General features: G+C 69.5%; 56 protein-coding genes and 1 pseudogene (2 of these 57 only partly in view). 14 read left to right on the top strand and 43 right to left on the bottom strand.

Annotation, left to right across the window (positions count from 1 at the left end):
- From G6N51_RS27335 to rplS, 3 genes are all read right to left on the bottom strand, one after another.
- Positions 1–65: the 5' portion of a ribonuclease HII gene (locus tag G6N51_RS27335; protein WP_083172877.1), read on the bottom strand. 730 nt of this gene lie to the left of the window's left edge; the window shows 65 of its 795 coding nt (coding positions 1–65); the start codon lies at positions 63–65; its stop codon lies off the left edge, out of view.
- 2 nt (positions 66–67) lie between these two features.
- Entirely contained in the window at positions 68–946 is an 879-nt protein-coding gene (lepB, locus tag G6N51_RS27330; protein WP_083172876.1) for a signal peptidase I, read from the bottom strand.
- A gap of 69 nt (positions 947–1,015) precedes the next feature.
- On the bottom strand, positions 1,016–1,357 hold the full coding sequence (rplS, locus tag G6N51_RS27325; RefSeq protein WP_007775353.1) for a 50S ribosomal protein L19: 342 nt from the start codon (positions 1,355–1,357) through the stop codon (positions 1,016–1,018).
- 349 nt (positions 1,358–1,706) lie between these two features.
- Here rplS and G6N51_RS27320 point away from each other — a divergent pair, with 349 nt between their 5' ends.
- A complete protein-coding gene (locus tag G6N51_RS27320; RefSeq protein WP_083172875.1) occupies positions 1,707–2,675 on the top strand; it encodes a serine hydrolase in 969 nt (322 codons plus the stop codon).
- Here the strand turns inward: G6N51_RS27320 and trmD are convergent.
- The 5 genes from trmD to G6N51_RS27295 all read right to left on the bottom strand — a co-directional run bounded on the left by trmD (position 2,672) and on the right by G6N51_RS27295 (position 5,355).
- Positions 2,672–3,370, bottom strand: coding sequence for a tRNA (guanosine(37)-N1)-methyltransferase TrmD (trmD, locus tag G6N51_RS27315; RefSeq protein ID WP_083172874.1), 699 nt, complete (start codon positions 3,368–3,370; stop codon positions 2,672–2,674). The genes G6N51_RS27320 and trmD overlap by 4 nt on opposite strands.
- Entirely contained in the window at positions 3,367–3,888 is a 522-nt protein-coding gene (gene rimM / locus G6N51_RS27310) for a ribosome maturation factor RimM (RefSeq protein WP_083172873.1), read from the bottom strand. The genes trmD and rimM overlap by 4 nt, the downstream gene beginning before the upstream one ends.
- Before the next feature lie 17 nt (positions 3,889–3,905).
- Positions 3,906–4,148 (bottom strand): RNA-binding protein, encoded by a 243-nt coding sequence (locus G6N51_RS27305; RefSeq protein ID WP_003878715.1) that lies wholly within the window; start codon positions 4,146–4,148, stop codon positions 3,906–3,908.
- A gap of 5 nt (positions 4,149–4,153) precedes the next feature.
- Entirely contained in the window at positions 4,154–4,669 is a 516-nt protein-coding gene (gene rpsP, locus G6N51_RS27300; RefSeq protein ID WP_083172946.1) for a 30S ribosomal protein S16, read from the bottom strand.
- Positions 4,670–4,935: 266 nt separating this feature from the next.
- On the bottom strand, positions 4,936–5,355 hold the full coding sequence (locus G6N51_RS27295; protein WP_083172872.1) for a nuclear transport factor 2 family protein: 420 nt from the start codon (positions 5,353–5,355) through the stop codon (positions 4,936–4,938).
- Between the two features lie 71 nt (positions 5,356–5,426).
- On the opposite strand from G6N51_RS27295, the gene G6N51_RS27290 reads away from it, so the two are divergent.
- On the top strand, positions 5,427–6,299 hold the full coding sequence (locus tag G6N51_RS27290) for a D-alanyl-D-alanine carboxypeptidase family protein (RefSeq protein WP_372510311.1): 873 nt from the start codon (positions 5,427–5,429) through the stop codon (positions 6,297–6,299).
- Here the strand turns inward: G6N51_RS27290 and G6N51_RS27285 are convergent.
- The 4 genes from G6N51_RS27285 to ffh form a co-directional block, all read right to left on the bottom strand.
- On the bottom strand, positions 6,296–6,907 hold the full coding sequence (locus G6N51_RS27285) for a TetR/AcrR family transcriptional regulator (protein WP_083172870.1): 612 nt from the start codon (positions 6,905–6,907) through the stop codon (positions 6,296–6,298). The genes G6N51_RS27290 and G6N51_RS27285 overlap by 4 nt on opposite strands.
- Before the next feature lies 1 nt (position 6,908).
- A complete protein-coding gene (locus G6N51_RS27280; RefSeq protein ID WP_142275033.1) occupies positions 6,909–8,759 on the bottom strand; it encodes an N-acyl-D-amino-acid deacylase family protein in 1,851 nt (616 codons plus the stop codon).
- A 35-nt stretch (positions 8,760–8,794) separates the two neighbouring features.
- Complete coding sequence (locus G6N51_RS27275; RefSeq protein ID WP_142275037.1) at positions 8,795–9,868, bottom strand: metal-dependent hydrolase family protein; 1,074 nt, start codon at positions 9,866–9,868, stop codon at positions 8,795–8,797.
- A gap of 86 nt (positions 9,869–9,954) precedes the next feature.
- Positions 9,955–11,511, bottom strand: coding sequence for a signal recognition particle protein (ffh, locus tag G6N51_RS27270; RefSeq protein ID WP_083172867.1), 1,557 nt, complete (start codon positions 11,509–11,511; stop codon positions 9,955–9,957).
- Between the two features lie 156 nt (positions 11,512–11,667).
- Between ffh and G6N51_RS27265 the strand changes: the two genes are divergently transcribed.
- Both G6N51_RS27265 and G6N51_RS27260 read left to right on the top strand, forming a co-directional pair.
- Positions 11,668–12,462: an alpha/beta hydrolase gene (locus G6N51_RS27265; RefSeq protein WP_083172866.1), complete on the top strand. Its 795-nt coding sequence runs from the start codon at positions 11,668–11,670 to the stop codon at positions 12,460–12,462.
- Positions 12,463–12,566: 104 nt separating this feature from the next.
- Positions 12,567–14,300, top strand: coding sequence for a DEAD/DEAH box helicase (locus tag G6N51_RS27260; RefSeq protein WP_083172865.1), 1,734 nt, complete (start codon positions 12,567–12,569; stop codon positions 14,298–14,300).
- A 6-nt stretch (positions 14,301–14,306) separates the two neighbouring features.
- Here the strand turns inward: G6N51_RS27260 and G6N51_RS27255 are convergent, their stop codons facing one another.
- From G6N51_RS27255 to G6N51_RS27225, 7 genes are all read right to left on the bottom strand, one after another.
- Positions 14,307–16,772, bottom strand: coding sequence for a [protein-PII] uridylyltransferase (locus G6N51_RS27255; RefSeq protein WP_083172864.1), 2,466 nt, complete (start codon positions 16,770–16,772; stop codon positions 14,307–14,309).
- 45 nt (positions 16,773–16,817) lie between these two features.
- Entirely contained in the window at positions 16,818–17,156 is a 339-nt protein-coding gene (locus G6N51_RS27250; RefSeq protein WP_067748184.1) for a P-II family nitrogen regulator, read from the bottom strand.
- The gene (locus G6N51_RS27245) at positions 17,153–18,544 is read right to left on the bottom strand and encodes an ammonium transporter (protein WP_083172945.1); all 1,392 of its coding nucleotides are present in this window, start codon (positions 18,542–18,544) and stop codon (positions 17,153–17,155) included. The genes G6N51_RS27250 and G6N51_RS27245 overlap by 4 nt, the downstream gene beginning before the upstream one ends.
- A 189-nt stretch (positions 18,545–18,733) precedes the next feature.
- Complete coding sequence (gene ftsY, locus G6N51_RS27240; protein WP_163750848.1) at positions 18,734–20,038, bottom strand: signal recognition particle-docking protein FtsY; 1,305 nt, start codon at positions 20,036–20,038, stop codon at positions 18,734–18,736.
- A 54-nt stretch (positions 20,039–20,092) separates the two neighbouring features.
- Positions 20,093–23,701 (bottom strand): chromosome segregation protein SMC, encoded by a 3,609-nt coding sequence (smc, locus tag G6N51_RS27235; RefSeq protein WP_163750846.1) that lies wholly within the window; start codon positions 23,699–23,701, stop codon positions 20,093–20,095.
- Positions 23,702–23,913: 212 nt separating this feature from the next.
- Positions 23,914–24,207 carry an acylphosphatase gene (locus tag G6N51_RS27230; RefSeq protein WP_083174017.1) on the bottom strand — a complete coding sequence of 98 codons (294 nt, stop codon included), beginning with the start codon at positions 24,205–24,207 and terminating at the stop codon, positions 23,914–23,916.
- The gene (locus G6N51_RS27225) at positions 24,194–24,607 is read right to left on the bottom strand and encodes an OsmC family protein (RefSeq protein WP_083174018.1); all 414 of its coding nucleotides are present in this window, start codon (positions 24,605–24,607) and stop codon (positions 24,194–24,196) included. Before G6N51_RS27225 ends, G6N51_RS27230 begins: the two co-directional genes overlap by 14 nt.
- 54 nt (positions 24,608–24,661) lie before the next feature.
- Between G6N51_RS27225 and G6N51_RS27220 the strand changes: the two genes are divergently transcribed.
- A complete protein-coding gene (locus G6N51_RS27220) occupies positions 24,662–25,438 on the top strand; it encodes a PIG-L deacetylase family protein (protein ID WP_083174019.1) in 777 nt (258 codons plus the stop codon).
- Between the two features lie 8 nt (positions 25,439–25,446).
- Here the strand turns inward: G6N51_RS27220 and G6N51_RS27215 are convergent, their stop codons facing one another.
- From G6N51_RS27215 to sepIVA, 7 genes are all read right to left on the bottom strand, one after another.
- Positions 25,447–26,010, bottom strand: coding sequence for a NifU family protein (locus tag G6N51_RS27215; protein WP_083174020.1), 564 nt, complete (start codon positions 26,008–26,010; stop codon positions 25,447–25,449).
- Complete coding sequence (gene feoB / locus G6N51_RS27210) at positions 26,007–27,920, bottom strand: ferrous iron transporter B (RefSeq protein ID WP_083174021.1); 1,914 nt, start codon at positions 27,918–27,920, stop codon at positions 26,007–26,009. The genes G6N51_RS27215 and feoB overlap by 4 nt, the downstream gene beginning before the upstream one ends.
- Positions 27,917–28,189 (bottom strand): FeoA family protein, encoded by a 273-nt coding sequence (locus G6N51_RS27205; protein WP_232078492.1) that lies wholly within the window; start codon positions 28,187–28,189, stop codon positions 27,917–27,919. Before G6N51_RS27205 ends, feoB begins: the two co-directional genes overlap by 4 nt.
- A 172-nt stretch (positions 28,190–28,361) precedes the next feature.
- Complete coding sequence (mutM, locus tag G6N51_RS27200) at positions 28,362–29,231, bottom strand: DNA-formamidopyrimidine glycosylase (protein ID WP_083174024.1); 870 nt, start codon at positions 29,229–29,231, stop codon at positions 28,362–28,364.
- Between the two features lie 55 nt (positions 29,232–29,286).
- Entirely contained in the window at positions 29,287–30,000 is a 714-nt protein-coding gene (gene rnc, locus G6N51_RS27195) for a ribonuclease III (protein ID WP_083174025.1), read from the bottom strand.
- Positions 29,997–30,581 (bottom strand): YceD family protein, encoded by a 585-nt coding sequence (locus G6N51_RS27190; protein WP_180134413.1) that lies wholly within the window; start codon positions 30,579–30,581, stop codon positions 29,997–29,999. Before G6N51_RS27190 ends, rnc begins: the two co-directional genes overlap by 4 nt.
- A gap of 59 nt (positions 30,582–30,640) precedes the next feature.
- On the bottom strand, positions 30,641–31,378 hold the full coding sequence (gene sepIVA, locus G6N51_RS27185; protein WP_068079496.1) for a cell division protein SepIVA: 738 nt from the start codon (positions 31,376–31,378) through the stop codon (positions 30,641–30,643).
- A gap of 209 nt (positions 31,379–31,587) precedes the next feature.
- Between sepIVA and G6N51_RS27180 the strand changes: the two genes are divergently transcribed.
- Positions 31,588–32,790, top strand: a complete 1,203-nt coding sequence (locus tag G6N51_RS27180) for a permease (protein ID WP_142275141.1) — start codon at positions 31,588–31,590, stop codon at positions 32,788–32,790.
- Positions 32,791–32,909: 119 nt separating this feature from the next.
- Here the strand turns inward: G6N51_RS27180 and coaD are convergent, their stop codons facing one another.
- The 5 genes from coaD to G6N51_RS27155 all read right to left on the bottom strand — a co-directional run bounded on the left by coaD (position 32,910) and on the right by G6N51_RS27155 (position 36,570).
- On the bottom strand, positions 32,910–33,392 hold the full coding sequence (gene coaD / locus G6N51_RS27175) for a pantetheine-phosphate adenylyltransferase (RefSeq protein ID WP_083174026.1): 483 nt from the start codon (positions 33,390–33,392) through the stop codon (positions 32,910–32,912).
- A 24-nt stretch (positions 33,393–33,416) separates the two neighbouring features.
- Positions 33,417–33,971: a 16S rRNA (guanine(966)-N(2))-methyltransferase RsmD gene (gene rsmD, locus G6N51_RS27170; RefSeq protein WP_083174027.1), complete on the bottom strand. Its 555-nt coding sequence runs from the start codon at positions 33,969–33,971 to the stop codon at positions 33,417–33,419.
- A 10-nt stretch (positions 33,972–33,981) separates the two neighbouring features.
- On the bottom strand, positions 33,982–34,605 hold the full coding sequence (locus G6N51_RS27165; RefSeq protein WP_142275142.1) for a vitamin K epoxide reductase family protein: 624 nt from the start codon (positions 34,603–34,605) through the stop codon (positions 33,982–33,984).
- A gap of 8 nt (positions 34,606–34,613) precedes the next feature.
- Entirely contained in the window at positions 34,614–35,378 is a 765-nt protein-coding gene (locus G6N51_RS27160) for a DsbA family protein (RefSeq protein ID WP_083174029.1), read from the bottom strand.
- Between the two features lie 76 nt (positions 35,379–35,454).
- Complete coding sequence (locus G6N51_RS27155; RefSeq protein WP_083174030.1) at positions 35,455–36,570, bottom strand: alpha/beta hydrolase; 1,116 nt, start codon at positions 36,568–36,570, stop codon at positions 35,455–35,457.
- 399 nt (positions 36,571–36,969) lie between these two features.
- Here G6N51_RS27155 and G6N51_RS27150 point away from each other — a divergent pair, with 399 nt between their 5' ends.
- Positions 36,970–37,815, top strand: a complete 846-nt coding sequence (locus G6N51_RS27150) for an aldo/keto reductase (protein ID WP_163750966.1) — start codon at positions 36,970–36,972, stop codon at positions 37,813–37,815.
- Between the two features lies 1 nt (position 37,816).
- Here the strand turns inward: G6N51_RS27150 and G6N51_RS27145 are convergent, their stop codons facing one another.
- From G6N51_RS27145 to G6N51_RS27135, 3 genes are read right to left on the bottom strand one after another with little or no spacing between them, the layout of a single operon-like run.
- The gene (locus G6N51_RS27145) at positions 37,817–38,530 is read right to left on the bottom strand and encodes an HNH endonuclease family protein (RefSeq protein WP_083174032.1); all 714 of its coding nucleotides are present in this window, start codon (positions 38,528–38,530) and stop codon (positions 37,817–37,819) included.
- Positions 38,527–40,746 carry an ATP-dependent DNA helicase RecG gene (gene recG, locus G6N51_RS27140; protein WP_083174033.1) on the bottom strand — a complete coding sequence of 740 codons (2,220 nt, stop codon included), beginning with the start codon at positions 40,744–40,746 and terminating at the stop codon, positions 38,527–38,529. The genes G6N51_RS27145 and recG overlap by 4 nt, the downstream gene beginning before the upstream one ends.
- A gap of 2 nt (positions 40,747–40,748) precedes the next feature.
- On the bottom strand, positions 40,749–42,440 hold the full coding sequence (locus G6N51_RS27135) for a DAK2 domain-containing protein (RefSeq protein WP_083174034.1): 1,692 nt from the start codon (positions 42,438–42,440) through the stop codon (positions 40,749–40,751).
- A gap of 270 nt (positions 42,441–42,710) precedes the next feature.
- On the opposite strand from G6N51_RS27135, the gene rpmB reads away from it, so the two are divergent.
- On the top strand, positions 42,711–42,905 hold the full coding sequence (gene rpmB / locus G6N51_RS27130) for a 50S ribosomal protein L28 (RefSeq protein ID WP_083174035.1): 195 nt from the start codon (positions 42,711–42,713) through the stop codon (positions 42,903–42,905).
- An 18-nt stretch (positions 42,906–42,923) separates the two neighbouring features.
- On the opposite strand, the gene G6N51_RS27125 is transcribed toward rpmB, so the two are convergent.
- Positions 42,924–43,745, bottom strand: a complete 822-nt coding sequence (locus G6N51_RS27125) for a mycofactocin-coupled SDR family oxidoreductase (protein ID WP_083174036.1) — start codon at positions 43,743–43,745, stop codon at positions 42,924–42,926.
- 2 nt (positions 43,746–43,747) lie between these two features.
- The gene (locus G6N51_RS27120) at positions 43,748–44,638 is read right to left on the bottom strand and encodes an SDR family NAD(P)-dependent oxidoreductase (RefSeq protein ID WP_083174068.1); all 891 of its coding nucleotides are present in this window, start codon (positions 44,636–44,638) and stop codon (positions 43,748–43,750) included.
- 90 nt (positions 44,639–44,728) lie between these two features.
- On the opposite strand from G6N51_RS27120, the gene G6N51_RS27115 reads away from it, so the two are divergent.
- Genes G6N51_RS27115 through G6N51_RS27105 form a run of 3 tightly spaced genes read left to right on the top strand, consistent with a single transcriptional unit; the run spans position 44,729 to position 47,296 of the window.
- Positions 44,729–45,172, top strand: coding sequence for a nuclear transport factor 2 family protein (locus G6N51_RS27115; protein WP_083174037.1), 444 nt, complete (start codon positions 44,729–44,731; stop codon positions 45,170–45,172).
- 47 nt (positions 45,173–45,219) lie between these two features.
- Positions 45,220–46,464: a DUF1214 domain-containing protein gene (locus tag G6N51_RS27110; RefSeq protein WP_083174038.1), complete on the top strand. Its 1,245-nt coding sequence runs from the start codon at positions 45,220–45,222 to the stop codon at positions 46,462–46,464.
- 1 nt (position 46,465) lies between these two features.
- Positions 46,466–47,296, top strand: coding sequence for an oxidoreductase (locus tag G6N51_RS27105; RefSeq protein ID WP_083174039.1), 831 nt, complete (start codon positions 46,466–46,468; stop codon positions 47,294–47,296).
- Between the two features lie 180 nt (positions 47,297–47,476).
- Here G6N51_RS27105 and G6N51_RS29325 read toward each other — a convergent pair.
- The 5 genes and pseudogenes from G6N51_RS29325 to G6N51_RS27080 all read right to left on the bottom strand — a co-directional run.
- Positions 47,477–47,635: pseudogene (locus G6N51_RS29325) on the bottom strand (nitroreductase family protein); the annotation flags it as partial.
- A gap of 83 nt (positions 47,636–47,718) precedes the next feature.
- Positions 47,719–49,077: an HNH endonuclease signature motif containing protein gene (locus G6N51_RS27095; RefSeq protein ID WP_083174040.1), complete on the bottom strand. Its 1,359-nt coding sequence runs from the start codon at positions 49,075–49,077 to the stop codon at positions 47,719–47,721.
- A gap of 109 nt (positions 49,078–49,186) precedes the next feature.
- Positions 49,187–50,113 (bottom strand): NADP-dependent oxidoreductase, encoded by a 927-nt coding sequence (locus tag G6N51_RS27090; protein ID WP_083174069.1) that lies wholly within the window; start codon positions 50,111–50,113, stop codon positions 49,187–49,189.
- Positions 50,114–50,118: 5 nt separating this feature from the next.
- On the bottom strand, positions 50,119–50,802 hold the full coding sequence (locus tag G6N51_RS27085; protein WP_083174041.1) for a uracil-DNA glycosylase: 684 nt from the start codon (positions 50,800–50,802) through the stop codon (positions 50,119–50,121).
- Between the two features lie 27 nt (positions 50,803–50,829).
- Complete coding sequence (locus G6N51_RS27080; RefSeq protein ID WP_083174042.1) at positions 50,830–51,792, bottom strand: thiamine-phosphate kinase; 963 nt, start codon at positions 51,790–51,792, stop codon at positions 50,830–50,832.
- A gap of 193 nt (positions 51,793–51,985) precedes the next feature.
- Here G6N51_RS27080 and G6N51_RS27075 point away from each other — a divergent pair, with 193 nt between their 5' ends.
- The gene (locus G6N51_RS27075; protein WP_083174070.1) at positions 51,986–52,504 is read left to right on the top strand and encodes a DUF3515 domain-containing protein; all 519 of its coding nucleotides are present in this window, start codon (positions 51,986–51,988) and stop codon (positions 52,502–52,504) included.
- Here the strand turns inward: G6N51_RS27075 and G6N51_RS27070 are convergent.
- Positions 52,501–53,613, bottom strand: a complete 1,113-nt coding sequence (locus G6N51_RS27070; RefSeq protein WP_083174043.1) for a D-alanine--D-alanine ligase family protein — start codon at positions 53,611–53,613, stop codon at positions 52,501–52,503. The two genes, G6N51_RS27075 and G6N51_RS27070, sit on opposite strands and share 4 nt — an antisense overlap.
- A gap of 79 nt (positions 53,614–53,692) precedes the next feature.
- Positions 53,693–54,712, bottom strand: coding sequence for an NAD(P)H-dependent glycerol-3-phosphate dehydrogenase (locus tag G6N51_RS27065; protein WP_083174044.1), 1,020 nt, complete (start codon positions 54,710–54,712; stop codon positions 53,693–53,695).
- A 114-nt stretch (positions 54,713–54,826) separates the two neighbouring features.
- Here G6N51_RS27065 and cofC point away from each other — a divergent pair, with 114 nt between their 5' ends.
- Positions 54,827–55,480, top strand: a complete 654-nt coding sequence (gene cofC / locus G6N51_RS27060; protein WP_083174045.1) for a 2-phospho-L-lactate guanylyltransferase — start codon at positions 54,827–54,829, stop codon at positions 55,478–55,480.
- A gap of 89 nt (positions 55,481–55,569) precedes the next feature.
- On the top strand, positions 55,570–56,636 hold the 5' portion of the coding sequence (locus G6N51_RS27055) for an RNA degradosome polyphosphate kinase (protein WP_083174046.1). The gene runs 1,123 nt beyond the window's last position; the window shows 1,067 of its 2,190 coding nt (coding positions 1–1,067); it begins with the start codon at positions 55,570–55,572; its stop codon lies off the right edge, out of view.

Genomic DNA, 56,636 nt, shown 5'->3' with positions numbered 1-56,636 from the left:
GATTCCAGGGTGCGCAACCCTGACGATTTGCGGATCACCGTCCGCGGCGGCCACGTCGTGGCCATGGCTACGGATGCTGTTGTGGGTTCACCGAAGACACGCCGCCCCACCGCCCCGGCGGCCACACGATGAACCTCGCCTTGCCGATCACATTGGACACCGGGACCGTTCCCGACGCCGGATCACCCGTGCACAGCACCCCTTTGAGCGCCTCGGCCGGGACGCTGGTGCAGTGGGCACGCGAATCCGCGGAGTGGGTCCGATTGTCGCCCATCACCCACAGCCGCCCCTGCGGGACGGTGACCGGCCCGAACTCGCTGCCCAGGCACGGGTACACCGCCGGGTCGGCCATCATGGTGGCCGGGTCCAAATAGGGCTCCTTGAGCGGCTTGCCGTCGACCGTCAAACCGGTGTCGGCCCGGCACTGCACCGTCTGCCCACCGACGGCGATGACGCGCTTGACCAGGTCGTTCTCGTCGGGGGGCACGAAGCCGATGAAGGACAACGCGTCCTGCGCCCAGCGCAGCACGGTGTTGTTGGACCGGATCGACTTGTACCCGAGGTTCCAGGAGGGCGGTCCCTTGAACACGATGACGTCACCGGGCCGCGGTGCGCCGAAGCGATAGGTCACCTTGTCGACCATGATCCGGTCGCCGACGCAGCCGGCGCACCCGTGCAGCGTCGGCTCCATCGACTCCGACGGGATCAGGTAGGGCCGGGCCACGAACGTCAACATGACGTAGTAGAGCGCCACCGCGATCACGGCCAGCAGCGCGAATTCGCTCAGTGCGGATCGCTTGGTCCGCTCCGGCGCGCCCGCCTCGGGCTCGTCCCCCGGTTCGGACACCGTCGGCGATCCGCCGTCGGGCGTGTCCGGGATGCGAGTGGAGACCTTCGGCTCTGACTGGGCGGGCTGGGGCTCAGGTGAGTCCGTGGGATCGGTCACGAGATCAGAGTAGCCAGCGCAGATTGTGGCGCTGTAAACCGACCGGAACTGCCGCCCGGCCGCCCCGGCTCAGCGCTTTTCCTTGATCTTGGCCTTCTTGCCGCGGAGCTCACGCAGGTAGTAGAGCTTGGCGCGGCGGACATCGCCACGGGTCACCACCTCGATGTGGTCGATGTTCGGCGAATGCACCGGGAAGGTCCGCTCGACGCCGACGCCGTAGCTCTCCTTGCGCACCGTGAAGGTTTCGCGGATGCCGCCGCCCTGGCGGCGGATCACCACGCCCTTGAACACCTGGATACGCTCCTTGGCGCCCTCGATGACCTTGACGTGCACGTTGATGGTGTCGCCCGGGCCGAAAACCGGGATGTCGTCGCGCAGCGACGCTTGGTCGACGAAGTCCAGGCGGTTCATCGCAGAAGACACTTCCTTGCAGGTCGCGGCCTGCGGCAACAGCCCTCACCTAGGGTGTGAGGCGGTCGCCAAGCCGATGGTTTTGGGCAACTTGCGCGTATCTCGCAGCAGGCGAGAAGCGGCCCGGCCGGCCTGCTACCGCTGGAGACAACTGGTCAATTGTGCCAGACGGGACGCGTGCGGAGAAAATCACAGGATCGGAGGCGGTTCGCAGCGCGCCGAAAAGGCTGGTGAATGGTACATATGAGCTGGGCTGGAACGCGCTTTCCGCACCTCGGCATCACGGCCGGGACCGGGCGGCGCAATCGGGGGCCCGACTCGAGCAGGTTTGCCACACCGTAGGAGAGGAATGCGCGTCCGGCCGCTGTTTTTGCTCACCGCCACCGCGGCGGTGGCGTTGGTGGTGGCTGCCGGGTGCGAGGCGAACGTCCAGGCCAAGGCTTACAACCTGCCCGTCTACGTCACGCCGGACCGCGGTCTGCGGCAGCCGCCCCCGCAGTTGGCCGAGCTGATGCTCGACGCGGTCAAACCCACGCAGGCCGAGCAGCAACTGGCCAGCGGGGGCCCCGTGGGGCTGCAGGCGCGGGTGCAGCAGGCCACCGACGAGGCCGCCGCCGTCGGGGCCGCCCTGTCGGTGGCGATTCTCGATCGCAAGACCCACCAGCTGATCTCCACCGGCAACAGCCAGGTCATCGGCACCGCCTCGGTGGCCAAGCTGTTCATCGCCGACGACCTGCTGCTCCACGAATCCGAGGGCAAGGCGGCGCTGAGTGCGGACGACCGCCAGGCGTTGGACGTCATGTTGCAGTCATCCGACGACGGCGCGGCGGAGAGGTTCTGGGGCCAGGGTGGCGCGAACGCCATCGTCACCGCCGTCGCGGCGCGGTACGGGCTCACGTCGACCACGCCGCCCAGCGACGGACGATGGTGGAACACCATGAGTTCGACGACCGACCTGATCCGCTACTACGAGATGCTGCTCGACGGGTCGGGAGGGCTGCCGGCCGACAAGGCGAAGGTCATCGTCGACGACCTGGCCCAGTCCACCCCCAACGGGCTCGACGGCTACCCGCAGCGCTTCGGCATCCCCGACGGGCTCTATGCCGAACCGGTGGCGGTCAAGCAGGGCTGGATGTGCTGCATCGGCAGCGATTGGATGCACCTGTCGACCGGTGTGGTCGGCGCGGACCGCCGCTACATCATGGTGGTGCAGTCCCTGCAGCCCTCCGACGACGCCACCGCCCGCGACACGATCACCCGGGCGGTCAAGACGATATTTCCCGAGGGCCGCATCGACCCGCTGGGGCGCGGGCTCTAATCCGACCGCGGGTCCAGCAGTTCCGGGCGGCGTTCGCGGGTGCGCTGCAGCGAAACCTCCCGGCGCCATGCCGCGACGCGCGCGTGGTCGCCGGATAACAGCACCTCGGGAACGTCGAGCCCGCGCCAGCTCGGTGGCCGCGTGTAGCTGGGCCCCTCAAGCAGCCGGTCCAGGGCCGGCGAGTGCGAATCCTGCCGGTGCGACGCCGGATTGCCGAGCACTCCCTCGAGCAGGCGCACCACGGCTTCGATCATCACCACGGCGGCCGACTCCCCGCCCGGCAGGACGTAGTCGCCGATCGAGACCTCCTCGACCCGCATCCGGCGGGCGGCGTCGTCGATGACCCGCTGGTCGATGCCCTCGTAGCGACCGCAGGCGAACACCAGGCGCTCCTCGGCGCTCCACCGCTGGGCGTCGGCCTGGGTGAACAACCTACCGGCGGGCGTGGGGACAACCAAAAGCGTTCGCTCCGAACAGATCTCGTCCAGCGCTTCGCCCCAGACCGGCGCCTTCATCACCATCCCGGGGCCGCCCCCGTAGGGCGCGTCGTCGACCGAGCGATGCACGTCGTGCGTCCACCGGCGCAGGTCGTGCACCCGCAGGTCGACCACGCCCGATTGAATCGCCTTGCCCGGCAACGATTGCCGCAACGGATCCAGGAAGGCCGGGAAGATGGTGACGACGTCGATCCTCATGCCAGGTCCAGCAGGCCCTCGGGGGGATCGATCTCCACCGCGGCGTCGTCGAGCGACACCGACGTGACGATCGCGCCGACGAACGGCACCAGCACCTCGCCACCGTCGCCTCGGCGCACGGCCAGCAGTTCGCCGCCGGCGGTGTGCAGCACCTCGGCGACGACGCCGACGTCGTGGCCGGCCGTCGTCCGGACGTGCAGCCCTTCGAGCTGGTGGTCGTAGTAGGTGTCCGGCTCGTCGATCGGCGGCAGATCATCGGAATCGACGACGAGGATGGTGCCGCGGAGCGCGTCGGCGGCGTCGCGATCGGTCACCCCGGCCAATCGCACCAGTAGCCGCCCACCGTGCTCGCGCGCGCTCTCGACGACGAAGTCGCGTTCCCCGCCGCCGCGGGATGCCTTGCCGCGCAAGGTGTTACCCGGCGCGAACCGGGCGCCGGGGTCGTCGGTGCGGACCTCGACGACGACCTCGCCGCCGATCCCGTGCGCTTTCGCGACGCGCCCGACGGTCAACTCCAACGGAGTTCCATCAGCGGCTACTGGTCGGTGTCCACCACGTCGACGCGGATGCCGCGGCCACCGATGCCGGCGACCAGCGTGCGCAGGGCGGTCGCGGTGCGTCCGCCGCGCCCGATCACCTTGCCCAGGTCGTCGGGGTGGACGTGGACCTCGACAGTTCGGCCGCGGCGGCTGGTCACCATGTCCACCCGGACATCGTCGGGGTTGTCGACAATCCCCCGGACCAGATGCTCCACCGCGTCAACGACGACCGTGCTCACGTCGGTCAGCTCTCGGCGCTCGGGGTGGCCTGCTCGCCGCCCTCGGCAGCGGCCTCGGCGGGCGCGGCCTCACCGGCGGTCTCCGCAGGAGTCTCGGCGGCCTCCGGCGCGGCGGCCTTTGCAGCCTTCTTCGCAGGCGACTTCTTCTTCGGCTTCGCGGCCTCGGTGGTGGGACCGCCCTCGGCCTCGGCCAGCGCGGCGTTGAACAGCTCGAGCTTGCTGGGCTTGGGCGGCGCGACCTTCAGGCGCCCCTCGGCGCCGGGCAGGCCCTTGAACTTCTGCCAGTCACCGGTGATCTTCAGCAGCTTGAGGACGGGCTCGGTGGGCTGAGCACCCACGGACAGCCAGTACTGGGCGCGCTCGGAGTTGATCTCGATCAGGCTCGGGTCTTCCTTCGGGTGGTATCGCCCGATGACCTCGATGGAGCGGCCGTCGCGGCGCGTGCGGGCGTCGGCGACGGCGATGCGGTACTGGGGATTGCGGATCTTGCCGAGCCGGGTGAGCTTGATCTTCACAGCCATGGTTGAGCGAATTCTCCTGTGTGCGTCACGCTGCAATTCAGCGATGCGGGCGGGATGCCCGGATCCGGTTTTGCCTCGCGTGTCTGACCGCGAAGCGATGCGTGATCGCTCGGCGGACAGCCGCCCATTGTGCCAGAACAGGCCGCCCCGCCAGAAATCGCGGCGAGCCGACCGCGGGTCGTCGCCGAGATTGCGGTCGTGGTCGTGCTGGGGGCGCAACCCACAGCCATGACGGCAATCTCGGGAAAGGAGGCCGCGATCGCGGCCTACATCACTTTCTGGAAGACCTTGGACTCGACCCGGCGGGTCATCCGCCAACCCTGGGGGGTGCGGACGAACTCGTCGTCGTACCAGAGCCCGCAGAACAGCACCTGATCCTTGTCGCCGCCGAGCACCATCGGGTTGAAGCAGATCACCCGCGACCAGGCCTGGTCCCCGTCGATGCGCACCGAGAAGTTGCCGAGCATGTGCGCGTACACCGGGAAGTTGGGCAGTACCTCCGACAGCCACTTCTTGACCTCGGGATAGTGGCCCTCGATGCCGCCGAGCGCGGTGTAGTCGATGTACGCGTCGTCGGTGAAAACCTTGTCGAGGTCGTCGAATCGGCGCTGGTCAATGGCGGTGGAATAGTCCACCAGAAGCTGCTGGATCTCTAAGCGGTCGGAAATCTCGGCCAGGCTCAACATGCATCGGACAGTAGACGAAAATCGCCGGCGGACAGGCCCGGAAGTTAGACTTTCGGCCCATGCGCAAGGTCATGGCCCTCAGGGTCGGCGTCGCGGCCCTGCTCGCGGCCGGAGCGTGCGGTGTCGCCGTCCCCACGTCCCGGGCCGACAGCATGCAGCCGGTCGGCTCGGTGCCGATCCCGGACGGCCCGGCCCAGACCTGGATCGTGGCCGACCTCGACAGCGGTCAGGTGCTCGCCGAGCGCGACCAGAATGTGGCCCACCCGCCGGCGAGCACCATCAAGGTGCTGCTGGCGTTGGTGACCCTCGACCAGGTCAGCCTGGACTCCACCGTGGTCGCCGATACGGCGGACACGCAGGTCGAGTGCAACTGCGTCGGCGTCAAACCGGGCCGCACCTACACCGCGCGCCAGCTCCTCGACGGCCTGCTGCTGGTCTCGGGCAACGACGCCGCCAACACGCTGGCGCACATGCTGGGCGGTCCCGAGGCGACGGTCGCCAAGATGAACGCCAAGGCCGCCTCGCTCGGCGCGACGAGCACCCATGCCGCGACGCCGTCCGGCCTGGACGGGCCCGGCGGATCCGGGTCCTCGACGGCCCACGACCTGGCCGTGATCTTCCGCGCCGCGATGGCCAACCCGGTGTTCGCCCAGATCACCGCCGAGCCGTCGGCGATGTTCCCCGGCGATAACGGCGACCACCCGATCACCAACCAGGACGAGCTGTTGCAGCGCTATCCCGGCGCGATCGGCGGCAAGACCGGGTTCACCGACGCCGCTCGCAAGACCTTCGTCGGCGCGGCCGCCCGCGGTGGCCGGCGGCTGGTCATCGCCATGATGTACGGCCTGGTGAAGGCCGGCGGGCCAACCTACTGGGACCAGGCTGCCACGTTGTTCGACTGGGGATTCGCGCTGAACCCGCAGTCCAGCATCGGCTCGCTCTAGTTATCCGCCCGGCCGGCGTTCGGGGCCGCCGCGGACAGCAGCGTCATCAGCATCGGGATCCGCTGCTCGGCGATCTGGGGCTGCGGCAGCACCCCCTCGACCACCGCGGCCCCGTCGAAGACGTTGGTCAGCAACGCCACCAGCACCGGGAACGTCTCTTCGGGGAAGCCCTCGGCGCCGGGCAGCGCGCGGGCGGCGTCGTGAATCTTCGTCGAGTACTGCCGCAGCTCGTGTTGCAAAGTGGCCCTGAGCTTTTCGTCCGTGCGCGCGGCGACCAGCAGTTCGTACAGCACGGCGTTGCTCGGGGCGGCGGTGAGGTCGCGCAGGATCGCCAGGGCGGCCTCCAGTGCCGGCCGGTCGGGCGGTATTTCGGCGACCCGCTTGGTGAACGTCTCGAGCTGACGGCGCAACACCTCGGACGCCGTCGCCGCCATGAAGTCGCCCATCGTCTCGAAGTGCCGGAACAGGGCGCCCACGGAGACCCCCGCGCGCTTGGTGATCACGGCGGCCGAGGCGCGGGCGTACCCGACCTCGATGATGGTGGCGATGCAGGCGTCGAGCAGACGGCCGACGGTCTCTTCGCGGCGCTGCTGCTGGGTTCTCGCCACGTCAGGCCCCGATTTTCAGGGCGCTCTTGCCGCGGTGGCGCTGGCCCGCGCGCAGGTAGCGCCCGGACTTCACGGTCCGGCCGTAGCCGTCGCGGAACTGGCCCGCGCGGAACACGACCGCGCCGCCCACGCCCGTCGCGACGACCGCGTCGTCGTTGCGGTTGACCATGCGCCGCAGGCCGCCGTAGAACGGCACCTCGTCCTCGTAATAGCCCTCGACCGCGTCGTTGAGGCCGGCCGGGTCGATCACCACGAAGTCCGCGCGGTCGCCCCGGCGCAGCGTGCCGGCGTCGATGCCGAACCACTCCCCCAGTTCGCCGGTCAGCCGGTGCACGGCCTGCTCGGTGGACATGAACGGCGCGCCCGCCCGCTGGGCGTCGCGGACGCGCTTGAGCAGCTTCACCGGGAAGTTGTAGAAGGCCATGTTGCGCAGGTGCGCACCGGCATCCGAGAAGCCCATGTGCACGCTGCCCTCCTTGGCGAGCGCGTCGAGCAGCTTGGGGCGATGGTTGGCGACGACGGTCGTCCAGCGGACGTTGCGCTCACCGTTCTCGACGAGCACGTCGAGGAACGCGTCGAGCGGGTGCAGCTTGCGCTCGTCGGCGATCGCGCCAAAGCTCTTGCCTTCCAACGACTTGTCGGGGCATTCGACGATGACGGCGTCGTGGAAGTCGCGGTGCCACAACGACGGCCCGAGCTTGATGCGGTCGAACTCGCGCCGGAACTTGCGGCGGTATTCCTTGTCGGCCAGTAACTCGTTGCGCTCCAACTGGTCCCGCAGGTGCAGGGCGGCCGTCCCGGCGCCGAACTCCTCGAACACCGGGAGGTCGATCCCGTCGGAGTACAACTCGAACGGCACGGGCAGATGCTGGAACCGCACTTGAGAGCCCAGCAGCTTGTTCAGCAGGCGAGTCCCGGGGCCGAACACGTACACGGACATCGGCATCGACTTGGCGTCGGCCGATACCAGCATGCTCATGCGAACGCCCTTGCCCCGGTTCAGGATTCGGCTGCTGGCCAGGAAGAACAGCATCCCGGTCGACGGCTTGGCCACGTTCGGGGCGCTCTGCAGCAGGCGGCCGCGCTTGCGCAGCACCTTGATCAGCTTGCGCCGCTCGCGCCAGCTCGCGAAGGTGGACGGCAGCGCCCGCGACCGGAAACGCTCACCGTCGAGCTTGTCGATGGCCGCGTCCATCCCGGACATGCCGAGCATCCCGGCTTTCAGCGCGTCGTCGAGCAGCTCCGCCATCTTCTCCAGCTCGGCGGCGGTGGGCGAGGCGGCGGCGTCGGTGGCCCGGTCGAGGCCCAGTACCGCGGTCCGCAGGTCCGAATGACCAAGCAGCGAACCGACATTCGGGCCGAGCGGCAGGGCGTCGATCGCCTTGATGTATTCCGCCGGGGTGGACCACGTCTTGTTCTGCAGGGCGCCGTAGACGTATTCGCGCGGCACGGCCTCGACCCGGCTGAAGAGGTCGGCGGCGTCCTCGGAGGAGGCGTAGACCGTCGACAACGAGCAGTTCCCCAACAACACCGTGGTGACGCCGTGACGCACCGACTCCCCCAGGCCCGGGTCCAGCAGCACCTCGGCGTCGTAGTGGGTGTGCACGTCGATGAAGCCGGGCATGATCCACTTGCCGGCCGCGTCGATCACCTCGGGACAACCCGTCTCGTCCAGCGGCCCGTCGGACACCGTTTCCACCACCCCGTCGCGGATGCCCAGCGTGCGGGTCCGCGGTGCGCCGCCGGTGCCGTCGAACCACAGCCCGTCGCGGATGATCACGTCGTAAGCCACTCTTGCCTCCAGGTCCTCGTGGTGACACGGACCGTAACATAGATAGCAAGCACTCGCAATCTTTTCTGTTTCGGCGCGCCGATCCGTCGACCGGGCTACACCGGCGACCCGAACACCTTCCCGCGCAATATCACCAGGTCAGGGCGCCGTAGCACGCCTGGACCGGACCGCGGGTCGTCGGAGTAGCACAGCAGGTCGGCCGACGCGCCATGGTCGAGGCCGGCCCGGCCCAGCCAGCGGCGCGCGTCCCAGCAGGCCGCGCCCAACGCCTCGGTGGGGCTCATCCCGATGCGCTTGAGCGCCTCGACCTCGTCGGCGATCCGGCCGTGCGCGACCGTGCTGCCGGCATCGCTGCCGGCGTACACCCGCACGCCGGCGTCGCGCGCCGCCGCCACCCGCGGATAGCAGCGGGCGTAGAGGTCGCGCATGTGGGCGGCGTAGGTCGGATACTTCGACGCGGCGTCGGCGATGCCCGGAAAGTTCTCGACATTGATCAGCGTGGGCACCAACGCGGTTCCGCGGTCGACCATCATCGCGATCGTGTCGTCGGTGAGCCCGGTGCCGTGTTCGATGCAGTCGATGCCGGCGTTGATCAACCCGGGCAGGGCGTCCTCGCCGAAGACGTGGGCGGTGACGCGGGCGCCGTGAGCGTGCGCGGCGTCGATGGCGGCCGTGAGGACGTCGTCGGACCACAGGGGTGCCAGATCGCCGACCTTGCGGTCGATCCAGTCGCCGACCAGCTTGACCCAGCCGTCCCCGCGCTTGGCCTGCTCGGCCACCGCGGCCGGCAGCCCGGATTCGTCGTCGAGCTCGACGGCGAAGCCCGGGATGTAGCGCTTCGGGCGGGCCAGATGCCGTCCGGCCCGGATGATGCGGGGCAGGTCGTCGTGGTCGTCGAGGCTGCGGGTATCGGTCGGTGAACCGCAGTCGCGCAGCAGCAGCGCCCCCACGTCGCGTTCGGTCTCGGCCTGCGCGATCGCCTCGTCGAGCGGGACCTCGCCGTGGTGGCCGAGGCCGACGTGGCAGTGCGCATCGACCATTCCGGGGATGAGCCAGCCGCCGTCGAAGACGGTGTCGGCCCCGGCGACCGGCTCGGTGCTGATGCGGCCGTCGACGATCCACAGCTCGGTTGGGTTCTCGTGGGGCAGCCCGACACCTCGCACGTGCATGCGCACGGCGGGTTACTTTCGTCCGGTCCGATGGTCGCCCGGTCCCCCGCAAGCGGGAGGTGCCCCCACCGCCGCGCTGGCGATCGTCACGGCTTGCCCGGGAACTTGAGTTTGGACAGGTCGAAGTCCGCCAGCCCGGGCGGCAGCTCGTTGAGGCCCTCGGGCATGTGCGAGAGGTCGGGGAAGCCGGCCGGCATGCCCGGCATCGCGGCGCCGAGCGGGTTCCGGACCTTGGGCGGCGTCGGGCCCCGGCCGCCCTTCTTGCCCTTTTTGCCCTTGCCGCCCTTGGCCTTTCGGGTCGCGGACTTGCGGCCCATGCCCGGGATGCCCATGCCGCCGAGCATCGACGACATCATCTTGCGGGCCTCGAAGAAGCGGTCGACCAGCTGGTTCACCTCGGACACGGTCACACCCGAGCCGTTGGCGATGCGCAGCCGCCGCGACGCGTTGATGATCTTGGGGTCGGCCCGCTCTTCGGGCGTCATGCCGCGGATGATGGCCTGCAGGCGGTCGAGCTGCTTGTCGTCGACCTGGGCCAGCGCATCCTTCATCTGGCCGGCCCCGGGCAGCATGCCCAGCAGGTTGCCGATCGGACCCATCTTGCGGATGGCGAGCATCTGCTCGAGGAAGTCCTCGAGCGTGAGCTCGCCGGTGCCGATCTTGGCGGCGGCGGCCTCGGCCTGCTGGGCGTCGAAGACCTGCTCGGCCTGCTCGATCAGGCTCAGCACGTCGCCCATGCCCAGGATGCGGCTGGCCATCCGGTCGGGGTGGAAGACGTCGAAGTCCTCCAGCTTCTCGCCGGTGGAGGCGAAAAGGATTGGGACGCCGGTCACCTCGCGGACCGAGAGCGCGGCGCCGCCGCGGGCGTCGCCGTCGAGCTTGGTCAACACCACGCCGGTGAAACCGACGCCCTCGCGGAACGCCTCGGCGGTGGTGACGGCGTCCTGCCCGATCATCGCGTCCAGGACGAACAGGACCTCGTCGGGATTGACGGCGTCGCGGATGGCCGCGGCCTGGGCCATCAGCTCGTCGTCGATGCCCAGCCGGCCGGCGGTGTCGACGATGACGACGTCGAAATGCTTGGCCCGGGCCTCGGCGAGCCCCGCCGCCGCCACCGCGACCGGGTCGCCCGGCCCCGATTCGGGGGACTCGCCGGGATGGGGCGCGAACACCGGCACCCCGGCGCGTTCACCGACGACTTGCAGCTGGTTCACCGCCGCCGGGCGCTGCAGGTCGCACGCCACCAGCAGCGGCGTGTGCCCCTGTCCGCGCAGCCACGCGGCCAGCTTGCCGGCCAGCGACGTCTTACCGGAACCCTGCAGGCCGGCGAGCATCACCACGGTCGGCGGCGTCTTGGCGAACGCCAGCTGGCGGGTCTCCCCACCCAGGATGCCGATCAGTTCCTCGTTGACGATCTTGACGACCTGCTGCGCCGGGTTGAGCGCACCGGAAACCTCGGCGCCCTTGGCGCGGTCTTTGATCCGGGTGACGAACGCCCGCACCACGGGCAGCGACACATCGGCTTCCAGCAGCGCCAGGCGGATCTCGCGGGTGGTGGCCTCGATGTCGGCGTCGGTCAGTCGACCCTTGCCGCGTAGTCCCTGAAGGGCACCGGTCAACCGGTCGGACAGCGATTCAAACACCCCGCCAGCCTAGTGGAGGCCCCGGCGAGGCGGGCCCAGCGCGGCGACTCGGCGCCGCCCATCGACCACGACACCGCAACTACGCACACGACACGCCGATGAGCGCGTGCGTGATTTCAGTCTCGGCGCAGGCGAGCGCGCTATTGAATGGTTCCCATGCTCGAGGTGATCGACAAGGGATCCTGCAGCCCGGATCATCCCGTGCCGCTGCTCTTCGTGCACGGCGGCTGGCACGGCGCGTGGTGCTGGGAGCATTTCCTGGACTTCTTCGCCGACGCGGGCTACCGCGCCGTCGCCGTGAGCCTGCGCGGACACGGCGGCAGCCCGACCGCGAAGCCGTTGCACAAGGTTTCGATCGCCGACTACATCGACGACGTCCGTTCGGTGGCCGGCGACCTGGGTGGTGGCCCCATACTCGTCGGCCATTCGTTGGGCGGTTTCGTGATCCAGCGCTACCTCGAAGGACACCGCGCGCCGGCGGCGGTGCTGGTGGGTTCCGTGCCGCCGCAGGGCGTGCTCAGATTGGCGGTGCGCGTCTGGCGCCGCCGGCCGTCGATGACGATGGAAGCCTGGACCGACCGCACGCTGCTGAAATTCCTCGCCACCCCGGAGCTGACCCGCGAATATCTGTTCTGCGCCGACACGCCCGAGGCCGTCGTCGAATCCTGCATGCAGCGCGCCGGGGCCGAGAGCATGCGCGCCGCCATGACCGACCCGATGGTCCGCCGCGTCAAGACCCGGCGGGTGAGGACCCCGATCCTGGTCCTGGGCGCCGAGCACGACGGCTTCGTCAGCGTCGGCGATGTGCGCGCAACGGCGCGGGCCTACCGGACCGAACCGGAATTCTTCTCGATGGGTCACAACATGATGCTCGAGCCGGGGTGGGCTGACGTCGCGCAACGCATCGACGCCTGGCTGGCGGCCCGCGACCTCACCAGCCGGGCGCGCTAACCGCACTCGAGTCGCTACTGCGCCGAAAAGCGTTGGCGTGCTACATTTCACGTCCGCCACTTATCCGGGCCGTCGACGATCCAAAACTGCAACTACGGGGGGAAATGTCCGTGCAACCGGTCGTTCGCACGGAGTCCTCCGCGGGCGACGACGGTGGCCGGGCGCTGCGCGGCTGGCAGCGCCGGGCGTTGGTGAAATACCTGGCCGCCCAGCCGCGCGATTTCCTGGCGGTGGCCACCCCGGGGTCCGGGAAGACCACGTTCGCCCTGCGGGTGGCGGCCGAACTGCTCACCCAACGCGCCGTCGAGCAGATCACGGTGGTGGTGCCCACCGAGCACCTCAAGGTGCAGTGGGCGCAGGCCGCGGCACGCCACGGGATCGCCCTGGACCCGAGGTTCTCGAACAGCACCGCCCACACCTCGGGCGAGTACCACGGCGTGATGGTCACCTACGCGCAGGTCGCGGCGCACCCGACCCTGCACCGGGTGCGCACCGAGCAGCGCAGGACCCTGGTGGTCTTCGACGAGATCCACCACGGCGGTGACGCCAAGACCTGGGGGGAGGCCATCCGTGAGGCCTTCAGCGACGCCACCCGCCGGCTCGCCCTGACGGGCACGCCGTTCCGCAGCGACGACAGCCCCATCCCGTTCGTGGAGTACGAGGCCGGCGGCGACGGGGTGCGGCGTTCGCGGGCCGACCACATCTACGGCTACGCCGAGGCGCTCGCCGACGGGGTGGTCCGGCCGGTGGTCTTCCTGGCGTACTCCGGGGAGGCCCGCTGGCGCGACAGCGCCGGCGAGGAGCATGCCGCGCGGCTGGGCGAGCCGCTGACCGCCGAGCAGACCGCCCGGGCCTGGCGGACGGCGCTCGACCCCGCCGGTGAATGGATGCCCGCGGTGATCGCGGCCGCCGACCAGCGGCTGCGCCAGAAACGCGCGCACGTGCCCGACGCCGGCGGCATGATCATCGCCTCCGACCGCACGGCGGCCCGCGCCTACGCCGCCCTGCTGACGGCGCTGACCTCGGAGGCGCCGACGGTGGTGCTGTCCGACGATCCCGGATCGTCCGCGCGCATCAGCGAATTCGCCGCCGGTACCAGCCGGTGGCTGGTGGCGGTGCGCATGGTGTCCGAAGGCGTCGACGTGCCCCGGCTCTCGGTCGGCATCTACGCCACCAGCGCCTCGACTCCCCTGTTCTTCGCCCAGGCCATCGGCCGGTTCGTCCGGTCACGCAGGCCGGGCGAGACCGCGAGCATCTTCCTGCCGTCGGTGCCCAGCCTGCTGCAGCTCGCCAGCGAGCTGGAGGCCCAGCGCAACCACGTGCTCGGCGAGCCACACCGCCCGGCCGAGGATCCCCTCGACGGTGACCCCGCCGTCAGAACGCAAACCGAGAAGACCGAGATCGACAACGGCTTCACCTCTTTGGGCGCCGACGCGGAGCTGGATCAGGTCATCTTCGACGGGTCGTCATTCGGCACCGCCGCCCCCGCCGGCAGCGACGAGGAGGCCGACTACCTCGGCATCCCGGGCCTGCTCGATGCCGAACAGATGCGGGCGCTGCTGCACCGCCGTCAGGACGAACAGCTGCAGCGACGGGCCGCGCGGGGGGCGCCCGCCGCGGCGTCGGCGCCGCCGTCGATGCATGGCCAGCTGCGCGAGCTGCGCCGTGAGCTCAACACCCTCGTGTCGGCCACGCATCACCGCACCGGCAAGCCGCACGGCTGGATTCACAACGAACTTCGCCGTCGTTGCGGGGGGCCGCCGATCGCCGCCGCGACCCGCGAGCAGATCCAGGCCCGCATCGAGGCGTTGCGGCAGCTCAATGTCGAGCACTCCTGAAAACCGCTAGTCGCCGACGGGCTCCTCGAGCACTTCGACCGCGGGGCCGCCCAACACGGCCAGCAGGTTCTGCTCGATCGCGGCCCTCGCGTCCTGTTCGGCGTGTGCCGGCACCGTCACGCAGAAGACGTCGGCCGCCGTCGAGCCGAAGGTGTTGACCTTGGCCCAGACGATGTCGGCGCCCGCACGCTCCAGCGCATTGGTCAGCAGCGCGAGCAGACCCAGGCGGTCCATGGCGCGGACTTCGAAGATCAACTGGCCGACGGTCACCGTGTCCAGCCACAGGATCCGCGGCGGAGCCGTGGACCGGGTCACGGGCACCCCGGCCTGAATCTCGCCGGCCCGCGCGCTGGCGGCGCTGATGGCGTCGCTGTCGCGCCGCTCGAGGGTGCCGAGGACATCGAGGTGGCCGGCCAGTGCGCCGTTGAATTGCTGCCGCAGCAGGCCTGATTCCGGCGGCGAACCGAACACCGGCGACACGACGAACTCGACGATCGCGACGCCCTCGTGAATGTTGGCCAGCGCCGAGTGGATGCGCAGCGAGTTCAACGCCAGCACCGCGGCGGCTTTCGACACCAGCCCGCGCTGGTCCGGCGCCAGCATCACCGCGGTCAACCGCTCCTGGTCGCCGGGGTTGATCTCCACGTGCACCCCGCGGTCGGCCGCCAGCGAAAGATAATGTGGCGAAATCGGTTCCGCTTCCGGAAGCGGCTCACCGGCCATCACCAGCCGGCAGCGGCGGACCAGGTCGTCGATCAAGGAGGCCTTCCAGTCGCTCCACACCCCCGGCCCGGTGGCCTTAGAGTCGGCCTCCGCCAGCGCGTGCAGGAGCTCGAGCAGCTGGGGGTCACCGTGCAGTGCGGCGGCCACCGACGCGATGGTCTTCGGGTCGTTGAGGTCGCTTCGGGTGGCCGTGATCGGCAGTAGCAGGTGGTGGCGGACCATGCCCGCCAGCGTGTCGGTGTCCTGCGCCGAGAGTCCGAGCCGGTTGGCGATCGGGATGGTCAATTCGGCGCCCAGCACGCAGTGGTCCGTGCCGCGACCCTTGCCGATGTCGTGCAGCAGCGCGCCGAGCGCCAGCAGGTCCGAGCGCGCCACACGGGTGGTGAGCGGCGCTGCGTTCACGGTCGTTTCGACGATGTGCCGGTCGACGGTCCACTTGTGCGAGACGTCGCGCGGGGGCAGGTCACGGACCGCGTCCCATTCCGGGAAGATGCGGCCCCACAGCCCGGTGCGGTCCAGCGACTCGATCGTGTTGACCGTCGTGGGCCCGGCCAGGAGCACCACCAACAGGTCGTCGAGCGCCTCCCGTGGCCAGGGTGACGGCAGGTCGGGGACGTTGTCGGCCAGCCGCATGAGCGTGCCCGCGCTGATGGGCAGGCCGGTGTTCGCCGACGCTGCCGCCACGCGCAACACCAATCCGGCATCGGTTTGGGGTTGGGCGTCGCGGGCAAGCACCACCTCGCCGTCGTACTCCACCACGCCCTCGTCCAAGGGGCGGCGCTTCGGGCGTCGCACCAGGGCGGTGAGGCCACGCCGGGGCAGCGCGTTCTGCGCCGTTCGCAGCCCGGTTTCGGCGTGGTAGGCGATGGTGCGGCTGACACTGGAGAGCATGCGGGACAACGCAAACCGGTCCCCTACCCCCAACGCGGCGCTCACCTCGTCGGCGAACTGCGCCAGCAGTTGATCCAGCCCGCGTTTGGACACCCGGTGCAGTTCGGTGCGCACGTCGAGCAACGTGAGATACGCGGCGTCCAGCGAGCCGCCCGGCGCGTCCGGATGCCCCATGCCGCGGCGGTCGATGAGCTGCGCGACGCCGAGCGCGTCGAGCAGTTGGACGTCGCGCAGACCGCCGCGCCCCGACTTCAGGTCCGGCTCGGCCCGCTGCGCGATGCGCCAGCACCGTTGCCAGCGTTCGTATGTCATCGTGACGAGCTCGTCCATACGGGATCGGATCGCGCTGCGCCACTGGCGGCGCGCCCCGTCGATGAGTTCGGCCGACAGGTGCTCGTCCCCGGCGATGTGCCGCGCGTCGAGCATGCCCAGCGCCGCCACCATGTCTTTGTTGGCGACGCCCAGGGCCCCCGACACCGTGCGCACGCTGTGGTCGAGCCGAACATTGGCGTCCCACAACGGATACCACAGCCCGTCGGCGACTTGCTGCAACGTCTCGTCAGACTTGTTGTCGTGCAACAGCATCAGGTCGAGGTCGGAATACGGCAGCAGCTCACGCCGGCCCAAACCGCCCACACCCACGATCGCGAAACCGCTGTCGTCGGTGATGCCGATCTCGCCGGCCTTGGCGACCAGCCAGGATTCATGGAGCTCCAGCCAGGCTTTCCGCAGCTCCGCCGCGCCGAGCTCGCGCCCCTCGGACAGCAGCTGGCGCCGGGCGGCGGCCAGATCGCTTGCCCTGCCGGAGCTTTGAGCTCCCGCTCCAGATGACCCGGACGGGTCGGGTGGGTCTGTCATACCCTCCCGGCCCGTCCGGCCCGGTTCAGCAATGGGCGGCTAGGGTCAGAGGGCATCGGTTCCGCGTTCACCCGTGCGCACCCGCACGATGGTTTCCACGGGGGTGACCCAGACCTTGCCGTCACCGATCTTGCCGGTGCGCGCCGCCCGGACGATGCTGTCCACGACCTTGTCCACGAGGGAATCGTCGATCACGACCTCGATTCGCACCTTCGGCACGAAATCCACCGAGTACTCGGCACCCCGGTAAACCTCGGTGTGGCCCTTCTGCCGGCCGTACCCTTGGATTTCGCTGACCGTCATCCCCAGGACGCCCGCTTCCTCGAGGCTGGTCTTGACGTCATCGAGGGTGAACGGCTTCACGATTGCGGTGACTAGCTTCATGCCTGCTCTGCCTCCACCTTGTCGCCCACTCGGTCCTCCTCCAGCCCGTTGCGGTCATCCACCGGAATCCGCGCCGCCGGCAGGACGGATCCCTGCCCACCGATCGCTCCGAAATCGTAACCGCTCTCCGCGTGCTCAGACTCGTCGATGCCGTTGGCTTCTTCCTCGGCGTCGACGCGCAGCCCCATCGTGTACTTCAGGATCAAAGCCAGGATCAGCGTGACGATGCCGGAGTAGAAGAGTACCGCGAACGCGCCGACCGCCTGCCGTTCCAGCTGGGCCCAGCCGCCGCCGTAGAACAACCCCTTCGACACCCCGGTGACACCGTTGATCGCCGTGCTCTCCGGCGCTGCGAGCAGGCCCACCAGCAGAGTGCCCGCCAGACCACCGATCATGTGCACGCCGACCACGTCGAGCGAGTCGTCGAAGCCGAACTTGAACTTCAGCCCGACCGCCAGCGCGCACACCACGCCGGCCACCAGGCCGACCACGATCGCACCCAGCACGTTGACCGACGAGCAGGACGGCGTGATCGCAACCAAGCCGGCGACGATGCCCGACGCCGCTCCCAGCGTGGTGGGCTTGCCGTCGCGGATGCGCTCGGTGAGCAGCCAGGCCAGCATGGCCGTGGCCGTGGCGATGGTGGTGGTCATGAACGTCGACCCGGCCGAGCCGTTGGAGCTGGTCGCCGAACCGGCGTTGAACCCGAACCAGCCGAACCACAGCAATCCGGCGCCGAGCATCACGAACGGCAGGTTGTGCGGGCGGAACAGCGTGGTGGGCCAGCCCTTGCGCTTGCCGAGGACGATCGCCAAGGCCAGGCCCGCCACACCGGAGTTGATATGGACCGCCGTCCCTCCGGCGAAGTCGATGGCGTGCAGCTTGTTGTTGATCCAGCCACCGTGCTCGGACGCGAAGCCGTCGGCGGCGAAGACCCAGTGCGCGACCGGGAAGTAGACCAACGTCGCCCACAACCCGGAGAACACCAGCCAGGCGGTGAACTTGAGCCGGTCGGCCACCGCGCCCGAGATCAGGGCGACGGTGATGATCGCGAACATCAGCTGGAAGGCCACGAACACGGTGGCGGGCATGGTGCCCGCCAGCGGGATGTCGACCTGCGCGACGCCCTTGCTCGGGTCCGCCTTGACGGCGTTGCCGCCGACAAGCTTTGCCAGGCCCCAGTAATCGGTCGGGTTGCCCACGACGCCGCCCCGGTCGTCACCGAACGACATCGAGTAGCCGTAGAGCACCCAGAGCACGGTCACCACGCCCATCGCGCTGATGCTCATCATGATCATGTTGAGCACGCTTCTGGTGCGCACCATGCCGCCGTAGAAGAACGCCAGACCCGGCGTCATCAACAGAACCAACGCAGAACTCGCCAACATCCAGGCGGTGTCGCCGGTATCGGGTTGGCCCAATTGCGGGAATGCCACGCGCTATCACCTCCGGTCGCACGGGAAGGGCCGTCAGACGTGCGCCTGTGGCCTGATCCAGAACCTTGCGCAATAAGTGTTTCGGCGATGGGGCCGCTGTGTTTCGGCGGGATTAACGTCCCGCTCGGCGTGTTAGGGCTTTCAGCCGAGCAGAGCGTCGACGAATGCGGCCGGCTCGAACGGTGCCAGATCGTCGGGACCTTCCCCGAGGCCGACCAGCTTCACGGGCACCCCGAGTTCCTGTTGGACGCGGAAGACGATGCCGCCCTTGGCCGTTCCGTCGAGCTTGGTCAGCACGGCGCCGGTGATCTCGACGACTTCGGCGAACACCCGCGCCTGGGCCAGCCCGTTCTGCCCGATGGTGGCGTCGAGCACCAGCAGCACCTCGTCGACCTCGGCCCGTCGTGTTACCACGCGCTTGACCTTGTCGAGCTCGTCCATCAGTCCGACCTTGGTGTGCAGCCGGCCGGCGGTGTCGATGAGCACCACGTCGGCGCCCGAGGCGATGCCCTTGTCGACGGCGTCGAACGCCACCGATGCGGGGTCGGCGCCTTCGGCCCCGCGCACCACCTCCGCGCCGACCCGGGACGCCCAGGTCTGCAGCTGGTCGGCCGCGGCGGCCCGGAACGTGTCGGCGGCGCCGAGCACGACGCGGCGCCCGTCGGCCACCAGCACCCGGGCCAACTTGCCGACGGTGGTCGTCTTCCCGGTGCCGTTGACTCCCACGACCAGCAGCACCGACGGGTGGTCGGCGTGCGGCAGGGCGCGGATCGAGCGGTCCATGTCGGGGTGCAGCTCCCGGATCAGCACGTCACGCAGGACGGCCTTCGCGTCGGCCTCGGTGCGCACGGCGCTGCCGGCCAGCCGGGCGCGCAGCTGCGACATCACCGACTCGGTGACCACCGGGCCCAGGTCGGCGACCAGAAGCGTGTCCTCGACGTCCTGCCAGGCGTCTTCGTCCAGGTCGCCGCCGCCGATCAGGCCGAGCACGCTGCGCCCCAGCGCGTTCTGCGACCGGGCCAGCCGGCCGCGAAGTCGCTCCAGCCGGCCCTCGGGCGGCGCGATGGCCTCGATCTCGGGGGCCGCCGGCGGCTCGGGGGTCTCGGGGGGCGCCGGGGCTACCGGCGGCGGGGCGAGACTCTCCGGTGCCTGCGGTTCGGGGAGCTGAACCTCGGAGATGGTGCGCCGGGGCGCGTCGTGCGGAATGGTGGCGTCGTCGCCCACCGCGGGCAGGCCGGTGGTGTCGAGCCGGTCGGCCGTTGAGGTCTGGCTGAAGGTGATGCCCGACGACGCGGTGTAGCCGCCCGACCGGTCGATCGCGCCGGGCTCCGGCTTGGCCGCGAAGCTGATCCGCCGGCGGCGGTAGCGCACCAGGCCTGCGACCAGCGCGGCGACGAGAACCAGGACGGCTATGACCGCGACGGCGATCCAAAGACCTTGTGACACGCTGACATTGTTTCAGGGGCATGAGGCCACGCGGTCGGCGCGGGGTCGACGCCGCTAGGAGGAGCTGGACACCAACTGCTCCACCTGCTGCCCGCGCATCCGCTGCGAGATCACCGCGGTGATGCCGTCGCCCTGCATGGTCACGCCGTACAGCGCGTCGGCGACCTCCATCGTCGGCTTCTGGTGCGTGATGATGATCAGCTGCGACCGCGCCCGCAGCAGCTCGAACAGGCTGATCAGCCGGCGCAGGTTGGTGTCGTCGAGCGCGGCCTCCACCTCGTCCATGATGTAGAACGGCGACGGGCGGGCGCGGAAGATGGCGACCAGCATCGCCACCGCGGTCAGCGCCTTCTCGCCACCGGACAGCAGCGACAGCCGGGTGATCTTCTTGCCCGGCGGACGCGCCTCCACCTCGATGCCGGTGGTGAGCATGTCGTCGGGGTCGGTGAGCCGCAGCCGGCCCTCGCCGCCGGGGAACAGCACGGTGAAGACTTCCCGGAATTCGCGTTCCACGTCCACGAAGGCGTCGCTGAACACCTGCAAGATCCGGGCGTCGACGTCGGCGACGACGTCGAGCAGGTCCTTGCGCGCCGCTTTGACGTCCTCGAGCTGGGTGGACAGGAAGTTGTAGCGCTCCTCGAGCGCGGCGAACTCCTCGAGCGCCAGCGGGTTGACCCGGCCCAGCTCGGCCAGCTCCCGCTCGGCGCGTTTGGCCCGGCGCTCCTGGGTGGCGCGGTCATACGGCATCGGTGCGGGCGCGACGACTTGCTCACCGCGTTCGCGGGCCTGCTCGAATTCGGCCATTTCGAGCTCGGTGGGCGGCAGTGCCACGTCGGGCCCGTACTCGGCGATCAGGTCGGCCGGTGCCATGCCGAACTGCTCGAGCACCATCTGCTCGAGCTGCTCGATGCGCATCGCCGCCTGCGCGTTGGCCACCTCGTCGCGGTGCAGCGAGTCGGTGAGGGTGGCCACCCGGGCGCTCAACGCGTTCACCTCGTCGCGCACCGCCGCCATCGCCGTCGCACGCTGCTGGCGTTCGGCCGCCAACGCGTCGCGAATCGTGGACGCCGCCGCGACCACCCCGTCCAGCCGCCGGGCCAGCAGCCGTCCCGAGTCGGCCACCGCCGCGGCGACGGCGGCCGCGCGCACCCGCGCCTCGCGCGCTTGCTGGGCCCGCAGCCGCGCCTCGCGTTCCGCCGCGGCGGCGCGGCGCAAGGAATCCGCGCGCCCACGCACCGCGTTGGCCCGCTCCTCGGCGGTCCGCACCGCCAACCGGGCCTCCACCTCGGCGCTGCGGGCGCCTTCGGCCGCGGCGGCGATCCGCTGGCGCACCTCCGCATGGTTGGGCTGTTCGGCATGCACGTGCTGCGTCTCTTGCGCGTTGCGCAGCCGGTTTTCCAGCTCGGTGACTTCGTCGACGGTCTGCGCGCGGCCCGCTTCGAGCTCCTCGCGCTGCCGCAGCAACCGGTTCCACTCGTCTTCGGTCGTGCGGGCTTCCTGCCCGAGCCGGCCCAGCTGCTCGTACATCGCCGAGATCGCGGTGTCGGATTCGTTGAGCGCGGCCAACGCCTGCTCGGCGGAGTCCTGGCGGGCGGCCTGCTCGGTCAGCGCGCCGGACAGCGCAGCGGTCAGCTGGGCGACCTGCGATTCCGCGGCGGCCAGCTCGCTGCCCGCCTTGTCGATTTCCGAGGTCACCTCGAGCGTGGACAGCTTGCGGTCGGAGCCCCCGCTCACCCAGCCGGCGCCCACCAGGTCGCCGTCGAGCGTGACCGCGCGCAACTGCGGGCGGGCCGCCACCAGCTCGAGCGCCTGGCCCAGGTCCTCGACCACCGCCACGCCCGACAGCATCGCCGTGATGGCGCCGCGCAACCGCGCGGGCGCGTCGATCAGGTCCAGCGCCCACAGCGCGGTGCCGGGCAGGGCATCGCGCGACGCGGGGTGATCGGCGGGCCAGTCACCCAGCACCAGCGCCGCGCGTCCGCCGTCGGCCTGTTTGAGCGCGGCGACCGCGGACCGGGCCGCGCCGAAACTCTCGGCGGCCAGCGCGTCGGCCGCCGAGCCCAGCACCGCGGCCAGCGCCGCCTCGTAGCCGGAGCGGACCTTGACCAGCTTGGCGATCGGCCCGAAAAGCCCTGCGCCAGAATGATTTTCGGTAAGCCAGGCCGCGCCGTCCTTGCGCTCCAGCCCGACCGCCAGCGCGTCGATGCGGGCCCGCAACGAGGCCACCCGGCGTTCGGCGTCGCGTTCGGCGGCCTGCAGTTCGGCGACACGTTCGTCGGCCAGTCGCAGCGCGGCCACGGTCCGCTCGTGGTGCTCGTCCAGGCCCACCTCACCCTGGTCGAGTTCACCGACGCGTCCCTGCACGGTCTCGAATTCCGCCTTGGACTGCTGCGCGCGGGCGGCGGCCTGCTCGATGCGTTCGGACAGCCGCGCGACGCTGTCGTCGATCGATTCGACGCGCGCCCGCATGGTCTCCACCTGACCGGCCAGCCGCGCCAGGCCTTCACGCCGATCCGCTTCGGCCCGCACCGCGGCCAGGTGGGCGCGATCGGCCTCGGCGGCCTCGCGCTCGCGTTCGGCCAATTCGGCCCGGGCGGCTTCGAGGCGGGTGCGCGCCTCGGCCAGTTCGCCCAGCAATTGCCGCTCGGCCACCGCGACCCGCTCGGCCTCGGCCTCCAAAGCGTCGGGGTCGGTGTCGCTGGGTGGCGCCGGTTCCAGGTCGAGGTGATGCGCGCGCTCGCTGGCGATGCGGACCGTCGCGGCCACCCGTTCGGCCAGCGCGGAGAGCCCGAACCAGGTGTGCTGCACCGATTCGGCCCGCTGCGAGAGTTCGGCGACCGCCGCCTCGTGCGCGGTGAGCTCCTCGGACGCCACGGCCAGGCGGGCGGCGGCCTCGTCGTGCTCGCGGCGGATGGCGGCCTCGGCCTCGAAGATGGCGTCGCGCTCGGTTTGCCGGTTGACCAGGTCGTCGGCGGCCAGGCGCAACCGGGCGTCGCGCAGATCGGCCTGGATGGTCTGGGCGCGGCGGGCCACCTCGGCCTGGCGGCCCAGCGGTTTGAGCTGGCGGCGCAGCTCGGTGGTGAGGTCGGTGAGGCGGGCCAGGTTCGCCGACATCGCGTCGAGTTTGCGGAGGGCCTTTTCCTTGCGCTTGCGGTGCTTGAGCACCCCCGCGGCCTCCTCGATGAAGGCGCGACGATCTTCGGGGCGCGACTGCAAGATCTCGTCGAGCTTGCCCTGCCCCACGATGACGTGCATCTCCCGGCCGATCCCGGAGTCGCTGAGCAGCTCTTGCACGTCCATCAAACGGCAACTGGCGCCATTGATTTCGTATTCGCTGGCGCCGTCCCGGAACATGCGCCGGGTGATCGACACCTCGGAGTATTCGATGGGCAGCGCGTTGTCGGAGTTGTCGATGGTGACGGTTACCTCGGCGCGGCCCAGCGGGGCGCGCGACGAGGTGCCGGCGAAGATGACGTCTTCCATCTTGCCGCCGCGCAGCGTCTTTGCTCCCTGCTCCCCCATGACCCAGGCCAGGGCGTCGACGACGTTGGATTTCCCGGACCCGTTGGGCCCGACGACCGCGGTGATCCCCGGTTCGAAACGCAGAGTCGTCGGCGATGCGAAGGACTTGAAGCCCTTCAGCGTCAGACTCTTGAGGTACACGGCCAGCCAGACTACCGGTCAGCCGGGCTCGTCCCGCGTCCTCGCCGGAGTGTCGGCGGCCCGGAATCGGGCGGTCGGCACGGCGGCCACACGAGCCACATCCGTCACTCCGAGACCCGCAATACGTGCGTACGAAACGTGATAGCGCCGGCGCTATCACGTCGGCGATCGGGCCGTAGCCGCCCACGGTGATGCCCCTGTGGCTGATGTGATCAGCGCTCGACGAAACCCTCGAACGGCTCCCGCGGCTGCGACCAGTCGGCGACGACCTCGTCGACGCGGCCAGGTCTCGACGGCCAGGACTCGCCGCCCTTGAGCAGTGCCAGCAGCTTCTCACCGGCCTCGCGGGGTCCCTGGGCGACCACCAGGACGCGGCCGTCGGCCTGGTTGGCCGCGTACCCGGCAAGGCCCAGCTCGAGTGCCCGGCACCGCGTCCACCAGCGGAAGCCGACGCCCTGGACCTCGCCGTGCACCCAGGCGGTGAGCCGGACGTCAGGATCCGACATCGGTCACCTTGAACTCGACCCGTGTGCCGGCCTTCAGGGTGCGCCCGACGGTGCAGACCAGGTCGATCGCCCGGTCGACGACGGTCAGCAGCCGCTCCTTCTCCTCCGGCGACAGCCCCGAAAGGTCGAGCTCGAGCGTCTCTTCCAGCAGTGGATAGACCTCGCGTTCACGGTCGGCATCACCGGAGACCCTGACCACCGCTGTGTAGTCGTCGCCGAGCCGGCGCGCGAGCGGCTGGTCGCTGGACATCCCGCTGCACGCGGCGAGCGCGATCTTCATCAGCTCGCCGGGGGTGAACACGCCCTCGACGTCCTCCGAGCCGACGAGTACCTTCGCACCGCGCGAGCTATGCCCGGTGTAGCGGCGCGATCCGGTGCGCTCCACCCATAGTTCGGTCATGCCCTACTTCTTACCGGGCGGCGCGCGCTCGGCGTCGCGGGCATACTGCGTTTGATGGCCACCGTGGTCGCATTCCACGCACACCCGGACGACGAGGTGATCCTCACCGGGGGCACGCTCGCGCGTGCGGCCGCAGGCGGTCATCGCGTGGTCGTCGTCACCGCGACCGACGGGCGGATTCAGAACGACGAAAGTGGTTTCCGCCTGGACGAATTGCAGTCGAGCGCCAGCATTTTGGGTGTCGATCGGGTCGAGTGCCTCGGCTACGCCGACAGCGGTTACGGCCCGCTGTTCTACCCGGATCCACCGGGACGGGTGCGCTTCGGGCGAGCGGACGTCGAGGAAGCGGCGCAGCGACTCGCGGCGATCCTCGGCGAGGAAGACGCGGACCTGCTGCTCAGCTACCCGCCCAACGGCGGCTACGGCCACCGAGATCATGTCCAGGTGCATCGCGTCGGCAAGCGGGGCGCCGAACTCGCGGCGACGCCGCGCGTGCTGGAGGCGACCATGCCGCGCGAATTACTGGTGTGCATCGGCCATCTCGCCCGTCTGTTGCGGCTCCCGGCGCCCTACGAGCCGGACGTCGCCCGCACCGCCTACACGCCCCGGGCGAACATCACCCACCACATTGACGTCTTCCGTTTCGCCCGGCAGAAGCGAGACGCCTTCGCCGCCCACCGCTCTCAGATCGGCGAATCCGGTGTGGGGGCGCGCATGTACGGGGTGCTGCTTCGAGTGCCGCCCCAGGTGTTCGGCCTGCTGTTTCCGCGCGAGTGGTTTGTCGACCCCGCCCTACCGGCCGGCGCTGCCAGCCGGGACATCTTCGATTGAGTGCTCCCTCAGCGGACGATCAACGACAGCAGCTTCTTGCCCAACGAGATTGCGGTCGAACCGTTTTCGCACGCCACCACGACTCGCTCGTCAAACCGCCGCCGCAGCTCGCGCTCGAATACATCCCGTAGTGTGGACGACGCCGCCGGGCATCCGTCGCACGCGCCGACCATTCGCACGGTCACGGTGTGGCCGGCGACCGAGACGAGCTCGATCGACCCGCCGTGCGAGGCGGCAAGCGCCCCAACGGGTCCCGCAAGCAGTTCCGCCGCAACGCTTTCCAGATCCGGGCCGGATGATTCATCGACCGCCCAGCCCTGGGGGTCGACCAGCGCCTCGCCGAGTGCCTCGCGAACGTCGTCTCCCAGCTCACGCCAGCTGTTACCCACGCCGAGTGTGATCAGGATGTCGTCGGCGCCCACCACGATCTCGGCGACCGTCCCGCTGCCCAGCATTGCGCCCAGCCTGCCCGGGGCCCGCCGCACGGTGCCGCGCGCAGGCAGCCGGTCGGGGGGGACCACCCAGCGCAGCTGGGCCGGATCGGAGGTGGCCGTGGCGTGGATCGGGATCATGCGCCGACGCCGATCGCGATCGACCGGGCCGCGAACGCCATCGTCCACGCCAGGATGAACATGTAGCACCAGGCGAAGGCGGGCCACCGCCACGAATTGGTCTCGCGGCGCATCACCGCGACCGTGGACATGCATTGCAGCGCGAAGATGAAGTACGCCATCAGCGCGATGACGGTCGACGAGGTGAACACCTTGTGGCCGTCCTCGTCCGCCATGCTGACGAGAGCCTCATGCGGGTCCTCGGGATTTGTCGCCGCCGACACCTGGCCCAGCGTCGACACGAAAACCTCACGCGCCGAGAAGGAACCGAGCAGTGCGACGTTGATGTGCCAATCGAACCCCAGCGGCTTGAACACCGGCCCGATCGCCTTGCCGACGTCGGCGGCGTAACTGTGGTCCATCACGTAGGCGGTGGTCTCCGTCGCCGACATGTGCGCGGTTTCCGCTTGGCGCGCGGGCAGATTCAGCAGCACCCACAACACCACCGACGTGCCCAGGATGATGGTTCCGGCCTTGCGCAAGAACACCTTGGCCGAATCCCACATCGTGATGACGACGTTTCTGACCGACGGGAAGCGGTACGGCGGAAGCTCCATCGTGAACGGCAGCAGGTCGCTGCGCAGGATCGTCGACTTGAACAGCGACGCGGCGATCAGCGCGGAGGTGCCGCCGCACAGATACAGCAGGAACATCGCGACGCCCTGCGCGCTCAGGCCCCACCACTGGGTCTGCGGCGAAACCAGCAGCCCAACCAGCAGGGTGAACACCGGAAGCCGGGCCGAGCACGTCATCAGCGGCGCCGTGATGATGGTGGCGATCCGGTCGCGCGATGACGGCAGCGTCCGGGTGGCCATGATGCCCGGGATCGCGCACGCAAACGACGAAAGCATCGCGACGAAGGCGCGACCCTCCAATCCCGTCGCGGCCATCACCCGGTCCATCAAGAACGCGGCCCGCGCCATGTAGCCGACGTTCTCCAACAACGCGATCAAGAGGAACAGCAACACGATCTGCGGGATGAACTGAAGCACCGTGCCCACGCCCCCGATGAGGCCCTGGCCGAGCAGGCCGCGCACCACATAGTTGCCCACGTGATCGCTGACCAGTGCGCCCAGCCAGCCGAGCCCTTGACTCACGCGGTCCTGCAGGGGCGCGGCGACCGTGAAGACGACCTGAAAGAAGCAGAACATCACCGCGAAGAAGATCACGGTTCCCCACAACGGATGCAGGACGATCGCGTCGATCCCCCGCGTGCGCCGATCCGGCCGCGGCGCAACGTATCCGGCCGCATCCAGCACGGACTTGCCCCAGGCGTCGATCGCGTCGTCGTGACGCGGGGGCAGGATCGGGGGGCGTGACCACCGGTCGAAGGACACCAGTTGGGCGCGCAGCGTGTCGATCCCAGCCCCCCGGTGCGCGATCAAAGGGATCACCGGAATGCCCAGCGCCGTCGCCAGGGCGTCGACGGAGATGCCGCCCCCGCGCGCGGTCAACTCGTCGGTCATGGTCAGCGCCAACAGGCACGGAACGTCGAGCCGCAGCACCTGCGCCACGAGCGTGATCGAACGGTGCAGTGTGGTGGCGTCGGCTACCAGGACAATCGCGTCGGGTGGGTCGGCGTCGGCCATGTTGCCCGCCAGCAGATCGGACACGACCCGTTCGTCCGGGCTGATGGGCTCGAGGCTGTAGGTGCCCGGCAGATCCTCGACGGCGATCTCGAGGCCGTCCACCTTCGTGATGCCGACGCTGCGCCCGACGGTGACACCCGGATAGTTGCCGGTCTTGGCGCGCAGCCCGGTCAGGTGGTTGAACACCGACGTCTTGCCCGCGTTGGGGCTGCCCACCAGAGCGACGCGTGCCACGCCCGCGACCGCGACCGCGGCACCGCCCTCCTCGTGGCAGGCCGTCATGCGGGGCTGCCCGGATCGACTTCGATCAGTCGCGCCTCACGCCGCCGCAGGCACAGTTCGGTGTCTTGAACCCGGTAGATGGTCGGGTCGCCCATCGGGGCGCGCCGGATCACCTCGACGCGGGACGCCGGCCGGAATCCCAGCTGCCGCAGCCGGCCCGCGACCACGGGTGACGCCGCCGGCGTCACGCCCACAATCGTTGCCCGCTGGCCCGGCGCGAGCTGAGCCAGCACGGTCGGCGGGCCCGGTGCGTGAAGTGACTTCCGCACTAGCCGCCCCGACGCCACAGGTTCACCATGCCACCCAGGATAACGATGAAAGGTGAGGGTAACCTCACCTTCTTCGGAATCGGTTCCGCAACCGCCTTCGAGTGTGCGTCCTGGGCGGTGCCGCTCGGCGTGTCGCCGCCGTGGGCGCACACCCGAAACCCCACGAGCACGCTCAAGGCCGTGGCCTCGGCTGACATTTCGGGCAGTAGAACGACGACCGGTTCATGAACTTCTCCCGGCGCATCACCGCGCCGCAGCGACGGCAGCTCTGCCCGTCGCGGCCGTAGGCGTCCAGCGACCGGTCGAAGTAGCCGGATTCCCCGTTGACGTTGATATACAGCGAGTCGAACGACGTCCCGCCCTGCGCCAGCGCATCGCGCATCACGTCGGCCGCCGCGTCCAGGAGGGCGCCCAGCCGGCCGCGGCTCAGCGTCGCGGCGATCCGGGCGCCGTTGACCTTGGCCCGCCACAGCGCCTCGTCGGCGTAGATGTTGCCGATGCCCGACACCACGGTTTGGTCGAGGAGCTGCCGCTTGATCTCGGAATGCTTGTGCCGCAACACGTTCACGACGCCGTCGCGGTCGAAGAGCGGGTCCAGCGGGTCGCGTGCGAGGTGTGCGACGGGCGTAGGCACCACGCTGCCATCCACGCCCACCAGATCGGCGAGCATCCACCCGCCGAAGGTGCGCTGATCGGCGAAGCTCAGCACGGTCCCGTCGTCGAGCAGCGCGGAGATGCGCACGTGGTCGGCGCGCGGCACCTCCCCGAGCAGCATCTGCCCGCTCATACCGAGGTGGACCACCAGCGCCGTGTCCGATTCAGACGGCGCGGCCCCGGTGTCGAGCAGCAGCCACAGGTACTTGCCACGCCGGTCGGTGCCGGTGATCCGGGCGTCGAGCAGCCGGGCCGTGAGGTCGGCGGGCCCGGCCTCGTGCCGGCGCACCGCGCGTGGGTGGTGCACCCGGACGGCCTTGATCGTCCTGCCCACGACGCGGGCCTGCAAGCCGCGGCGCACCACCTCGACTTCGGGGAGCTCGGGCATCTAGTGATGATCGCAAGCGCGGCGAAGCCGGGCGCGGCGGGTCATCACCATAGATCTAGACGGACGTTTTCCCCGCCGGGTCGAGCGATTCCAGCGTCTTCCACGTCGCCGCCGCGGCCTTCTGCTCGGCCTCCTTCTTGGAGCGGCCGACACCGGACCCGTATTCGGTTTCCATCACCACGACGACGGCGGTGAACTCCTTGTCGTGGTCCGGACCGGTGGAGGTGACGACGTAGGACGGCGCGCCCATGCCCCGCGCCGCGGTCAGCTCCTGCAGGCTGGTCTTCCAGTCCAGCCCGGCCCCCAGCGTCGGCGCGGCGTCGAGCAGCGCGCCGAACAGGCGCAGGATCACCTCGCGGGCCGTGTCGATCCCGTGCTGCAGGTAAATGGCGCCCAGCAGCGATTCCATCCCGTCGGCCAGGATGCTCGACTTGTCGGCGCCGCCGGTGTTGGCTTCCCCGCGCCCGAGAAACAGGTGGGCGCCCAGGCCGTCGGCGGACAGCTTGCGCGCGACGTCGGCCAGCGCCTGGGTGTTGACGACGCTGGCCCGCAGCTTGGCGAGGTCGCCTTCCGACCGGTCGGGATGCCGGTGGTAGAGCTCGTCGGTGACGGTCAGGCCCAGCACGGCGTCGCCGAGGAATTCCAGACGCTCATTGGTGGGCAGCCCGCCGTGCTCGTAGGCGTAGCTGCGGTGCGTCAGGGCCAGCGTGAGCAGTTCTTCGGGCAGCTCGACCCCGAGCGCGTCGAGCAGGTCTTCCCGCGACGTCACTGCTCACCCCGCGGCGCGTCGGGCTCGGGAAACATGCCGGCCAGTTTCGCCCACCGCGGGTCGATGCGGTCATGGTGGTGGCCGGGCTCGGCGGCGAGGGGCACGCCGCATTCGGGACACAGGCCCGGGCAATCGGGCGTGCAGACGGGCGAGAACGGCAGCTCGAGTCCCACGGCGTCGACGATCGACTGCTCGAGGTCGAAGGTGTCGTCAACGATGTGACCGACCTCGTCCTCCTCGGTGGTCGCCTCGGTGGTGCTGTCGGGGTAGGCGAACAATTCGGTCAGCTGGACCTGCACCCGACCGTGGACGGGGGTCAGGCAGCGGGCACACTCGCCCACGCTGGGCGCGTCGACCGTCCCCGTCACCAGCACGCCCTCGGAGACCGACTGGACCTGCAGGTCGAGCTCCAATGGAGCGCCCGCCTCGATCGCGATCATGTCCAGCCCGATGCGCGTGGGGCTGGGCACGGTCTTCCGCAGAGTCACCATCGCCCCGGGGCGACGCCCGAGCCGGCTGATGTCAACCGTCAACGGGGAGCTGAGACGGCGCTGCGAGGTAGTGCTGTGCTGCCGCGTCATATGAGAAATCCTACGGCGCGAACCGCACAATTCCAGGGCGCGGCCGCCCGGCTGACGCGCTAACGCACCGCGTAGTCGTGCGTGCCGGCCGCCGTCCGGAGCTGGTGGCGGCCGCGGCCGACCGAGCGCAACGTGCCGTTGAGGAACTCCTCGAACTCCGCGAGCTTGTTGTCGACGTAGATGTCGCATTCACCGCGCAGCCGATCGGCCTCGGCGTGCGCCGAGTCGATCAGGCGCGTGGCCTCGGCGTTCGCCGCTTCCACCACGCTGTTCTGCGACACCAGGCGCTGCTGTTCCTTGATGCCCTCTTGCACGGCCTTCTCGTAGGAGATGTTGCCGTTCTCGAGCAGCCGGTCGGCCTCGGCCTGGGCGCGGCCGACGCTGGCCTCGTACTCCCGCTTTGCCGCCGTGGCGATGCGCATCGCCTCCTCGCGGGCCTCGCCGACCATCCGCTCGCTGTGCTGGCGCGCCTCGCTGACCATGCGGTCGGCCTGGGCTTTCGCGTCGGACAAGAGCCGGTCGGCCTCGGCGCGCGCGTGGTTGAGCATCGACTCGGACTCGGTGGTCGCCGAGGAGACCATGGAGTCGGCGTGCGACTTGGCGTCCTGCAGCATCGAGTCGCGCGCGTCGAGCACGTCCTGGGCGTCGTCGAGCTCGCCCGGGATCGCATCCTTGATGTCGTCGATCAGTTCCAGCACGTCACCGCGCGGCACGACGCAGCCGGCCGTCATGGGAACGCCGCGTGCTTCTTCAACGATGGCGCTCAGTTCGTCGAGCGCTTCAAAGACTCGGTACACGGCCATTTCCTCCTGGCGTCTGCAAAAACCTGTTGTTACCAGTGTGCCTGGTGTTGCGCTTGTGACAGTGGTGGCGAGGCCGGTGTGTCGGACATTCGACCGGACCACCACCCGGTTGCCCTGTTGCGGCCATTCTAGGGATCGCGCCGGCTCTCTGCCCTGGCCAGAACGCTTTAGCCCGTTTGACGTATACCCCACAGGGGTATAGTTTGGGACGCCGGGGGCACCACAAGGGGAGGATTGGAGCACTCGTGCTAGCAGCGGTCGGACACGCCTTGGCGGTGGCGGGATCGATGACGTGGGAAATCCTGTGGGCGCTGATCGTGGGGTTTGCCCTGTCGGCGGTGGTGCAGGCCGTGGTGCGACGCTCGACCATCGTGGCGCTGTTGGGCGACGACCGGCCGCGCACCTTGGCGCTGGCCGCCGGCCTCGGCGCGGCATCGTCGTCGTGCTCCTACGCCGCGGTCGCGCTGGCGCGGTCGCTCTTCCGCAAGGGCGCCAGCTTCACCGCCGCCATGGCGTTCGAGATCGGTTCCACCAACCTGGTGGTCGAACTCGGCATCATCCTGGCCCTGCTGATGGGTTGGCAGTTCACCGCCGCGGAGTTCGTCGGCGGCCCACTGATGATCGTCGTGCTCGCCGTCCTGTTTCGGTTGTTCGTGCGCTCGCGGCTCATCGACGCCGCCCGTGAACAGGCCGACCGCGGGATCGCCGGCTCGATGGAAGGCCATGCCGCGATGGACATGTCCATCAAGAAGCAGGGCTCGTTCGCTCGTCGGCTCTTTTCCGGGGAGGGCTTCACCTCCGTTGCCCATGTGTTCGTGATGGAGTGGTTGGCGATCCTGCGTGACCTTGTGCTGGGCTTGTTGATCGCGGGGGCCATCGCGGCCTGGGTGCCCGAAAAGTTCTGGCAATTCTTCTTTTTGGCCGACCACCCGGCCTGGTCGACGATATGGGGCCCGCTCGTGGGACCGATCGTGGCGATCGTGTCCTTCGTCTGCTCGATCGGTAACGTGCCACTGGCGGCGGTGTTGTGGAACGGGGGCATCAGTTTCGGCGGCGTCATCGCGTTCATCTACGCCGACCTGCTGATCCTGCCGATCCTGAACATCTACCGCAAGTACTACGGCACCAGGATGATGCTGACGCTGCTGGGCACCTTCTACGCCGCCATGGTCGCCGCGGGCTATCTGGTCGAAGTGATCTTCGGCGCAACGCATCTCATTCCGAGGGAGCGCAACGCCACGGTGATGGAAGCGGCGGTCTCGTGGAACTACACGACCTGGCTCAATATCGCCTCCCTCGCCGTGGCGGCCATCCTGGTCGCCCGATTCGTCGCAACGGGCGGAATTCCGATGGCACGGATGATGGGCGGCTCACCCGACGGCGGCCACGACCACGCATGCCACTGACGGCGCGTCAAATCTTTTGCGCGAGTGTGCATCGATGGCGATTTCGCGGGATTTTTGTCGGTTCTCCGGCCTACCGAGCCACGAGCCGTAACCGCTGACATGCGTTGCAGCGCAAGGCTTTACGATCGGCCCGCGAGCTTCTCGCGCAGTCGGCGGTTGACCGGTTCGGGCAATAGCTGCGAGACGTCGCCGCCGAACGTCGCGACCTCTTTGGCCAACGACGACGACACGAACGAATACCGCGGTGTCGTAGCGACGAAAAAGGTATCGACACCGGCGATGTGCTTGTTCATCTGCGCCATCTGCAGCTCGTACTCGAAATCGGTGCCGGTGCGCAGCCCCTTCACGATTGCGGTCATCCCCTGCGACCTGACGAAGTCCACCACCAGACCCTGCCCGGCCTCGACGCGCAGATTCGGCAGGTGTGTCGTCGACTCGGTGATCATCGCGATCCGCTCGTCGAGGTCGAACATGCCCTTCTTGGCGGGATTGGTCAGGATCGCCACCACGACCTCGTCGAACTGGGCCGACGCCCGCTCGAAGACGTCGATGTGGCCCAACGTGACTGGATCAAACGACCCGGGGCATACCGCGCCACTCATGTCGAAAGACGCTACACGCCCGCCTCAGCGTCGTTCGGCCATCTCCAGCCGGGTGTCGCCGTACACGCGCGGCGGCCACACGGACCAGCCGGCCGGCCAGGTCAATGGCGCACCGGCCGCCGCCCGCTCCATCACCGCCACGGTTCCGGCGTCCACCCAACCGTGGGTGACCAGAGCCGCCAACACCGCCTCCACCTCGGCGTTCTCGACGTCGTAGGGCGGGTCGGCCAGGACGAGGTCGACCGGCCTCGCGGTCCCGGCCGCCAAAACGGTTGCGACCGCGCCGCGGCGCACGGTCGCACCGGTCACACCCAGGGCGTCGATGTTGCGTGCGATGACCGACGCGCTGCGCTGATCCGATTCCACGAACAGCGCCGAAGCCGCGCCGCGGGACAGCGCCTCCAATCCCAGTGCGCCCGAACCGGCGTAGAGGTCCAGCACGGCGGCGCCGCTCAGGTCATGGCGCGCGGTCAGGATGTTGAAGAGCGACTCACGCACCCGATCGGTCGTCGGTCGGGTACCCCGTTGCGGGACGGCGATGCGCCGGCCGCCGGCCACCCCGCCGATGATCCGGGTCACGTGGCACCACTTAGAGCAGCGTCGACCAATAGTCCCAGAACCGCGCCATGATCAGCAGGAACACCGCGGTGAACCACAGCGCGGTGACGGACCACCGCCATTGGTACAGCGCCCACGCCACACCGTGCCCCCGGCGCTGCAGCGCCGGGCGGCACGCGATCGACGCGACGACCACCAGCAGCGTTATGGTGGCCGCCCAGACGACCATGCAGTACGGGCACAACGCCCCGATGCTGTACAGGCTCTCGTAAATCAACCAGTGCACGAAGGCCGCGCCGATCAGCAGGCCGGCCGTCAGCCCGATCCAATACCATTGCGGCAACGCCACTTTGGTCACCGCCAGCAGCCCGGTGACGACCACCACGGTGAACGCCACCAGGCCGAGCAGCGGGTTGGGGAATCCCAGCAGCGACGCTTGCGGCGTGACCATCACCGAGCCGCACGACAGGATCGGGTTGAAGTTGCACGACGGCACGTACGCCGGGTTGAGCAGAAGGTCGATCTTCTCCACCGTCAGCGTCGCGGAGGCGGCCAGGCCGATCACACCCGCGATCAGCACCCACCACGCGCTGGGCGCCGGTACGCGCGCTTCGGGGCGCGATTGCGGTGTCAGGTCGTCGGTTTGGGCTGACACCGGGGTGGTCACGCGGCCGCGGGGGCCACGGCGCCGTCGATGCCCGGCACGTCGCCCACGATGCTCTTGATCTTGGCGACCAGCGCGTCAGGCGTGGACGGGTCGTAATCGTCGCCGTTGATCTTGATGGTCGGCGTGGCGTTGATCTTCGCGGCCGCCGCCTCAGCGGTGACCTTGGAAATGTACTTTCCGCTGTTGATGCAGTCGGGCACCTTGCCCACCACGCCGGCCTCACGGGCGAGCTCGATCAACCGCGCGTTGTCGGGGAAGCTGCTGCCGCGCTCGCTGGGCTGAAGGTCGGTGGTGAACAGCGCGGTGTGAAACCGGCGGAACGCGTCGATGGACTCGTCGGCCACGCACAGGGCCGCGGCGCCCGCCCGCGACGAGTAGTTCTGGTTCCTGGAGTTGTCGAGGATCGACACCATCGAGTAGTCGGCCGCAATGGCGCCGACGTCGATGAGCCTGGACACCGTCGGGCCGAACGTGCGCTCGAAGTTGCCGCAGGCCGGGCACAGGAAGTCCTCGTAGAACGTGACCACGGCCTTGGGGTTGGTGGTCCCGGGCTGAGTGACCAGCTTGCTCGACGTCACGCGCACCGTGTCCCCCGCGCCGATGGCGGCGGTCTTCTTGTGGTGGGTGACCACGATGTAGGAGACCAGCGCAACGAGGAAGATGACGACGACGGCGGTCCCGCCGATTTGAACGAGTCGGCCCGATTTACCGTCGGCCGCCTTCATGTCGAAGCGCGGAGGGCGTTTGGGTTTGTCGGCCACAGTCTGGGTGATCCTTCGGTACTCGGGGTGTCGTTCGCAGGCGCCTCTAGGTTACCGGCGCCCGCCGTGCGCCAGGTCAGACCCGGCTCAGGTGGGCACGCAAAGCCGAAATCAACTCGGTGGTCGCGGCGGCGCTGCCGCCGCCGAGCTTGAACAGATTCGCGAAGCCGTGCGTCAACGACCCCATGCACCGCAGATCGACGGGGGTTCCGGCGGCCTGCAGGGCCGCCGCGTAGCTCTCGCCTTCGTCGCGCAACGGATCGAAACCGGCGACCGCGATCAGCGCGGGCGCGAGCCCCGCGAGCGACTCGGCCAGCAGGGGCGATACCCGGGGATCCGCCCGGTCCACGCTCGAACGCCTCAGGTATTGCGACTCGAACCAATCGATGTCGCGCTTGGTCAGCAGGAACCCACGGGCGAACAGGCTCAGTGAGCGGGTCTGGGTGGTGAAGTCGGTCCGCGGGTAGATCAGCCACTGCAGCACGGGCGCGGGGACGCCCTCGTCCCGGGCCAGCTGGCAGACGACGGCGGCCAAGTTACCCCCCGCGCTGTCGCCGCCCACGGCGACCCGACCGGGCGCGGCGCCGAGTTCCCCGGCGTGGTCGTACGCCCACCGGAAGGCGGCGTAGGCGTCCTCGACCGCGGCCGGCGCGGGGTGCTCGGGGGCCAGCCGGTAGTCGATCGACAACACGTGGACGCCGGCGTCGCGGCACGTCAACCGGCACAGCGCGTCGTAGGAGTCCAGGTCCCCGATCGACCATCCGCCGCCGTGGTAGAAGACCAGCAGCGGCGCCGATGCGCCATTGACGGGACGGTAGTGCCGTGCGGGGATCTCGCCCGCCGGTCCGGGCAGCGCCAGGTCCTCGACGTCGACGTGGATCTGCGGGCCGGGAAGTTCGAGCGACAGCTGGCGCATCTGGGCGCGGGACGCGACCGGGTCATCGTCGACGACCAGGCCGTCGATGCCGACCGCGCGCAGACCGGAGAGCATCAACTGAAGCGTGGGATCCAAGGTGTTGCCGTCGATGGTCACCGAGCGGCCCCCGAACAGCGCGCGCTTGGCGGGCGTCGGAATCCATGGAATGACCTTGACGCCGATCGTGGAGACCGCGCCCTGCAAGCGACTGGCCAGGCGCATCGGCGCGTGCTTCGGTCCCAGGTGTAGGTCCGGCGCGGGCACGCTCTTGGTCATGGGCACTCCCTCGAATGAACGTCTTTCGGCCCCGGACGCCCCCGAGCGGTGCGGCTGGGGCCGCGCTCCGCACCGGTCACCGGCAAGGCGGTTACCGGGCCCGGTGTGCCGTGTGACAACTCTACGTGGTGACGAATTTGTGGAATGCAGGCCACGGCCGGATATCACCGCAGCCACCCCGGTGTTGATGAGGTGGTATTTTCCAGCTCGGTAATATCGTGATCCCCAAGCCGAACCGCCTAATGGATTGCGAGCAGTTTCGACGTGTTCATTTCGAACCCATCGCCTCGAACTCAGCGCCGATGCAACGGCGTCGATCCAATGGCGTCGATCTCCTCGCTCGATGACGGCACCGGGCTCGGTCCACGAACCTTCAATTTCACAGGCAGGTGAATGACATTGGCTGGCGAGTCGGGCGCGGCCGTGCCCTCGATAGCTCTTAATGACGAAAACACGATGCCGGTACTTGGCCTTGGCGTCGCCGATTTATCGGAGGACGAGACCGAACGCGCGGTCTCGGCGGCGCTGGAGATGGGCTGCCGGCTGATCGACACCGCCTCCGCCTACGGCAACGAAGCGGCCGTCGGCCGCGCGATCGCGGCCTCCGGGATCCCGCGCGCCGAACTGTTCGTCACCACCAAACTCGCCCCCGCCGACCACGGTTTCCTGCGATCCGAGGAGGCCTGCAAAGAGAGCCTGGAGCGGTTGGGCCTCGACTATCTCGACCTGTACCTGATTCACTGGCCGGTGCCGTCCCGCGGTGAATATGTGAACTCCTTCGGGGGGCTGATCCAGTGCCGCGGCAACGGGCTGGCCCGTTCGATCGGCGTCTCCAACTTCACCGAAGTGCATGTCACCGACATCATCGACCTCACCTTCGTCACCCCGGCGGTCAATCAGGTCGAGCTGCACCCGCTGCTCAACCAGGACGAGATCCGCAAGGTCGACGCGGAACACAACGTCGTCACCCAGGCCTACACGCCGCTGGCGTTGGGCAAGCTGATGGACAACCCGACGGTGACGTCGGTCGCCGGCGAATACGGTAAGACGCCCGCCCAGGTGCTGCTGCGGTGGAACCTGCAGCTGGGCAACGCGGTCGTCTTCCGGTCCGCCAAGCCCGAGCACATCGCCGGGAACCTCGACGTGTTCGACTTCGAGTTGGCCGCCCAGCACATGGACGCGATCAACGGGCTCAACGACGGCACCAGGCTGCGCCCGGACCCAAACACCTTCGAGGGCGTCTGACCTAGGCCGCCGGGCAGGTGGCGGCCGCCTGACGCAATACCCCGGTCGAGGGCTGGTCCACCGGTAGCGAATAGCCGCGCAACACGGCGATGAACTGCATGGCGTACTGGCAGGCGAACGCGGCGTTGGGCGGCATCCATTGCGCGGGGGCCGCGTCGCCCTTGTCCTGGTTGGCCTGCCCGTCGACGGCCAGCAGGTTGGCCGGATCGTTGGCGAACCGCAGGCGCTCGTCGGCGGGCCACGCGTAAGCGCCCATGTCCCAGGCGTAGGCGAGCGGGACGATGTGGTCGATCTGCACCGCCTCGCCGACCTTGGCGCCGCGCTGGAAGTCGATGGTCTTGTTGGTGTACGGATCGTGCAGGGTGCCGGTGGCCACCGCGTCCGGACACCGTTTGGTCGACACATACGTCTTGTCGACGAGGTCGCGGTTGAGGATGTCGTCGCGGGTGTCGCAGCCGTTGTGCCCGAGCGGGGCATCGTTGTCGTCGGTCCACGCGTCGCCGAACGCGGCCCGCCGGTAGTCATAGCGGTGGGCCCGCAGCGGCAGCACCGCGATGTCCGCGAGCACATCGGTGCCCGGCTGCACCGTCGGAACGTCGGCGCGCGCCGCGTATTCGGCGGCGTGCCTGGCCGTCGAGGATCCGACGGTCTGGTAGGCCACCAGCAGTGTGAGTGCCGCGACCGCGCACAACCACAGCAGCACCCTGCGATTCACGACTTGTCCAGGTATTCGATCCGGTCAGTGGTGACGAAAGGCGCTGCGAGCAAAGCCAATTCGGGGCTTTCCGGGTCGGCTTCATAGGCGCGGACGCAGAAGTCGCGGGCGGCCTCGATGACGTCACGGTGATCGGCCAACGAGAGCAGGCGCAGGTTGATGGCGCGCCCGGACTGGTTGCGGCCCAAGACGTCGCCCTCCCGGCGCTCCTTGAGGTCGAGGTCGGCGAGCGCGAATCCGTCCAAAGTCGCGGCCACGGCGGAAAGCCGCTTGCCCGCCGGCGATTCCGGTGACACCCAGCTCGCCAGCAGGCACAGGCTGGGATGCTCGCCGCGGCCGATGCGGCCCCGCAGCTGATGCAGTTGGCTGATGCCGAAGCGATCGGCGTCCATCACCAGCATCAAGGTGGCATTGGGGACATCCACCCCCACCTCGATCACGGTGGTGCACACCAGCACATCGATCTCACCGGCCCGAAACGCCGCCATCGCGGCGTCCTTCTCGTCGGCGGACAACCGCCCGTGCATCAACCCCACGCGCAAATTCGCGAGCTCCCCCGAACGCAGCCGGGCGTAGAGACCCTCGGCGGTTTCCGACGGCCTGATGTTCTGCTCCCGATTCTCGGCATCGTCGGTCTCGTCGATCCGGGGCGCCACCACGTAGGCCTGGCGGCCGGCCGCGACCTCTTCGACGATGCGCCGCCACGCACGCTCGAGCCACGCCGGCTTCTCCTTGACGAAGATGACGTTGCTGGTGATCGGCTGGCGCCCACGCGGAAGTTCGCGCAACGTAGAGGTTTCCAGGTCGCCGTAGACGGTCAGCGCGACCGTGCGCGGAATCGGCGTCGCCGTCATCACCAGCAGGTGCGGTGTGACACCGGGACGGGCCTTGGCCCGCAACTGGTCTCGCTGTTCGACGCCGAACCGGTGTTGCTCGTCGACCACCACCATGCCGAGGTGGTGGAATTCCACCGCGCCCTGCAACAGCGCATGGGTGCCGACGACGATCCCGGCCTGGCCGGTGGCCACCTCGTCACGGACCTGCTTCTTCTGCGCCGCCGTCATCGACCCGGTGAGCAGCGCGACCCGGGTGGCGTTGTCCGCGCCGCCGAGCTGGCCCGCCATCGCCAACGGGCCCAGCACATCGTTGATCGACCGCATATGTTGGGCGGCAAGCACTTCCGTGGGAGCCAGCAGCGCACACTGGTAACCGGCGTCCACCAGCTGGAGCATCGCCAGCACCGCGACGATGGTCTTCCCCGACCCGACCTCACCCTGCAGCAGGCGGTTCATCGGCCGGGTGGCGGCCAGCTCCTTCGCGAACACGTCGAGCACTTCGCGTTGTCCCGCGGTCAGCTCGAACGGCAACCGCGCCAACAGTTCCGCGGCCAGGCCGTCGGGGCGCGGCGGTGCCGGCGGTCCCGATTCCGACAGCTCGCTGTGCCGCCGGGCCACCAGCGCCCACTGCAACCCGATGGCTTCATCGAAGGTCAGGCGTTCCCGGGCCCGCATCCGCGCCGGCTCGTCTTCGGCCAGATGGATGTCGCGCAACGCCTGATCCTCGGAAACCAGGCCGTAGCGGCCGCGCAGGTCGGCGGGTAACGGGTCATCCACTGGGTCCAGGACGTCGAGCACCTGGCGCACGCACCGGAAGATGTCCCAGCTTTGCAGCTTCGTCGTCGCCGGATAGATCGGAAAGAAGGCCCGCTCGAACGCCGACATCTGCAGCTCGCCGGTGGTGGCCTGCGAGGCGATGGCGATGTTCTTCAGTGAGCTCGTGCCGCGGTTCTTGCCATCCGGGGAGTCGAGGATGAGGAAGGCCGGATGCGTCAGCTGCATGACGTTCTTGAAGAACCCGACCTCGCCGGAAAGCATCACCTTGGTGCCCTCGGTCAGGCCGTTCTTCAGGTAGTTCGCGTTGAAGAAGGTCGCGGTCACCTTGTTGCGCCCGGCGCCGAGGGTGATGCGGTGGCAAACCTTCTTCGGGGTCTTCTTCATCGGCCAGGTCTTGGTCTCGGTGATGGTGTCGACGATCGTGACGTGCTCGCCGGCCGGCGGACGCTGGTCGTCGGACTCCCAGCGGGTCGCGCCCTCGGTGTAGCTGCGTGGATAGTGGCGCAGTAGATCGTCGACGGTACGGATGCCCAACTCCTCGTCGAGCTGATCGGCGGCCTTGGCGCCCACCACGAAGTCCAGCCGGTCGCGCAGGGACGCCACCGCTACTCGACCCCGATCAACAACGCGTCACCGCGATGGCCGGTGCGGTACGTGACCAGCTCCGTTCCGGGGTGGTGATCGTGCATGTGTTCTGCCAGCGTGTCGCCCAAGGCCGCGGCCTCGTCGTCCGTTTCGACGCCGGCGCCCACCAGCACCGTCACCAGGTCGCCACCGGAGGCCAGCAGCAGATCGAGCAGACCGATAGCCGCCGCGGTCGCGTCGGGGGCCACGATCAGCACCTCGTCCCCCGCGATGCCCAGCCCGTCGCCCGGCTGGCAGCGGCCCGCCCAGGTCAACGCGCTCTCGGTTGCGATGCGCACCGACCCGTGCCGGGCGGCGCCGGCGGCCCGGGCCATGGTGTAGCCGTCGTCCACCGCCTGCCGGCCGTTTTCATGCACGGCCAGCGCGGCCAGCCCCTGCACCATCGATCCCGTCGGAATCGGAACGACGTCGATGCCCCAGCCGATGGCCGCGGTGCACCCGGCCACCAGCTCCTCTGCCGGCACGTAGCCGTTGGGCAGCACCATGACCTGCGCGGCACCGGTGTCGACCACCGCCCGCATCAGCTGATGGGCGCTGATGTTGGTGAGCGGGTCGCCGGGAGCCGAATCGCGCCGCAACACGCAGGCGCCTTCCCCGCCGAACAGCTCCGCGGCGCCGTCGCCGTCGACCACGGCCAGCACCGCGCGTTCCCGCGTCCAGCCGCCGGCCGGCAGCCCGGTGGCGCCCGAGCTCAACACCGAAATCACGATGCGGCTCGGCCGCCCGGCCGCCAGCCCCGCCTCGACCGCGGCGCCGGCGTCATCGGTGTGCACGTGTACCGAGTAGGTGCGCTCCGCCGACGACCGCGCGGCCGCGATCCCCACGGAGTCGCCCAGCTCCCCGAGCCGGTCGCGCAGCGCGTCCGCCGCGGCCGGATCGCAGCCATCGAGCCGGTACATCACCTCGAACTGCGGTGCGGGACGTTCGGCGGCGCCTTGCGGTTGCGGCGCCCGCGGCGACAGCTCGTACACCGTGCGGGCGGGTGACTGACCGGTGATCGTGGTGCGCAGGGCGTCCAGCAGGACCAGCAGGCCCCGCCCTCCGGCATCCACGGCACCGGCGTCGCCGAGCACGTCGAGCTGCTCGGGCGTCTTCTCCAGCGCCACCACCGCGGCTTCGCCAGCGGCGACGATCGCCGAGGCGAGCCCTTCCCCGGCCTGGGCGCACTCCCCGACGGCGTCGGCCGCGGCGCGCAGCACCGAGACGATGGTCCCGGGGATCTCCCGCCCGCCCATCGACGTGATGACCAGGTCCACGCCGCGCCGCAACGACGCCCCGAGGGTGGCGGCGTCGATGTCGGGCAGCTCACCGCCGGAATCGGCCGCCGCGGCGGCGGTGACGTCGGCGATGCCGCGCAGGATCTGGGACAGGATCACCCCGGAATTGCCGCGGGCGCCGTTCAGGGCGCCGGCCGACAGCGCCGCGGCGGCCTTGGCGACGCACGCCGGACCGCCCTCGGAATTGACGCCGACGTTGGCCTCGGCCAGCGCCGAGCGCATGGTGAACAGCATGTTGGCGCCGGTATCGGAATCGGCAACCGGGAAGACGTTGAGCCGGTTGATCTCGTCGATGTGGGTGATGAGGTCACTGACCGCGGTGTGCGCCCAGTCCCGCAAGGTGACCGCGTCCAGCGGACGCTCCGACGGTCCCAGTGTTACCCACCTCCTCGGTGCCTCCCAGTACCCCGCCCCCGGTGGGCGCCAGCGTAGCTCGGCGACCCGGGCGGCGGCCGCCCGTGACCACCACCCGCGGCCAGGCGACCCGGCACATTGAGCCTAGCCAGGTGCGACGACAGCGGCGCCTGAGCGTTTTGGTGGTTGCCGCGACAGTCGGTATCCTGGTTGGGCCCGGGCCAACCTGGGCTGTCCCGGCCACGTGTCAGACCGCCGAGCCGGACCCCCGAGATTTGAGGAGCTTGAACCATGGCCGCTGTGTGCGACATCTGCGGGAAGGGCCCCGGCTTCGGCAAGTCGGTGTCGCACTCCCACCGCCGCACCAGCCGCCGGTGGGACCCTAACGTCCAGACCGTGCACGTTGTCGCCCGCCCGGGCGGCAACAAGCAGCGCGTCAACGCCTGCACGTCCTGCATCAAGGCCGGCAAGGTCGCCCGGGGTTAGTCCCGGCTCCATCACGGGCTACATCACGATGTGCCCGGCGTCGACGGGTATCGACACGCCCGTCACGTAGCGGGCGCGGGGACCGACCAGCCACAGCACCGCTTCGGTCACGTCTTGCGCCTCGACCAGCGGCACGTCGGGCAGCAGCATCTGTGAGACGGCGGGGTTCGGGTTCTCCAGCATCCGGTTGACGACGAAGTCGTTGAGGATCATCGGTGTCATGACGCCGCTCGGATGCACCGAGTTGACCCGAATCTTGTGTGGCGCGTAGGCATTGGCCGCCGACCGCATCAACCCCACCACCCCGTGCTTGGACGCGGCGTAGGCGAACATCGCCGCACTGCCGTCGCCGCCCCGGCCGGTCAGCCCCTGCGACGAGCTGACCAGCACGACCGACCCGCCCTGACCCTTGCGGATGATCGAGGGCACCGTCGCCAACAACGTGTGCCACACCCCCTTGAGGTTGGTGTCGACGATCGTGTTGAACACCGGTTCCGAATGGGCTTCGGGGTCACCGATCGCCACCACCCCGGCGTTGGCGACGACGATGTCCACCTCGCCAAGTGCGTCGATCCCGCTTTGCACCGCGGCCTCCAGTTGCGGCAGGTCGCGGACGTCGGCGACGACGGGCGCCACCCCGCGGCCCGCGGCTTCGACCAGCCGCGCGGTCTCGTCGAGATCGGCTTTGGTGCCCAGCGGGTAGGGAATCGCGTCGATATCGGTGCAGATGTCCAGCGCGATGATGTCGGCGCCCTGTTCGGCGAAGGCCACCGCGTGACTGCGGCCCTGGCCGCGCGCCGCACCGGTGATGACGGCGACCTTGTTGTCCAGTTCACCCATGGCTACACCTCCAGCTTCGTGCCGGTCTCCTGCTCGGCGAAGGCCACCAGGCGCGCGGCCGCGTCGTAATCGCACGCGAGCGGCGACCGGCCGATCAGCACCGGCCCGCCGCGCAGGCCGAACCTGCCGGTGACCCCGACGTAGCTGCCCGGCGGCAACGGCTCGCTAATGCAGTACAGCGTGGGCGCCGCGCCCTCGTCGATGTCGTTGGCCAGCCGGTCGGCCACCACCTTGACCGCCTTGTGGGCCAGCGACATCAGCGGCGAATCGCCGAGCTGCGACAAATTCGACGCCACCCAGCCCGGGTGGGTGAGCTGGGTGACCACCGGCGATCCGGCCGCGCGCAGCCTGCGGTCCAGCTCCAACCCCCATAGCATGACCGCGAGCTTCGACTGCGCGTAGGCGCCCAGCCGGGTCCACTTGTGCCGGCGCAGGTGCAGGTCGTCCAGGTGCAGCGTCGCCGACCGGTGCGCGTCGGAGCCGACGTTGATGATCTGCGAGCGCACCCTGGGCAGGAGCAGGTTGGTCAGGGCGAACGGGCCGAGCAGATTGGTGCCCAGCGTCTTCTCGAACCCGTCGACCGTTTCGGTGCGGCGCTCGGTCAGGGCGCCGGCGTTGTTGATCAGGATGTCGACGTCGTCGTCGATCGAACTGGCGAAGGCGCGCACCGAGGACTGGTCGGCGAGGTCGACCCTGGCCACCGTGGTCGAGCCGCCCATCTCGGCGGCGCGCTGCTCGCCCAGCTCGGTGTTGCGCACCGCCAGGATCACGTGCGCGCCGGCTTTCGCCAGGGCGCGGGCGGTGCCCAGCCCGACGCCGTTGGTCGCTCCGGTCACGACGATTCGTTTGCCGGTCAGGTTGCCGAGCCGGTCCGGCGTCCAAGGTAGGGTCACGGCGATCAAGAGTAATGGTCGGTTCTATGTAATTGGACCGGCTCTGCCACCATTGCTCGCGGAAGCGGAGGTTTTCACGGGTGGTTCCACATGAGTGACAGCGCGCGAGAAATCACCAACCTGATCTACACCTACGCCGAGCTTCTCGATCGCGGCGACCTGGACGGCGTGGCCCGGCTCTTCGAACACGGCCGCATCTGCGGAGTGGAGAACGGGCCGCCGGAGACGGTGTTCGCCGGGGCCGCCCGGGTGCGCGAGATGTACGAGATGGCCACGCGCATCTACGAGGACGGGACCCCGAAGACCAAGCACAACACCACCAACGTCCAGCTGCACATCGACGAGGCCGACGGGACCGCCCGCAGCACGTCCTACTACTGCGTCACCCAGGCCACCCCCGACCTCCCGCTGCAGGTGATCGTGACCGGTCACTACAAGGACACGTTTCATCGGGTGGACGGCGTGTGGCGGTTCGACAGCCGCACCATGTTCGTCGACCAGGTCGGCGACGTCAGCCGGCATTTGAAGTTCTGATCACGTTGTACGCCAAGCGGTTTGACGATGTATCGGAGGAACAACGGATGCCCGACGACCCCGTCGCGACGAAATCCCAGCACGAACAGGAACTGGCAGCCCTCGACCTGATCGAGCACCCCGTCGTCAAGGCCGCCTATCAGACCGTGGCCGAGACCTGGCTGGGCCGGGCCAAGGCGTCGGAGGCGATGCGGGAGCGGTTCGACGACGCGTTCGCCGAGGTGATGTTCTCGGCGGCGGTGTGGTCGTCCAACCAGGACAAGCTGCGGCCCAAGGTCGGCTGCATCACCCGGCTGGCGCATCCCGTCGACGGCCGGCGCATCCCCGGATCACGGTGGGGCATCGACAATCCCGACAGCGTGTACCGGGTGATCCCGATCTCCGGCGACGAGCGCTACGAGATCCTCGGCCGGGTGGGCGAGCACCGCATGACCGAGAACTACTTCACCCTGTGGGACGCCCACATGGGCACCGTCGACGTGCTCAACGGCCGCACCATGCGGGTCGACTCCGACGGCAGCTTCACCGTCACCGTGGACGCCGACCCCGCCGGTAACCGGCCCAACCACGTGCAGACCTCCCCGGCGGCGCACGAGTTCTACATCCGCGACGTGCTGCTGGACTGGGGCCGCGACGACCCGAATCACCTTGAGGTGCGGCGACTCGGCGGTGCACCGGTGGCGCCGGCGCGCACGCTCGACGAGCAGGCCGAGGCCACCGCCGCGATGATGGCGTACTTCGCCGACTTCACCGGCAAGCTCAGCCACGGCGTGTACAAGATGCCGGCCAACCATTTCAACCTGGCCTGGTCGGCCGACAAGGCCGGCGCGATGCGCAACCAGGTCTACGTCATGGGCCGCTTCGATCTCGCTCCGGACGAGGCGTTCGTGGTCGACCTCAACGATGGTGGGGCCGAGTACTTCACCGTGCCGCTGAGCAACATCTGGGGCACTACGCTGGACATCGTCGACCGCACCGGCAGCCTCAACAAGGCGCAGTCGGTTGCCAACGACGACGGCACCTACACCTACGTGATCTCGCCGGCCGACCCCGGCGTGGCCAACTGGATCGACTCCGACGGGCTGCGCGAGGCCATCCTCACGCTGCGCATGGCGGAATTCGGCGAGGCGGGTCCGCGCGAAGACCTCGGCGCGCGGGGGCGGGTCGTCAAGCTGGACCGGCTGGATGCCGAGGTGCCGCACCTGCCGCGGGTGAGCCCGCAGCAGCGGGCCGCCCAACTCGCCGACCGGCGTGCGGCGTACCTGCGGCGCCTGCCGGAAGGAACGGCCTGAGATGGCGCGCTGGCTGATCACCGGATGTTCCACCGGCTTCGGCCGCGAAATCGCCCGCGCCGCACTGGAAGCCGGACACAGCGTGATGGTGACCGCGCGGCGGGCGGAGGCGGTGCAGGATTTGGCCGACGAGTTCGGGGATCGCGCCGTGGCCGTCGCGCTCGACGTGACGGACGCCGGTCAGATTGCGGCCGCGGTGTCGGCGGCCGACGACGCATTCGACGGGATCGACGTGCTGGTCAACAACGCCGGTCACGGCTACTTATCGGCGGTGGAAGAGGGCGAGGACGCCGAGGTTCGAAAGCTGTTCGACGTCAACTACTTCGGCGCGGTCGACATGATCAAGGCGGTACTGCCGGCGATGCGTGCCCGCGGATCCGGGCACATCATCAACATGTCGTCGATGACCGGGCTGGTCGCCAACCCGCCCAACGCGTATTACTCGTCGACGAAGTTCGCACTCGAAGCGATCACCGAGGCGCTGGCCACCGAGGTGCGGCCACTGGGCATCAAGGTGACCGCCATCGAGCCGGGCGCCTTCCGCACCGACTGGGCGACGCGGTCGATGAAGGAGTCGGGCACGCCGATTGCCGACTATGTCGACGTGGCTGCGCGCAAGGACCTGATCAAGCAGTTCGCCGAGCATCTTCCCGGCGATCCGAAGAAGGTTGCCGAGGCCGTCCTGATGGTGACCACGCTCGACGAGCCGCCGCTTAGGCTGCTGCTGGGCCGTGACGTGCTGAAGGCGATGCGCGACAAGATCGCCGGGATGTCGTCGTCGATCGAGGAGTGGAAGTCCGTCACCAAGGACGTCAATTTCGACGGTTCGTGACTGCGCAGCACGGCGATGCGACGGGCCTCGGTGTCGTGGCGGGGCGATGCCCATCGAGCCGTACACCTGCGCGCCGGTGTCGCTGCGGAAGTGAGCGAACGCGGCGGGCAGCTGCGGCACGTTGGGCGGTTCCGAGCGGGCCTTTTTCGGCATTGCGGCGACCAACCGGTCCCGTGCCGGACCGGAGACGAACACCATGTGCCATGGCTGCACGTTGGAGTTCGACGGCGCGCGAATGGCCGGCTCCAGCGATTCCTCCACGAGGTGGCGCGGTACCGGGTCGGGCAGGAACAGCCGCGTCGAATGCCGCTGCCGGACGGTGTCTTCGAGGTCGTGCATGGGCTCATGTTCTCAAGGCCTGAAATCGCGAGCGCCGCGCAGCCGTGCGAAGCGGGTCGCCTTCATCACAGCGAGTCCTGGCGTCAACCGGGTTCGTCACCATCGCGGAGGAATCTTTCGGGATGGTGGTAGCTATTGGTCCGAGGTCCGCCGTGGTCGAGGTGTGGTGGTGGGATCCATTCGGTTTCGCCGTGGGCGTTGGTTCGCGTGGTCCAGCCTTTCTCTGCGAGCCGGTTGTCGGGGCCGCAGGCCAACGTGAGGTCGTCGATGTCGGTGCGGCGGGTGGTTGTCCAGCCGCGCACGTGGTGGACTTCGCTGTGGTAGGCCGGCGCATCACATCCCGGCCGAGTGCAGCCACGGTCCTTGGCGTACAACATGATTCGCTGCCCCGGGGAAGCGAACCGTTTGGTGTGGTGCAGCGCTAGCGATCTGCCCTTGTCGAAGATCGCCAGGTAGTGATGCGCGTGGCCCGCCCAGCGGATCACATCCGACATGGGCACCAGCGTGCCGCCGGCCGTTAGGGCCTTACCGGCGGCGGATTCCAAGTCCCGCAACGTGGTGGTGACCACGATCGACACGGGCAGTCCGTGGTGCTGGCCCAGGTCGCCGGAGGCAAGCAAACCCCGAAGTCCGGCCAGGAAGGCGTCGTGATTGCGTTGAGCTGGGCTGCGGGTGTCGCGGCGCACCGCTTCCTCATCAGGTGTCGCGTCGACCACCGGGGTTTCGTCGTCGGGGTTGCACGCGCCGGGCGCGGCCAGCTTGGCCAGCATGGCCTCGATCGCGGCCCGCAACTCCGGGGTCACCAGCCCGCCGAGGCGCGACATGCCGTCGAATTCCTGAGCGCCGAGCGTGATCCCACGCTTGCGGGCCCGTTCGGCGTCGCTGAAATCCCCGTCGGGGTGCAGCCAATCCATGACCCGGTGGGCGTATCTGGCCAATTCGTCGGGCCGATACCCGGTGGCTTTGGCGGCCAGGTCGGCTTCGGCGGACTCGCGGGTCACCGCGTCGACCTCGACGGGCAGACGGGCGAAGAAGGTACGGATCACCTTGATGTGCCCGTCGCCGATGAGCCCGTGGCGTTGGCCGGCCGCGGTCGCGCTCAATTGGGGCGCTAACGGCTGGCCGGTCAACCCCCGGCGCTCGCCTAGGTCGGCGGCTTCGGCGATGCGCCGGGCGGCCTCGCCCTTGGTGATGTGCAACCGGTCGGCCAGCCCCACCCGCAGCGAGCCGCCCAGCTCTTCGGGGCTGGCCTGCGCGCCGAGCTGGTTGATCAACGCGTGCTGCGGGGTGCGCAGCCGGCGGTAAGCGCGTTCCAGGCGCTCGAGGGCGCGCAGCCGCTCGGGGGTGGTGAACGCGTCAAAGGACAACGCGCACAGGCGGTCCACGTCGTGGTCGAACGTGTCGAAAACTTCGACGATCTCCTCACGGCTATTGGCTCCCATGCCTCAAACCTAGGGACACCCACCGACAAAAAAGCTCGCGTTGTGGCGGTTGAAGCGAAAGTGACACAAGGGATTACAGAGCAACCGCAAGGCTGCAAACAGGGCCGCCCTAATCCCGAACCACGATGACCGTCTTGCCGGGGCGACGGCCCGGCAGTCCACGGCTTTCGAACGCCTCGCGGCCTTTCTCGAGCGGAAACGTCCCGGCGATCTCGACGCGCAACCGTCCGCGGTCGACCAGCGCGGCGAGCTCGGTCAGCTGTTCGGAGTTCGGCGTGACGATGAAAAAGATTGCCGTGACGCCGTATTCGTCGGCTCTGCCGGCCGGCGGTGGGGCCGACAGGGTGACCAGTCGCCCACCGCGGCGGAGAGCCGGAAACGAGCGGTCCAGCGTCTCGCCCCCCACGGTGTCGATCACGACGTCGTAGACCGCGTCGTCGAATCCCTCGGTGCGGACATCGATCACCCGGGCGGCGCCGTAACCGCGAACCAGGTCACCGGCGTCGCTGCGCACGGTCGCGGTGACGCGCGCGCCCAGCATCGCGGCCAGCTGGACCGTCAAGGCGCCCACGCCGCCCGCGCCCCCGTGCACCAGCACGCTCTCGCCGGCCCGCACGCCCGCGTGGTCGACCAGGGCTTGCCACGCGGTCAGGCCGGCCAGCGGCAGCGCGGCGGCGACGGCGTGCGACACCGTCGACGGCTTGGGGGCCAGGTCCGACGCGGGAACGCAGACGAATTCGGCCGCCGCGCCGTCGCGGTCGAACGGGATCAGCCCGCACACCTGGTCGCCGGGTGCGAAATCGGCCACACCGGGGGCGGTCTCGTGGACGACGCCCGAGACCTCGTGCGACGGAATCACCGGCGTCCGGCTGACACCGTCTCGGGTCCAGGTCTCCTCCCACGTCAACTCGTCGAATGTGATGGCGGCGGCGTGCACGGCCACCAGAACTTCGCCCGCCGCCGGGACGGGCACGGGCGCCCGCTCGACGACAAGTTGCTCCGGGCCGCCGCGGCGGTGCGCCCGTAACGCCGTCATGCCGTTCATGGCAGCCGCCAATCGATCGGGTCGGCGCCCATGCCCGTCAAGAGTTCGTTGGCGCGGCTGAACGGACGCGACCCGAAGAATCCCCGGGAAGCCGACAGCGGCGACGGGTGCGGCGACTCGATTGCCACGCAATTACCCTCGGCCAGAATGGGTTTCAGCGTGGACGCGTCGCGCCCCCACAAGATCGCCACCATCGGCTGCGAGCGCGCGGCCAGCGCACGGATCGCGCACTCGGTCACCGCCTCCCAGCCCTTGCCCCGGTGCGACGCCGGATTACTCGGGCGCACGGTGAGCACCCTGTTCAGCAACATCACCCCGCGCTCGGCCCATGGCGTCAGGTCGCCGCACGAGGGCTGCGGATGGCCTAGGTCGGCGGCGTATTCGTCGAAGATGTTGGCCAGGCTGCGGGGCAGGGGACGCACATCGGGGGCCACCGAAAAGCTCAGGCCCACGGCGTGTCCCGGCGTCGGATAGGGGTCTTGTCCGACGATCAGCACCCGGACGTCGTCGAACGGAAACGTGAACGCCCGCAACACGTTGGGGCCCGCCGGGAGGTACTTGCGCCCGGCCGCGATCTCGGCCCGCAGGAACTGGCCCATGTCGGCAACCCGATCGGCCACCGGCTCCAGCGCGGCCGCCCAGCCCTGCTCGACGAGTTCAGTCAACGGCCGCGCCGTCATCGGGCTCCCTCCATGGCAGCGATCACCCTAGCCCTCATAGGATTGCCAGCCCGCGTAGCCTGCCCACTCTTGCCCGTCGACGAGCACTTTGGGCTCGCCCTCGAGAACGCGCCCGATGATTCGCCACCCGGCCGGGGCGGGCCCGGCGAAGCAGGCCACCAGGGCATGGTCTTCCCCGCCGCCCAGCACCCACGCCCAGGGGTCGGCGCCCGCGGCGGCGGCCGCGGCGGCCAGGGCGGCGTGGTCCGCGGCGAGCGCCGCGGTCGACAGATCCATTGCCACAGCGGAAGCCTCGGCGACGTGCCGGAGGTCGGCAACGAGACCGTCGGACACGTCGATCATCGCCTGCGCTCCCCCGGCCGCCGCCGCCACGCCCTGCCCGTAGGGCGGGTGCGGGATCAGATGCCGGCGGCGCAGTGCGTCGAAGCCCTCAATCCCCTTGTCGAACAACGCCAGGCCCGCGGCCGAGCGGCCCAGGTCACCGGCGACCGCGATCACCGACCCCGCCTTCGCCCCGGACCGCAGCACCGGGGCGCGGCCGTCCAGGTCGCCGAGCACGGTGACGGAGACCACCCACTGCGGGCAGCTGACGAGATCGCCTCCGGCGATGCCTGCGCCGATGCGCTGCGCCTCGTCCCACATTCCGCCGACCAGTGCGTCGACGTCGGCCGCAGGCGTGTCCCCGGGCGCGCCGAACGCCACCACGAAGGCCGTGGGCCGCCCTCCCATCGCTTCGATGTCCGCGGCGTTCTGGGCGATGGCCTTGCGGCCGACATCGTGCGGCGTCGACCAGTCCAGGCGGAAATGCCGATCCTGCACGAGCATGTCGGTCGACACCGCCACCCGCCGATCCCCGGCATGCACCACGGCCGCGTCGTCGCCCGGGCCGACCACCACCGCGGCCGGCTGGCGGCGGCCGCGCACCAGGCGATCGATGACGGCGAACTCCCCCAGCTGCTGCAGGGTGGGATGTGATGCGTCGTCGCGCACGCCACCTCCTCCGGCGCGTCCTTGTGCGGGCCTCTATCCGGCCGCCGACCTGCGGTAAGTTGGACCACTGCCCGCGTGAGCGGCCCGCGCCAGTGTAAAGGCCCGTGATGTCGTGCCAGAGATAGGAGGTGCGCGGGCGGTGACGACCGACCCCGATACCGGCCCCGGCGGTGACCCGGGGCCGCCCCTCGCGATGATCGTCGCCGCGGTCGCGGTGGCCGTCGTGGCGATCGGGGTGATCCTGGTGATCGCGGCGAACCGCGAGGCGCCGCCGCAACCCGTGGCCGTTCCCGCCGCCCCGGCGGCACAGGCCGACAGCCCCGCGTGCCGGGCGCTGGCCGGGGCGCTGCCGCAGCGGCTCGGCGACTATCAACGCGTGCCCATCGCGCAACCGGCGCCCCGGGGCGCCGCCGCCTGGCGGGCCGGGCCGGACAGCGAGCCCGTGGTGCTGCGGTGCGGGCTCGACCGCCCGGCGGAGTTCGTGGTGGGCTCTCCGATTCAGGTCGTCGACCGGGTGCAGTGGTTCGCCGTGCGCCCCGAACAGCAGTCCGCCGGCGACGCGGGCAGGTCCACCTGGTACACCGTCGACCGGCCGGTTTACGTGGCGCTCACCCTGCCGTCCGGATCGGGCCCCACGCCGATCCAGCAACTCTCCGACGTGATCGACCGCACCATCGCTGCGGTGCCCATCAATCCGGGACCGCCCGGTTAGCGCAAGCCCACCCCACGGGCCAACGCCGTTTCGACCATGGTCGCCAGCAGGGTCGGATAGTCCACACCGCTGGCCGCCCACATCCTCGGGTACATCGAGATCGTGGTGAACCCGGGCATCGTGTTGATTTCGTTGAGCACCGGCCCGTCGTCGGTCAGGAAGAAATCGACCCGGGCCAGGCCCTGGCAGTCAACGGCTTTGAACGCCCGGATCGCCAGATGCCGGATGGCGTCGGCGATGTCGTCGTCCACCTTGGCCGGCACGTCCAATTCCGCTGCGTCGTCCAGGTACTTGGTGGCGAAGTCGTAGAACGAGTCCTCGCGTCCCCGCACGCCGGCCACCCGGATCTCGCCCAACGTGCTGGCTTCGATTGTCCCGTCGGGCATCTCGAGCACCCCGCACTCGACCTCGCGGCCGGTGATCGCCGCCTCGACGATCACTTTCGGGTCGTGCCGGCGCGCAAGCGCGACGGCCGCGGGCAGGTCCTCCCAGCTCGACACCCGGGTGACGCCGATCGACGATCCACCCCGGGCGGGCTTGACGAACACCGGCAGACCCAGCCGCTCGCGCTCGTCGGGTTCCAGGGCCGACCGCGACGGGCGCAGCACCGCGTACGCGCCGACCGGCAACCCCTCGGCGACGAACAGCTTCTTGGTGAATTCCTTGTCCATGCCGGCCGCGCTCGCCAGCACGCCGGCCCCGACGTAGGGCACCCCGGCCAGCTCCAGCAGCCCCTGGATCGTGCCGTCTTCCCCGTACGGGCCGTGCAGCACGGGGAACACCACGTCGACGGAGCCCAGCACTTCGCCGGCCCCGGGCGACAGCGAGACCAGTTGGCCGCCGCGGCGCGGATCCGCCGGCAGGGCCAGTTCGGTGCCCGACTGCGCGGTCACCTCGGGCAGCTGCCGATCGCTGATGGCGAGCGCGGCCGGGTCACCGTCGGTCAGCACCCACGACCCCTCCGGGGTGATGCCGATCGCGACGACCTCGAACCGCTGGGGGTCGAGGTTGCGCAGGATGCTGCCGGCGGACACGCACGAGATGGCGTGCTCGTTGCTGCGCCCGCCGAAGACGACGGCGACGCGCACGCGGCTTCCGCTGGCACTCACAACCTAAAGAGGCTACCGGTTGCGCGGCGCCGGGGTCGGGCGGCGGGCCGCGAGCTGGGGTTTTGCCGGCCGCGCGGCGTCATTCGGGCTTGGTCCTGCGGCCCAGCAGCAGGGCCATCGCCTCGTCCACCAACAGTCCCCTGTGGCAGACGCGGTGCACGGCGTCGGTGAGCGGCATCTCGACGTCGTAACTGGAAGCGAGCGCCAGCACCGACTCGCACGACGTCACACCCTCGACGACGTGACCGTCCCGGGCCTGCATCGCCGATTCCATCGTCCCGCCGCGACCCAGTCGCTCGCCGAACGACCGATTGCGCGAATACGGCGACGTGCACGTCGCGACCAGGTCACCCACACCGGCCAGCCCGGCCAGGGTGGCGCCCTTGGCGCCCAGCGCAATGCCCAGCCGCATGATCTCCGCCAGACCGCGGGTGATGATTGCCGCCGCGGTGTTTTCGCCGAGCCCGACGCCGGCCGCCATGCCGCATGCCAGCGCGATGACGTTCTTGCACGCCCCGCCGACCTCGGTGCCGACGACATCGCTATTGGTGTAGGGGCGGAAATACCCGGTATTCAGCATGCGCTGCAGCGCGACGGCCCGGCCGGAGTCGCTGCACGCGACGACGGTGGCGGCGGGCTGGCATTCGGCGATCTCGCTGGCCAGGTTGGGGCCCGAGACCACCGCGACCTGAGCCGGGTCGACACCGGTCACGGAAACGATGACCTGACTCATCCGCATCAGGGTGCCCAGCTCGATGCCCTTGGCCAGGCTGACCAGGGTGGCGTCCTCGCGCATCAACGGCGCCCAGCCCTCGAGGTTGGCGCGCATCGTCTGTGCGGGCACGGCCAACAGCACCGTCGAGGCTTCGCCGAGCGCCTCCGCCGCGTCGGTGGTCGCGCGGATGCCCGCCGGCAGCACCGCGCCGGGCAGGTAGTCCGCGTTGGACCGGGTGGCATTGATCCGGTCGGCGACGTCGGATCGGCGGGCCCACAGCGTGACGTCCGCGTCCGCTCCGCCGGCCTCGACGAGCACCTTGGCCAGTGCGGTGCCCCACGCCCCGGCACCCATGACGGCGACGGCACCCTTGGAACCGGCCATCGACCACCCCCATCTGTCGTCTCCAGCGTGTTGCAGCCGCTACACCCTAGATCAGCGGGCGTCGCGCGAGCTAGCGCGTCGGTCGTTCAGCGGTCGCTGGCAGGATGAGATGTCATGAGCGGCACACGAGCCGACGGCACGGGGAAAGACATCGCCCTGATCATCGCCGTGAAACGGTTGGCGGCGGCGAAGACCAGGCTGGCCCCGGTGTTCTCGGCGCGCACCCGGGAGAACGTGGTGCTGGCCATGTTGATCGACACGCTGACCGCCGCGGGACGCGTTGGTTCACTCGGCTCGATCACGGTGATCACGCCCGACGAGGCCGCGGCGGCCGCGGCAACCCAGCTGGGGGCGGATGTGCTGTCCGACCCGACGCCCGACGGGCACGGTGACCCGCTCAACAACGCCATCGCCGCGGCGGAGCGGGCGGTCGCCGATTCTTACCCGAATGTTGTGGTGCTGCAAGGGGATTTGCCCGCGCTGCAGACGCAGGAGCTGGCCGAGGCGATCGCCGCGGCGCGCCAGCACCGGCGCAGCTTCGTCGCCGACCGGCTGGCGACGGGAACCGCCGCCCTCTTCGCCTTCGGCGCCGCGCTGGATCCGCAGTTCGGAGCCGATTCGTCGGCGCGCCACCGACGTTCGGGGGCGATCGAGTTGACCGGCGCGTGGCCGGGCCTGCGCTGTGACGTCGACACTCCCGACGACCTCGCCGCCGCCCGCCGGCTCGGGGTGGGCACGGCAACCGCCCGGGCCCTCGCCCAACAGTGACCCCGACCGCGAAACGGCATAGCTGTCGTCGGGGTGAACGTCGCCCCAACGGCGAATGGATGTCCGTCGAGCGCTAGCAGCATCGGCGCGTGATGAGCGATGATCGCAGGGTGACTGAAATCGAAGCTGAGGCGCGCCCCGACGAGAACTTGTGGCACGGCGACTCCGCCGTGACTGCGCCGCCCGCCGCGACGCCGTCCGCACTCACCGACCTGCCGGAGGACCGCTACCTCAACCGGGAACTGAGCTGGCTGGACTTCAACGCCCGCGTGCTGGCGCTGGCCGCCGACAACTCTTTACCCCTGTTGGAGCGAGCCAAGTTTCTGGCAATCTTCGCCTCGAACCTCGACGAGTTCTACATGGTGCGGGTCGCGGGCCTCAAGCGCCGTGACGAGATGGGGCTCTCGGTCCGCTCCGCCGACGGCCTGACGCCGCGCGAGCAACTGGCCCTCATCGGGGAGCAGACGCAGCGAATCGCAACCCGGCACGCGCGGGTGTTCCTCGATTCGGTGCGCCCGGCACTCGCCGAGGAAGGAATACATATAGTCACGTGGGCCGATTTGGATCAGAGTGAGCGCGACGAACTGTCGACCTATTTCCACGAACAAGTCTTTCCCGTTCTGACCCCGCTCGCCGTCGATCCCGCTCACCCCTTCCCCTTCGTCAGTGGGTTGAGCCTGAATCTCGCGGTCATGGTGCGCCAGCCCGAGGACGGCGGCCAGCACTTCGCGCGGGTGAAGGTGCCCAACAACGTGGATCGGTTCGTCGAACTGGCGGCGCGCGACGCCGCGGACGATGCCGAAGGGCATCCCATAATCCGCTACCTGCCAATGGAAGAGCTGATCGCGGCCTTCCTGCCGGTCCTCTTCCCGGGCATGGAGATCGTTCAGCACCACGCGTTCCGCATCACCCGCAACGCGGACTACGAGGTCGAAGAGGACCGCGACGAAGACCTTCTGCAAGCGCTGGAACGGGAATTGGCGCGCAGGCGGTTCGGGTCGCCGGTGCGCCTCGAGGTCGCCAACGACATGACCGAGAGCATGCTGGAATTGCTGCTGCGCGAACTCGATGTGAACCCGGGCGATGTCATCCAGGTGCCCGGCCTGCTCGATCTGTCGTCATTGTGGCAGGTCTACAGCGTCGACCGGCCGGCGCT

The organism is Mycobacterium paraseoulense, assembly GCF_010731655.1.
In the GTDB taxonomy this organism is placed as follows: Bacteria; Actinomycetota; Actinomycetes; order Mycobacteriales; family Mycobacteriaceae; genus Mycobacterium; species Mycobacterium paraseoulense.
This window is presented reverse-complemented; position numbering and strand designations above follow the sequence as displayed.

Coding starts and splice junctions, on each gene's coding strand:
- rplS (WP_007775353.1), bottom strand. CDS start 1,357: ATGAACCGCCTGGACTTCGTCGACCAAGCGTCGCTGCGCGACGACATC.
- G6N51_RS27320 (WP_083172875.1), top strand. CDS start 1,707: ATGCGCGTCCGGCCGCTGTTTTTGCTCACCGCCACCGCGGCGGTGGCG.
- trmD (WP_083172874.1), bottom strand. CDS start 3,370: ATGAGGATCGACGTCGTCACCATCTTCCCGGCCTTCCTGGATCCGTTG.
- rpsP (WP_083172946.1), bottom strand. CDS start 4,669: ATGGCTGTGAAGATCAAGCTCACCCGGCTCGGCAAGATCCGCAATCCC.
- G6N51_RS27295 (WP_083172872.1), bottom strand. CDS start 5,355: ATGTTGAGCCTGGCCGAGATTTCCGACCGCTTAGAGATCCAGCAGCTT.
- G6N51_RS27290 (WP_372510311.1), top strand. CDS start 5,427: ATGGCCCTCAGGGTCGGCGTCGCGGCCCTGCTCGCGGCCGGAGCGTGC.
- G6N51_RS27275 (WP_142275037.1), bottom strand. CDS start 9,868: ATGCACGTGCGAGGTGTCGGGCTGCCCCACGAGAACCCAACCGAGCTG.
- G6N51_RS27265 (WP_083172866.1), top strand. CDS start 11,668: ATGCTCGAGGTGATCGACAAGGGATCCTGCAGCCCGGATCATCCCGTG.
- G6N51_RS27260 (WP_083172865.1), top strand. CDS start 12,567: ATGTCCGTGCAACCGGTCGTTCGCACGGAGTCCTCCGCGGGCGACGAC.
- G6N51_RS27255 (WP_083172864.1), bottom strand. CDS start 16,772: ATGACAGACCCACCCGACCCGTCCGGGTCATCTGGAGCGGGAGCTCAA.
- G6N51_RS27250 (WP_067748184.1), bottom strand. CDS start 17,156: ATGAAGCTAGTCACCGCAATCGTGAAGCCGTTCACCCTCGATGACGTC.
- G6N51_RS27245 (WP_083172945.1), bottom strand. CDS start 18,544: ATGTTGGCGAGTTCTGCGTTGGTTCTGTTGATGACGCCGGGTCTGGCG.
- G6N51_RS27230 (WP_083174017.1), bottom strand. CDS start 24,207: ATGTCGGATCCTGACGTCCGGCTCACCGCCTGGGTGCACGGCGAGGTC.
- G6N51_RS27225 (WP_083174018.1), bottom strand. CDS start 24,607: ATGACCGAACTATGGGTGGAGCGCACCGGATCGCGCCGCTACACCGGG.
- G6N51_RS27220 (WP_083174019.1), top strand. CDS start 24,662: ATGGCCACCGTGGTCGCATTCCACGCACACCCGGACGACGAGGTGATC.
- G6N51_RS27215 (WP_083174020.1), bottom strand. CDS start 26,010: ATGATCCCGATCCACGCCACGGCCACCTCCGATCCGGCCCAGCTGCGC.
- feoB (WP_083174021.1), bottom strand. CDS start 27,920: ATGACGGCCTGCCACGAGGAGGGCGGTGCCGCGGTCGCGGTCGCGGGC.
- mutM (WP_083174024.1), bottom strand. CDS start 29,231: ATGCCCGAGCTCCCCGAAGTCGAGGTGGTGCGCCGCGGCTTGCAGGCC.
- G6N51_RS27190 (WP_180134413.1), bottom strand. CDS start 30,581: ATGACGCGGCAGCACAGCACTACCTCGCAGCGCCGTCTCAGCTCCCCG.
- coaD (WP_083174026.1), bottom strand. CDS start 33,392: ATGAGTGGCGCGGTATGCCCCGGGTCGTTTGATCCAGTCACGTTGGGC.
- G6N51_RS27155 (WP_083174030.1), bottom strand. CDS start 36,570: ATGACCAAGAGCGTGCCCGCGCCGGACCTACACCTGGGACCGAAGCAC.
- rpmB (WP_083174035.1), top strand. CDS start 42,711: ATGGCCGCTGTGTGCGACATCTGCGGGAAGGGCCCCGGCTTCGGCAAG.
- G6N51_RS27125 (WP_083174036.1), bottom strand. CDS start 43,745: ATGGGTGAACTGGACAACAAGGTCGCCGTCATCACCGGTGCGGCGCGC.
- G6N51_RS27115 (WP_083174037.1), top strand. CDS start 44,729: ATGAGTGACAGCGCGCGAGAAATCACCAACCTGATCTACACCTACGCC.
- G6N51_RS27110 (WP_083174038.1), top strand. CDS start 45,220: ATGCCCGACGACCCCGTCGCGACGAAATCCCAGCACGAACAGGAACTG.
- G6N51_RS27105 (WP_083174039.1), top strand. CDS start 46,466: ATGGCGCGCTGGCTGATCACCGGATGTTCCACCGGCTTCGGCCGCGAA.
- G6N51_RS27095 (WP_083174040.1), bottom strand. CDS start 49,077: ATGGGAGCCAATAGCCGTGAGGAGATCGTCGAAGTTTTCGACACGTTC.
- G6N51_RS27090 (WP_083174069.1), bottom strand. CDS start 50,113: ATGACGGCGTTACGGGCGCACCGCCGCGGCGGCCCGGAGCAACTTGTC.
- G6N51_RS27085 (WP_083174041.1), bottom strand. CDS start 50,802: ATGACGGCGCGGCCGTTGACTGAACTCGTCGAGCAGGGCTGGGCGGCC.
- G6N51_RS27075 (WP_083174070.1), top strand. CDS start 51,986: ATGATCGTCGCCGCGGTCGCGGTGGCCGTCGTGGCGATCGGGGTGATC.
- G6N51_RS27065 (WP_083174044.1), bottom strand. CDS start 54,712: ATGGCCGGTTCCAAGGGTGCCGTCGCCGTCATGGGTGCCGGGGCGTGG.
- cofC (WP_083174045.1), top strand. CDS start 54,827: ATGAGCGGCACACGAGCCGACGGCACGGGGAAAGACATCGCCCTGATC.